57 protein-coding genes and 3 tRNA genes are annotated in these 56,832 nt (G+C 59.5%); 28 read left to right on the top strand and 32 right to left on the bottom strand.

The genetic code is table 11. The annotated features are described in order from the left end of the window. Positions 1-5: 5 nt before the first annotated feature. Positions 6-560, bottom strand: coding sequence for a DJ-1 family glyoxalase III (locus tag MLC59_RS11910; RefSeq protein WP_248234489.1), 555 nt, complete (start codon positions 558-560; stop codon positions 6-8). Positions 561-656: 96 nt separating this feature from the next. Here MLC59_RS11910 and MLC59_RS11905 point away from each other — a divergent pair, with 96 nt between their 5' ends. The 5 genes from MLC59_RS11905 (at position 657) to MLC59_RS11885 (ending at position 6,466) form a co-directional block, all read left to right on the top strand. After that, a complete protein-coding gene (locus MLC59_RS11905) occupies positions 657-1,478 on the top strand; it encodes a M90 family metallopeptidase (protein WP_248234515.1) in 822 nt (273 codons plus the stop codon). Between the two features lie 208 nt (positions 1,479-1,686). Then, the gene (locus MLC59_RS11900) at positions 1,687-2,976 is read left to right on the top strand and encodes a c-type cytochrome (RefSeq protein WP_248234488.1); all 1,290 of its coding nucleotides are present in this window, start codon (positions 1,687-1,689) and stop codon (positions 2,974-2,976) included. Between the two features lie 34 nt (positions 2,977-3,010). Then, a complete protein-coding gene (locus MLC59_RS11895; RefSeq protein WP_248234487.1) occupies positions 3,011-3,517 on the top strand; it encodes a (2Fe-2S)-binding protein in 507 nt (168 codons plus the stop codon). Then, on the top strand, positions 3,510-5,831 hold the full coding sequence (locus tag MLC59_RS11890; RefSeq protein WP_248234486.1) for a xanthine dehydrogenase family protein molybdopterin-binding subunit: 2,322 nt from the start codon (positions 3,510-3,512) through the stop codon (positions 5,829-5,831). Before MLC59_RS11895 ends, MLC59_RS11890 begins: the two co-directional genes overlap by 8 nt. A 71-nt stretch (positions 5,832-5,902) precedes the next feature. Continuing rightward, entirely contained in the window at positions 5,903-6,466 is a 564-nt protein-coding gene (locus MLC59_RS11885; protein WP_248234485.1) for a nucleotidyltransferase family protein, read from the top strand. On the opposite strand, the gene MLC59_RS11880 is transcribed toward MLC59_RS11885, so the two are convergent. Together MLC59_RS11880 and MLC59_RS11875 are read right to left on the bottom strand one after the other, a co-directional pair. Further along, entirely contained in the window at positions 6,453-7,448 is a 996-nt protein-coding gene (locus tag MLC59_RS11880) for an XdhC family protein (protein ID WP_248234483.1), read from the bottom strand. The two genes, MLC59_RS11885 and MLC59_RS11880, sit on opposite strands and share 14 nt — an antisense overlap. Positions 7,449-7,505: 57 nt before the next feature. Next, positions 7,506-8,273: an SDR family NAD(P)-dependent oxidoreductase gene (locus tag MLC59_RS11875; RefSeq protein ID WP_248234482.1), complete on the bottom strand. Its 768-nt coding sequence runs from the start codon at positions 8,271-8,273 to the stop codon at positions 7,506-7,508. A gap of 173 nt (positions 8,274-8,446) precedes the next feature. On the opposite strand from MLC59_RS11875, the gene MLC59_RS11870 reads away from it, so the two are divergent. Beyond that, positions 8,447-9,094 (top strand): hypothetical protein, encoded by a 648-nt coding sequence (locus MLC59_RS11870; RefSeq protein ID WP_248234481.1) that lies wholly within the window; start codon positions 8,447-8,449, stop codon positions 9,092-9,094. 12 nt (positions 9,095-9,106) lie between these two features. Here MLC59_RS11870 and MLC59_RS11865 read toward each other — a convergent pair whose 3' ends face one another. Both MLC59_RS11865 and MLC59_RS11860 read right to left on the bottom strand, forming a co-directional pair. After that, positions 9,107-9,733 carry an L-threonylcarbamoyladenylate synthase gene (locus MLC59_RS11865; RefSeq protein WP_248234480.1) on the bottom strand — a complete coding sequence of 209 codons (627 nt, stop codon included), beginning with the start codon at positions 9,731-9,733 and terminating at the stop codon, positions 9,107-9,109. Beyond that, a complete protein-coding gene (locus MLC59_RS11860; protein WP_248234479.1) occupies positions 9,730-10,056 on the bottom strand; it encodes a BolA family protein in 327 nt (108 codons plus the stop codon). The genes MLC59_RS11865 and MLC59_RS11860 overlap by 4 nt, the downstream gene beginning before the upstream one ends. A gap of 152 nt (positions 10,057-10,208) precedes the next feature. On the opposite strand from MLC59_RS11860, the gene MLC59_RS11855 reads away from it, so the two are divergent. The 4 genes from MLC59_RS11855 to MLC59_RS11840 all read left to right on the top strand — a co-directional run bounded on the left by MLC59_RS11855 (position 10,209) and on the right by MLC59_RS11840 (position 17,642). After that, a complete protein-coding gene (locus tag MLC59_RS11855; protein WP_248234478.1) occupies positions 10,209-12,413 on the top strand; it encodes a DNA topoisomerase III in 2,205 nt (734 codons plus the stop codon). A 187-nt stretch (positions 12,414-12,600) separates the two neighbouring features. Continuing rightward, on the top strand, positions 12,601-13,317 hold the full coding sequence (locus tag MLC59_RS11850) for a response regulator transcription factor (protein ID WP_248234477.1): 717 nt from the start codon (positions 12,601-12,603) through the stop codon (positions 13,315-13,317). 15 nt (positions 13,318-13,332) lie between these two features. Then, entirely contained in the window at positions 13,333-14,997 is a 1,665-nt protein-coding gene (locus tag MLC59_RS11845) for a FecR family protein (protein ID WP_248234476.1), read from the top strand. A gap of 68 nt (positions 14,998-15,065) precedes the next feature. Further along, positions 15,066-17,642 carry a CHASE2 domain-containing protein gene (locus tag MLC59_RS11840; RefSeq protein WP_248234475.1) on the top strand — a complete coding sequence of 859 codons (2,577 nt, stop codon included), beginning with the start codon at positions 15,066-15,068 and terminating at the stop codon, positions 17,640-17,642. A gap of 14 nt (positions 17,643-17,656) precedes the next feature. Here the strand turns inward: MLC59_RS11840 and MLC59_RS11835 are convergent, their stop codons facing one another. The 5 genes from MLC59_RS11835 to MLC59_RS11815 form a co-directional block, all read right to left on the bottom strand. Continuing rightward, positions 17,657-18,022: a fibronectin type III domain-containing protein gene (locus tag MLC59_RS11835; RefSeq protein WP_248234474.1), complete on the bottom strand. Its 366-nt coding sequence runs from the start codon at positions 18,020-18,022 to the stop codon at positions 17,657-17,659. Positions 18,023-18,192: 170 nt separating this feature from the next. Next, a tRNA-Val gene (locus MLC59_RS11830) sits at positions 18,193-18,268 on the bottom strand. A gap of 13 nt (positions 18,269-18,281) precedes the next feature. After that, positions 18,282-18,358, bottom strand: a tRNA-Asp gene (locus MLC59_RS11825). Positions 18,359-18,430: 72 nt separating this feature from the next. Continuing rightward, a tRNA-Val gene (locus tag MLC59_RS11820) sits at positions 18,431-18,506 on the bottom strand. A gap of 180 nt (positions 18,507-18,686) precedes the next feature. After that, on the bottom strand, positions 18,687-19,664 hold the full coding sequence (locus tag MLC59_RS11815; protein WP_248234472.1) for a hypothetical protein: 978 nt from the start codon (positions 19,662-19,664) through the stop codon (positions 18,687-18,689). 231 nt (positions 19,665-19,895) lie between these two features. On the opposite strand from MLC59_RS11815, the gene purE reads away from it, so the two are divergent. The 6 genes from purE to MLC59_RS11785 all read left to right on the top strand — a co-directional run bounded on the left by purE (position 19,896) and on the right by MLC59_RS11785 (position 27,390). Then, positions 19,896-20,384, top strand: coding sequence for a 5-(carboxyamino)imidazole ribonucleotide mutase (purE, locus tag MLC59_RS11810; RefSeq protein ID WP_248234470.1), 489 nt, complete (start codon positions 19,896-19,898; stop codon positions 20,382-20,384). Between the two features lie 183 nt (positions 20,385-20,567). Further along, positions 20,568-21,695, top strand: coding sequence for a 5-(carboxyamino)imidazole ribonucleotide synthase (locus MLC59_RS11805; protein WP_248234468.1), 1,128 nt, complete (start codon positions 20,568-20,570; stop codon positions 21,693-21,695). 211 nt (positions 21,696-21,906) lie between these two features. Next, a complete protein-coding gene (gene sodB, locus MLC59_RS11800; RefSeq protein WP_248234467.1) occupies positions 21,907-22,485 on the top strand; it encodes a superoxide dismutase [Fe] in 579 nt (192 codons plus the stop codon). A gap of 294 nt (positions 22,486-22,779) precedes the next feature. Continuing rightward, positions 22,780-24,828, top strand: coding sequence for a putative bifunctional diguanylate cyclase/phosphodiesterase (locus MLC59_RS11795; protein WP_248234466.1), 2,049 nt, complete (start codon positions 22,780-22,782; stop codon positions 24,826-24,828). 23 nt (positions 24,829-24,851) lie between these two features. Further along, positions 24,852-25,439 carry a LemA family protein gene (locus MLC59_RS11790; RefSeq protein WP_248234465.1) on the top strand — a complete coding sequence of 196 codons (588 nt, stop codon included), beginning with the start codon at positions 24,852-24,854 and terminating at the stop codon, positions 25,437-25,439. A gap of 10 nt (positions 25,440-25,449) precedes the next feature. Further along, a complete protein-coding gene (locus tag MLC59_RS11785) occupies positions 25,450-27,390 on the top strand; it encodes a M48 family metallopeptidase (RefSeq protein WP_248234464.1) in 1,941 nt (646 codons plus the stop codon). A 122-nt stretch (positions 27,391-27,512) separates the two neighbouring features. On the opposite strand, the gene gspD is transcribed toward MLC59_RS11785, so the two are convergent. The 6 genes from gspD to MLC59_RS11755 all read right to left on the bottom strand — a co-directional run bounded on the left by gspD (position 27,513) and on the right by MLC59_RS11755 (position 34,246). Then, positions 27,513-29,507, bottom strand: coding sequence for a type II secretion system secretin GspD (gene gspD / locus MLC59_RS11780; RefSeq protein WP_248234463.1), 1,995 nt, complete (start codon positions 29,505-29,507; stop codon positions 27,513-27,515). Positions 29,508-29,654: 147 nt separating this feature from the next. After that, the gene (locus MLC59_RS11775) at positions 29,655-30,512 is read right to left on the bottom strand and encodes a type II secretion system protein N (RefSeq protein WP_248234462.1); all 858 of its coding nucleotides are present in this window, start codon (positions 30,510-30,512) and stop codon (positions 29,655-29,657) included. Beyond that, positions 30,512-31,306 (bottom strand): type II secretion system protein N, encoded by a 795-nt coding sequence (gene gspN, locus MLC59_RS11770; protein WP_248234460.1) that lies wholly within the window; start codon positions 31,304-31,306, stop codon positions 30,512-30,514. The genes MLC59_RS11775 and gspN overlap by 1 nt, the downstream gene beginning before the upstream one ends. Before the next feature lie 231 nt (positions 31,307-31,537). Then, complete coding sequence (gene groL, locus MLC59_RS11765; protein WP_248234458.1) at positions 31,538-33,184, bottom strand: chaperonin GroEL; 1,647 nt, start codon at positions 33,182-33,184, stop codon at positions 31,538-31,540. An 88-nt stretch (positions 33,185-33,272) separates the two neighbouring features. Continuing rightward, complete coding sequence (gene groES, locus MLC59_RS11760) at positions 33,273-33,563, bottom strand: co-chaperone GroES (RefSeq protein ID WP_248234456.1); 291 nt, start codon at positions 33,561-33,563, stop codon at positions 33,273-33,275. A 161-nt stretch (positions 33,564-33,724) separates the two neighbouring features. Continuing rightward, positions 33,725-34,246: an FxsA family protein gene (locus MLC59_RS11755; protein ID WP_248234455.1), complete on the bottom strand. Its 522-nt coding sequence runs from the start codon at positions 34,244-34,246 to the stop codon at positions 33,725-33,727. A gap of 168 nt (positions 34,247-34,414) precedes the next feature. Here MLC59_RS11755 and MLC59_RS11750 point away from each other — a divergent pair, with 168 nt between their 5' ends. Further along, complete coding sequence (locus MLC59_RS11750) at positions 34,415-34,723, top strand: MGMT family protein (RefSeq protein WP_248234454.1); 309 nt, start codon at positions 34,415-34,417, stop codon at positions 34,721-34,723. A gap of 212 nt (positions 34,724-34,935) precedes the next feature. Here MLC59_RS11750 and MLC59_RS11745 read toward each other — a convergent pair whose 3' ends face one another. From MLC59_RS11745 to MLC59_RS11725, 5 genes are all read right to left on the bottom strand, one after another. After that, entirely contained in the window at positions 34,936-36,315 is a 1,380-nt protein-coding gene (locus MLC59_RS11745; RefSeq protein WP_427901722.1) for an AmpG family muropeptide MFS transporter, read from the bottom strand. A gap of 25 nt (positions 36,316-36,340) precedes the next feature. Then, entirely contained in the window at positions 36,341-36,823 is a 483-nt protein-coding gene (locus MLC59_RS11740; RefSeq protein WP_248234453.1) for a YajQ family cyclic di-GMP-binding protein, read from the bottom strand. A gap of 357 nt (positions 36,824-37,180) precedes the next feature. Then, a complete protein-coding gene (locus MLC59_RS11735; RefSeq protein ID WP_248234452.1) occupies positions 37,181-37,528 on the bottom strand; it encodes a type II toxin-antitoxin system PemK/MazF family toxin in 348 nt (115 codons plus the stop codon). Next, positions 37,506-37,706, bottom strand: a complete 201-nt coding sequence (locus MLC59_RS11730; RefSeq protein WP_248234451.1) for a DUF2281 domain-containing protein — start codon at positions 37,704-37,706, stop codon at positions 37,506-37,508. The genes MLC59_RS11735 and MLC59_RS11730 overlap by 23 nt, the downstream gene beginning before the upstream one ends. Positions 37,707-37,821: 115 nt before the next feature. Continuing rightward, on the bottom strand, positions 37,822-39,033 hold the full coding sequence (locus MLC59_RS11725) for an argininosuccinate synthase (protein ID WP_248234450.1): 1,212 nt from the start codon (positions 39,031-39,033) through the stop codon (positions 37,822-37,824). Positions 39,034-39,242: 209 nt separating this feature from the next. Here MLC59_RS11725 and MLC59_RS11720 point away from each other — a divergent pair, with 209 nt between their 5' ends. Together MLC59_RS11720 and MLC59_RS11715 are read left to right on the top strand one after the other, a co-directional pair. After that, positions 39,243-39,509 carry a DUF4160 domain-containing protein gene (locus MLC59_RS11720; RefSeq protein WP_248234449.1) on the top strand — a complete coding sequence of 89 codons (267 nt, stop codon included), beginning with the start codon at positions 39,243-39,245 and terminating at the stop codon, positions 39,507-39,509. Positions 39,510-39,524: 15 nt separating this feature from the next. Further along, positions 39,525-39,779: a DUF2442 domain-containing protein gene (locus tag MLC59_RS11715; protein WP_248234448.1), complete on the top strand. Its 255-nt coding sequence runs from the start codon at positions 39,525-39,527 to the stop codon at positions 39,777-39,779. A gap of 256 nt (positions 39,780-40,035) precedes the next feature. Here the strand turns inward: MLC59_RS11715 and fliS are convergent, their stop codons facing one another. From fliS to MLC59_RS11665, 9 genes are all read right to left on the bottom strand, one after another. Continuing rightward, positions 40,036-40,440, bottom strand: a complete 405-nt coding sequence (gene fliS, locus MLC59_RS11710) for a flagellar export chaperone FliS (protein WP_248234447.1) — start codon at positions 40,438-40,440, stop codon at positions 40,036-40,038. An 88-nt stretch (positions 40,441-40,528) separates the two neighbouring features. After that, a complete protein-coding gene (fliD, locus tag MLC59_RS11705; RefSeq protein WP_248234446.1) occupies positions 40,529-42,496 on the bottom strand; it encodes a flagellar filament capping protein FliD in 1,968 nt (655 codons plus the stop codon). Between the two features lie 438 nt (positions 42,497-42,934). Further along, entirely contained in the window at positions 42,935-43,372 is a 438-nt protein-coding gene (locus MLC59_RS11700) for a flagellar protein FlaG (RefSeq protein ID WP_248234445.1), read from the bottom strand. A 70-nt stretch (positions 43,373-43,442) separates the two neighbouring features. Then, the gene (locus MLC59_RS19945; RefSeq protein ID WP_282450968.1) at positions 43,443-45,350 is read right to left on the bottom strand and encodes a flagellin N-terminal helical domain-containing protein; all 1,908 of its coding nucleotides are present in this window, start codon (positions 45,348-45,350) and stop codon (positions 43,443-43,445) included. Next, on the bottom strand, positions 45,323-45,751 hold the full coding sequence (locus tag MLC59_RS11685) for a hypothetical protein (RefSeq protein ID WP_248234444.1): 429 nt from the start codon (positions 45,749-45,751) through the stop codon (positions 45,323-45,325). The genes MLC59_RS19945 and MLC59_RS11685 overlap by 28 nt, the downstream gene beginning before the upstream one ends. A gap of 596 nt (positions 45,752-46,347) precedes the next feature. After that, the gene (locus MLC59_RS11680; protein ID WP_248234442.1) at positions 46,348-46,554 is read right to left on the bottom strand and encodes a hypothetical protein; all 207 of its coding nucleotides are present in this window, start codon (positions 46,552-46,554) and stop codon (positions 46,348-46,350) included. Positions 46,555-46,672: 118 nt separating this feature from the next. Then, positions 46,673-47,197 carry a DUF5610 domain-containing protein gene (locus tag MLC59_RS11675; protein WP_248234441.1) on the bottom strand — a complete coding sequence of 175 codons (525 nt, stop codon included), beginning with the start codon at positions 47,195-47,197 and terminating at the stop codon, positions 46,673-46,675. A 590-nt stretch (positions 47,198-47,787) separates the two neighbouring features. Continuing rightward, complete coding sequence (locus MLC59_RS11670) at positions 47,788-48,759, bottom strand: transposase (protein WP_248234440.1); 972 nt, start codon at positions 48,757-48,759, stop codon at positions 47,788-47,790. A gap of 133 nt (positions 48,760-48,892) precedes the next feature. Further along, positions 48,893-49,147 carry a BrnA antitoxin family protein gene (locus MLC59_RS11665; protein WP_248234438.1) on the bottom strand — a complete coding sequence of 85 codons (255 nt, stop codon included), beginning with the start codon at positions 49,145-49,147 and terminating at the stop codon, positions 48,893-48,895. A 150-nt stretch (positions 49,148-49,297) separates the two neighbouring features. Here MLC59_RS11665 and MLC59_RS11660 point away from each other — a divergent pair, with 150 nt between their 5' ends. The 8 genes from MLC59_RS11660 to MLC59_RS19935 all read left to right on the top strand — a co-directional run bounded on the left by MLC59_RS11660 (position 49,298) and on the right by MLC59_RS19935 (position 55,579). Next, positions 49,298-49,522, top strand: a complete 225-nt coding sequence (locus MLC59_RS11660; protein WP_248234436.1) for a type II toxin-antitoxin system Phd/YefM family antitoxin — start codon at positions 49,298-49,300, stop codon at positions 49,520-49,522. Position 49,523: 1 nt separating this feature from the next. Then, on the top strand, positions 49,524-49,910 hold the full coding sequence (locus MLC59_RS11655) for a type II toxin-antitoxin system VapC family toxin (RefSeq protein WP_248234434.1): 387 nt from the start codon (positions 49,524-49,526) through the stop codon (positions 49,908-49,910). A 73-nt stretch (positions 49,911-49,983) separates the two neighbouring features. Beyond that, a complete protein-coding gene (locus tag MLC59_RS11650; RefSeq protein ID WP_248234433.1) occupies positions 49,984-50,304 on the top strand; it encodes a hypothetical protein in 321 nt (106 codons plus the stop codon). Positions 50,305-50,380: 76 nt separating this feature from the next. Beyond that, on the top strand, positions 50,381-50,824 hold the full coding sequence (locus MLC59_RS11645) for a hypothetical protein (protein WP_248234432.1): 444 nt from the start codon (positions 50,381-50,383) through the stop codon (positions 50,822-50,824). 192 nt (positions 50,825-51,016) lie between these two features. Continuing rightward, positions 51,017-52,483 carry an aldehyde dehydrogenase family protein gene (locus MLC59_RS11640; RefSeq protein ID WP_248234431.1) on the top strand — a complete coding sequence of 489 codons (1,467 nt, stop codon included), beginning with the start codon at positions 51,017-51,019 and terminating at the stop codon, positions 52,481-52,483. 354 nt (positions 52,484-52,837) lie between these two features. Beyond that, on the top strand, positions 52,838-55,033 hold the full coding sequence (locus MLC59_RS19940; protein ID WP_282450967.1) for a flagellin N-terminal helical domain-containing protein: 2,196 nt from the start codon (positions 52,838-52,840) through the stop codon (positions 55,031-55,033). Between the two features lie 134 nt (positions 55,034-55,167). Beyond that, the gene (locus MLC59_RS11625; RefSeq protein ID WP_248234430.1) at positions 55,168-55,449 is read left to right on the top strand and encodes a type II toxin-antitoxin system ParD family antitoxin; all 282 of its coding nucleotides are present in this window, start codon (positions 55,168-55,170) and stop codon (positions 55,447-55,449) included. A 4-nt stretch (positions 55,450-55,453) separates the two neighbouring features. Further along, positions 55,454-55,579 carry a hypothetical protein gene (locus tag MLC59_RS19935; RefSeq protein ID WP_282450973.1) on the top strand — a complete coding sequence of 42 codons (126 nt, stop codon included), beginning with the start codon at positions 55,454-55,456 and terminating at the stop codon, positions 55,577-55,579. On the opposite strand, the gene MLC59_RS20135 is transcribed toward MLC59_RS19935, so the two are convergent. Next, positions 55,561-55,704, bottom strand: a complete 144-nt coding sequence (locus MLC59_RS20135) for a BrnA antitoxin family protein (protein WP_427901721.1) — start codon at positions 55,702-55,704, stop codon at positions 55,561-55,563. The genes MLC59_RS19935 and MLC59_RS20135 overlap by 19 nt on opposite strands. Further along, a complete protein-coding gene (locus MLC59_RS20130; RefSeq protein ID WP_427901725.1) occupies positions 55,677-55,814 on the bottom strand; it encodes a hypothetical protein in 138 nt (45 codons plus the stop codon). The genes MLC59_RS20135 and MLC59_RS20130 overlap by 28 nt, the downstream gene beginning before the upstream one ends. 164 nt (positions 55,815-55,978) lie before the next feature. Between MLC59_RS20130 and MLC59_RS11615 the strand changes: the two genes are divergently transcribed. Further along, positions 55,979-56,761, top strand: a complete 783-nt coding sequence (locus tag MLC59_RS11615; protein ID WP_248234429.1) for an enoyl-CoA hydratase — start codon at positions 55,979-55,981, stop codon at positions 56,759-56,761. Positions 56,762-56,832: the final 71 nt, after the last annotated feature.

The following is a 56,832-nucleotide window of genomic DNA, read 5'->3' as shown; positions in this document are numbered from 1 at the left end:
GCCAGTCAAGGCAGCATCATCGGCGCTGCCACCTGGTCCCGCACCTCTTTGCCACACAGGTTAGCCACCAGTTCCAGGGCAAACTCCAGGGCTGAGCCGGGGCCCTGACTGGTGATGCAGTTGCGATCGACCACAACCCGTTCATTCACCCGCGACTGATCCGGCAGCGCTTCGCGGAATCCGGCATGGCCGGTCGCCGCGATTCCGTCCAGCAGGCCATGGGGTGCCAGCGCCACCGCCGGCGCGGCACAGATGGCTGCGTACCAGAAGCCGGCATCCCTCTGCTTGCGCAGGCGGTCGATCAGCAAGGGACAGTCGGACAGGTTCTGTGCGCCGGGCATGCCCCCGGGCAAGGCAATCAGGTCGTAATCGTGGTGGACGCAATCCTGCAGCAGGGCATCGGCGGTAATGCGGGTGCGACGTGAGGCCGTGATGGTCTTGTGCTCGTGCACGCTGGCCACGGTAACCTCCACATTGGCACGGCGGAGCACATCAATAATGGTGATGGATTCAATCTCTTCACTGCCGTCGGCAATGGGTACCAGTGCGGTCTTGTTCATGGAACCTCCGGTTAACACGTGTTGGACCTGTAGCGGTGACATTACTGTACTATAGCAACAGCATTACCAATGCCACGCAAGGATCTGCCCGAGCCTATGTCCCCCGCCCTCACCTTTGCTCTGTTTGCCATCGCGGCGATTGCGTTTGCGGTGTTCTATCTGTTTTTCTACCGGGGCTGGAAGCGGCAACGGGAGCTGCAACGGCCGTTTCCCCGTGCCTGGCGCAAACTGCTGAAGTCACAGGTGCCCCTGTACCGCCGCCTGCCCGGGCAGCTCAAACGTGAGCTGGAGCGAAGGGTGCAACTGTTTCTGTCAGAGAAAGACTTCTACGGCTGCGACGGATTCGAGGTGGACGACCGGGTGCGGCTGACCATTGCCGGCCACGCCTGCCTGCTGATCCTCGCCCGCTCCTACAGCGACTACGACGAGGTGCGCAGCATCCTGGTCTATCCCGGCGCCTACTATGTGAAGCAGCCCCGCCAGAATGGCATGGTGGTGGACATGGAGCACCAGGTGCGTGCCGGCGAGGCCTCTTCGTTCGGCCAGGTGGTTCTGTCCTGGGACGACTGTGAGCATGCGGTCCAGGCCCCCGGCAGTGACCATAACGTCATTCTGCACGAGTTTGCCCACCAGCTGGATTACCTGGATGGCAGTGCTGACGGTGCCCCGCCACTGTCCGGAGAGCAGGCCCGGAACTGGCAGGAAACCATGAGCGAGGCCTACGAGCAGCTGCAACAGTCCCTGCAACACCACCACAAAAGCTGGCTTGACCCTTACGGCGCAACCGAGCCTGCGGAATTCTTCGCCGTGCTGACGGAAGCCTTCTTCCAGCAACCCGACCACCTGCACCGGAAGCAACCCCGGGTGTATGAATCCCTTTGCGGTTTTTACCGGATCAACCCCATGGATTATCAATAAGTTCCGAAAAGCGCCCGGGGGGCAAAACCAGAAGACCGAAGCCACCGGAAAACTGGCTCACAGCCACCCCCATTGACTAGAATGCTCAATGATATAAATCAAATGGTCAGTCACTGATGCATATGTGCCAGCGATAGCTACACTATTAAACCCACAGCCACCCCCGGTCACACCCTGGCTTGAACCGGACCGATAAAGGAGAACAACGGTGATAAAAAAGATCCTGGTGGGCCTGATTGGCCTCGGCGTGATAGTACTCGCCGCCTTCCTGGTTATAGCCTGGAAGCCATCCATTGATTCCGTGGATCCTCCCTCGGAGGGCGAGTTCAGCCAGGAGCAGATAGACCGCGGTGAAATCATTGCCGGCCTGGGCAACTGCCAGACCTGTCACACCACCGACCAGGAGCAGCCCTACGCCGGCGGCCTGGCCATGCCCACACCTTTCGGTACCATTTATTCCACCAACATCACCCCGGACCCCGAAACCGGTATTGGCCAATGGTCAGAGGAGGCCTTTTCCCGCGCAATGCGTGAGGGGGTGTCCCGCTCTGGAGCCCACCTGTTCCCGGCATTTCCGTATACCCACTTTACGAAAATGACCGACGGAGATGTGGCCGACCTCTACGCCTACATGATGACCCGTGAGCCCATCCAGGCCGAGGCGCCGGAAAATACCCTGGAGTTCCCGTTCAATATTCGGCTGTTGCAGGCAGGCTGGAAAATCCTCTTCTTCGATGAGGGGCGGTACCAGGCAGACAGCAGCAAGTCCGACACCTGGAACCGTGGTGCCTACATCGCTGAGGGTCTCGGCCACTGCAGTGCCTGCCATACCCCCCGTAACCAGTTCGGCGCCGAAGACGAAAGCCAGGCCTGGGAGGGCACTGTCATCAATAACTGGTATGCGCCGGCCCTCAATGGCAGTAACCGGTCGCCGGTGGCCTGGAGCGAAGACGACGCCTATGCCTACCTGCGCAGCGGCGGGTCCCCTCACCACGGGGTCGCTGTAGGCTCCATGGCCGACGTGGTGCACGCGGGGCTTGGCCTGGCACCGGATGACGACATTCGCGGCCTGGCAACCTGGCTTGCCGGTCTTAACCCGTCTGACGGCGCGGACCTGGCCGCACAGCAGGCCGCGGAAGCCATCAATGCAGCCAGTAACAAACGCACCCCCTCCAGCCTTATGGGGGAAGGTGAGCGCATCTTTGCCTATGCCTGTGCCTCCTGCCATTACAACGACCCGGACAGCCCCAATGCACTGCGTCCGGACATGGCCCTGAACAGTGCCGTGTTTGCGCCGGATCCCGTCAACCTGATTCGTGTAACACTGGAGGGGGTTTCGCTGGAAGAAGGCATCCCGGGCGCAATGATGCCTGCCTTTGGCGAGGCCCTGACCGATCGTGAAGTTGCCAGCCTGCTGGCCTTCCTGCGCAGCAGCCAGACCGACCAGCCGGCCTGGAGTGACCTGGAAGAACAGGTCCGTAACCAACGTCAACAATAAGACTGGCCGAGAGAGATAAAACGGAGCGAACACCATGGCAACAGAATTCGAACTCAACGGTCAGGCCGTTACTGTAGACCTTGAAGGCGACACCCCATTGCTCTGGGCCCTGCGGGATGAGCTGGACCTCACTGGCACCAAGTACGGTTGTGGTATCGGTATGTGTGGCGCCTGCACCGTGCTGATCAACGGTCGGGCCACCCGGTCCTGTATTACTCCGGTGGAAGACATTGCCGGGGCCACCGTAACCACCATCGAAGGCCTGGACCCGAATGGTCAGCACCCGCTGCAGAAAGCCTGGGTAGAAACGCAGACCCCCCAGTGCGGCTACTGCCAGAGCGGGCAAATCATGCAGGCCGCCGCCATGCTGAAAGATTTCCCGGAACCCACCGACGAACAGATCAATCAGGCCATGGGCGGCAACCTCTGCCGCTGCATGGCGTATGTCCGCATCCGCAAGGCTATCAAGATGGCCGCAGCAGAAATGAACGGCGCCGGCGACAGCCAGGCCGAAACCACAGGAGCGGCAGCCAATGAGTAAGTTCTATCGTTACCTCAACCGCCCGGAAGGTTCGAGCCAGGACGTCAGCGAAGATACGGGTGGCCTTGCGGTCAGCCGCCGGGGCTTCCTGATCGGGGCGGCCGGTGCCGGCTTCACCCTGGCCTTCTTTCGGTCCGGCCTGAGTTTCGCCCAGCCGGAGGACGTGGTTCGCGAAGGCACCTTCGAGCCGACCATCTGGTACCACATCCACCCGGACGGACGCATTGTAGTGAATATTGCCGAGGCGGAGATGGGCCAACACGTCGGTACCGCCCTCGCGCGTATTGTGGCGGATGAGCTGGAAGCAAATTGGTCGAAGGTCGAACTCCACCACGTGGACAGTGATCCCAAATGGGGCCTGATGGTGACCGGCGGCAGCTGGTCTGTCTGGCAGAATTTTACTCCCCTGAGTCAGGCCGGTGCCGCGGGTCGGCAGGCCCTGATCGAGGAAGGCGCCCGCCTGCTGGGGGTCAGCCCGGACCAGTGCCAGGCCCGCAATAGCGAGGTCATTGCTGGTAACCAGTCCATCAGCTATGGCGAAATCGTCCAGCGGGGCGACCTGAGCCGTACCTACACGGAAGAAGAACTCAAGCAAATGCCGGTCAAACCCGCCACCCAACGCCGACTGATTGGACGGGAATCGAAGGCACTGGATATTCCGGGCAAGACCGACGGTGCCAGCCGTTACGGGCTGGACGCGAAGGTGGAAGGCATGGTGTACGGGCGCCCTTTGATACCGCCCACCCGCTACGGCGCGACCATCAACAGTATTGATGACAGTGACGCACAATCGGTCAAGGGCTACCAACAGACCATCACCCTGGATGACCCCACCGGCACCGTGCCCGGCTGGGCTGTCGTGATTGCCGACTCCTTCCATGCTGCCAGCCAGGCCGCTGCCCGGATCCGGGTCGACTGGTCCGCCGGTGACACAGCGGACGTCAGCGAACAGGACATCCTGGACCACGGGGTGGAGCTGATCGAAACACCTGACAAGGGCTCCATCATGTTCCCGGATGAAGGCGTGGATGATGCCTTTGATGGCGCCGGTGACGTTTTCCAGCAGGACTACATTACCCATACGGTGCTGCACTTCCAGATGGAACCAGTGAACGCCCTGGCCTACGAGAAAGACGGCACCTGGGAAATCCACACCGGTAACCAGTGGCAGTCACTCATCATCCCGGTATTGGCCAAGGCCCTGGGCGTAAAGGAAGACAAGGTGGTCATGCGCACCTATATGCTCGGTGGGGGGTTCGGCCGGCGACTCAATGGTGACTATGCCGTGCCTGCGGCGCTCGCCTCGAAGCAACTGGGAAAGCCGGTCAAACTGGTGTTCACGCGGGAGGACGACACCCGCTTCGACTCGCCCCGTTCCGCCTCCTACCAGCGTCTGCGCATGGCATTCGACGGAGAGGGCAACCCGGTGGGTATGGAGCACCACGCCACGGCAGGCTGGCCTACCGAAGTGATGGCTCCCTTTTTCATGCCCAAAGGCGCCAACGACCAACCATTTGATCCCTTCTCCATCCAGGGCGCAGCCCACTGGTACTCGGTGGGGCCGCACAGGGTTCGGGCCATTTCCAATGACCTGGCAAACGCGACCTTCCGGCCCGGCTGGCTGCGTTCAGTGGGTTCCGGCTGGGTAAACTTCGCCCTCGAATCTTTTATGGACGAAGCCGCCCACCACGCAGGAAAGGACCCGATCGATTTCCGTCTCGCACTGCTGAAAGCCGAAGGCAGAAACGCCGGGGAGGCACCCAATTCAGTCGGCGGCGCCTCGCGACAGGCGAATGTGCTGCGCAGGGTGCGGGAAATCTCCGGCTGGGGCGAGAACATGCCTGAGGGCACTGGCCTCGGGGTTGCCACCACCTACGGCCAGGAACGTAACATGCCCACCTGGACCGCCTGCGTCGCACGGGTGCATGTCGACAGAAACACCGGCCGGGTCAAACTGGAAAAGATGACACTGGTGACCGATGCCGGCACGGTGGTACATCCAGATGGCGCCCGGGCACAGGTAGAAGGGGCAGCACTGTGGGGCGCCTCCATGGCGCTGCACGAGGGTACCCGTTTCGAGAACGGTGAGCCCGTGGCCCGCAACCTGAACACCTACACCCCCATGCGTATTGGTGATGTACCGGAACTGGAAATCGAGTTCGTGGACAGCACCGAAACGGCGGTGGGACTGGGTGAGCCCGCCACTACGGTAACCGGTCCGGCTATTGCCAACGCGATCTTTGCCGCGGTGGGCGTGCGCCTGAGGGAGATTCCCATCACCCCGGAGGCCGTATTAAACGCGCTGAAGGCCTGAGCCCATTGATCGGCCTTCAAGACGGAAACACGCAGCGGCCTGGAGCCGCTGCGTTTCGTTCCGGGGATACCATGCCGGCACTGGTGCTCGCTGGCGGCGCCTCCCGACGCTTTGGCCGCAGCAAGGCCCTGGCTCGCTGGCGCGAGGGGACGCTGATTGAACGGGCTATCCACCAGGCCCGTCAGCTGAGCAGTGAAGTACGGGTCGTCACCGGCTGCGGGGGAAATATTATCCGCTACCGCAGCCGTGGTGTGCCAACCGTGTGGTTGCAGAATACGCATTGGCAGAAGGGAATGTCGACGTCGCTGAACTGCGGCCTGCAGTCCCTCCCGACCTTGTGCAAGGGAGTGTTCGTGGTGCTGGTGGACCAGCCCCTGGTGCCAGGCCGGGATCTCCGGAATTTCGCCAGCCTGGCCCGGGAGCAGCCGCTTCTGCCCCTGGCAGCCGACTATGGTAATCGTCCCGGGGTGCCCGCCTACCTGCCCCGCTGGCTGTGGCCGGCGATTGCGGAACTGGAAGGCGACCAGGGCGCGGGAGTGGTTCTCAGACAGATCAACGCCCGCCGCATTCCTATAGCGGGAGTTGAAGACGATATCGATACCCCTCAGGATCTCAGGTTCGTCAGCCTTCGATAAGCACGCTCTTTTCACCAGCCTGCAGTAAAGGTGCTGTCACCTGCAAACGGCGATAGTCCCGCGTCATTTCCGCAAGGATGGATATGGCGATCTCCGACGGGTTACTCGCGCCGATATCCAGCCCGACCGGCCCCCGAATCCGCTCCAGCCTGTCGGCGAACCCGTCGCTGGCAAGCTGGTCACAGCGCTGTTGATGGGTACGGCGGCTGCCCAGGGCGCCAAGGTAGAACACGTCGCTGGCCAGCAGCTGGCGCAGCAGGGGCGGCTCCCAGTCGTGTTCGTGGAACATCAGTACCACGGCGGTGTGCGCATCCAGCGGTGGCAGGGCCACGGAGGACGGCGATACCAGTGCCCGGGCGTCGACCCCGGCTTGCTCCCCGGCGACACGGGTAGCCCGATCCGGGGAGTAGAGCGTAACCTGGTAATCACTGGCCTGCCCGAGCCTTGCCAGGGTGTGGGCATTGGGACCTTTGCCATAGACCAGCAGCCGGCGCACCGGATGGTACCAGCGACGGAAATGGCCACCTTGCACTAGCTCGTCAACGGCATGCACCACCCTGTGACCACCGTGACCCCCTGCCCCGGCCGGCGTATCCAGCGCTACGCTGCGCCTGTCCTCCAGGGCGGCGAGCAAGGCTTCAACTGTGCCATCTGCCACCGTAACGTCAATGTAGAGGTCCACCGTCGCACCGCAGGGCAGGCGGATATCCAGGTAGGGCGACCCGGCACCAAGGCGCAGTTGTCGGTTGCGCCCCTCAGCCAGCGCCGCCACGGCCTCATCCGCGATCACCGTCTCTGCACAGCCGCCGGTAAGGTGCCCCACATACTCGCCGTTGCCAGCCACCACCATCTGGCTGCCCAGGGGACGGGGGGAGCCGCCCTCCGAGCGAACCAGGGTAATCAGGGCGACCGGGAGCCCCCGGGCCCTGAACTGCATAAAGTCCTGCAACAGGCAGTCGCGGGTGTTCATACGGTGAATCATCTCACTGTTCCTGACGTTGACCGTTGTTATGAAGAGGACGGCTGGTGGCTGATCCGCTCAGGCGCCGAAAGCCGTCCAGCCGCCATCCACCATAATGGTTTCACCGGTGATGTAGGACGATGCCTCTGCCGCCAGGAAAATGGCCGTACCCACCATTTCCTCGGGCCGGGCCATGCGCTTCATGGGGGTGCGGGCCGCCACGCGTTCGGCGAAGTCCGCCCGCGTATCGGTGATGGCCTTCACCAGGGGAGTTTCTGTATAGGCCGGTGCCAGGGCGTTTACCCGGACGCCCCGTTCTGCCCATTCTACAGCGAGGGTTTTGGTGAGCATGTCTACCCCGCCCTTGCTCGCGCAATAGGCGGAGGACCCGGTCAGACCGGTCTTGCCGGCAATGGAAGACATATTGACGATGCTCCCGCTGCGCTGGCTGAGCATGTGCCGACCCACCGCCTGGGCCATGAGGAAAACCCCGGTGAGGTTGATATTGATGATGGTCTGCCAGTCTTCCAGGGGGAGTTCTTCCGCGGGTTTCTTGATGGTCAGGCCGGCGTTGTTGATCAGTACGTCAATCTGACCGAACTCATCGATGGCGGCATCCACAGTGGCGGAGATCTGGCCGAGGTCGCTGACGTCACAGGGCGCGACCAGTGTGCGCACGCCAAACGTCTCGGCTTCCTTTGCGACGGCCTCCAGCTCGTCGCGGCTGCGACTGCATAGCACCAGGTGGCTGCCGGCTTCCGCCAGCCCGAGGGCGATGCTGCGCCCGATGCCGCGACCTGCGCCGGTCACCAGGCTGACTTTCCCACTCAAATCGAACAATGACATGGTCTTACTGCCTTTTATGGGGTTGTTTTTATTAGGGTCGTGTAAAGCAAAACACGGTAACCGCGAAAAAGCCAGCCTGAAAGCGGCCTGTTTGCCGGCGTGTTGGCGCGGTTCCTGCTTAACCCGGGGTAGCGTGTCATTTTCTAGCCGGTTCAGTCCGGAGGTAAGTTCCCATGTCTTTGCTGACATCACTGATCAATGCGGGCGCCCAGTTCCAGCAGGCGGCGACCCGTCGCCATGCGGATACCCAGCCTGCCAGCACGGGCAAGGCTGACAAGCCCCAGGGGGCCGATGCAGGCGGAAAGAATGATGACCGTTTCACCTTCACCGGGGGCCAGCCCAGGAGCAAGACGGGGCGGCTGTCCGTGGCGGAGTACCGGCAGCAGGTCGGGCAGGATATTGCCTACGTGCGGGAAACCCTGCGGCACAAGCTTGCCGAGTATGGCATGCAACCCAACACACAGATTGCCGCTGCCCGTACCGCTTCCGGCGAGGTGAGTGTACAGGGACGCATGCCCGAACAACCCCGCCAGCGTATTGAGCAAGACCTCAACAACAGCGCGGAATTCCGGGACGCCCTCAAGCGCCTCAGCGTCAACGAACCGACGCTGGCCTTTGTGGACACGGCCCTCAAGCTGAACCAGGCCTACGGCACCAGCAACACGGTGCTGGACACCCTGGTCAGTGATAACCAGCAGTTCAACGGCCTGCAGGACCTGGTGCACCGCTACGACAGTATTCGCAAGACCTTCGCCAGCAACGACGGCAGCGCGGCAGAGGCTGCCCGGGACTATGCCTTCCGGCTGAATGCCCGGGCCTGACCCCGGTCCCGGTCAATCGGCCTGGAACGGCTCCGGGTCACCCTTACCCACCCGGGTCACCTCGGGCACAGTGCCGGTCATATTGACCACGGTGGTGGGTTCCATGCCACAGAAGCCGCCGTCAATAATCAGGTCCAGCTCGTGTTCCAGCGCATCCCGGATTTCCTCCGGGTCGGTCATGGGGTTTTCCTCTCCGGGCAGGATCAGCGTACTGCTCATGATCGGCTCACCCAGCTCACCCAGCAGGGCCTGGACAATGGCATTATCCGGCACCCGCAGGCCAATGGTCCGCCGCTTGGGGTGAAGCAGCCGGCGCGGAACTTCGCTGGTGGCATCGAGGATGAACGTATAGGCACCCGGGGTGAATGTCTTCAGCAACCGGTACTGGGTGTTGTCCACCTTTGCGTAGACGCCCACATCGGAAAGGTCCCGGCACACCAGCGTGAAGTTGTGCTTGTCATCCAGCTTGCGGATGCGCTTGATGCGATCAGCCGCCTGCTTGTCGCCCAGGTGACAGCCGATGGCATAACCGGAGTCCGTGGGGTAGACGACCACACCGCCCTGGCGAAGAATCTCTACGGCCTGCTTGACCAACCGCTTTTGCGGGGTTTCCGGGTGAATCTGGAAAAACTGGCTCATGATGCCTGCTCCCTTTTCGAACCGCCCATACAATTGGGTGACGCGGGTACCTGGCCACCACTGGCCTGCCACTCCGCTGGCGTGTACAGGTGAAGCGCCAGCGCGTGGACGCCGCCCTGCATTTCCTCAGCCAGCACCTGGTAAATGGCCTGGTGCCGGCGCACCTTGGACTGGCCTTCAAACTGGCTAGAAATCAGTGTCACCTTGAAGTGGGTTTCTGAGTTCGGTGGCACGCTGTGCATATGGCTTTCGTTTTCGACGGTCAGGTGACCGCCTTCAAACCGTTCGCCCAGTTTCTGTTCAATCGACTGCTGTATCCGCATATCGGTGCCTTATCGGTTGGAATTGCCGGTTCCTGTTGATGAAATCAACATTCTGACTTACCAACAGTTTACACCCTGTATGCCGTCTTGACAGGGGCTGCGTCAGGCGCCATCTTGCGACTCCCTGAACAAGCCGGACAACCATAGCCTCCATGCGCCTCTATATCGCCGAAAAGCCCAGCCTGGGCCGTGCCATCGCCGACGCCCTGCCCGGCCCCGTACAGAAGGGCCCCGGCTGGCTGAAGTGTGGCCAGGGCGACCAGGCCGTAACCGTCAGCTGGTGTATCGGCCACCTGCTGGAGCCAGCAGAGCCGGCCAGCTATGACCCCCGCTGGAAATCCTGGCGCATGGCAGACTTGCCGGTGTTTCCGGACCAGTGGCAACTGGCACCCAGGGACAGCGTGGCAAAGCAGCTGGGCGTGCTGCAAAGCCTGGTGCGCAAGGCCGAATTGATCTACCACGCCGGCGACCCTGACCGTGAAGGCCAGTTGCTGGTGGATGAGGTGCTGCGGTATTTCGGTGTTCGCTGCCCGGTGCAGCGGGTACTGATCAACGACCTGAACCGCGACGCCGTGCGAAAAGCCCTGGCAGCCCCACGAGATAACCGGGACTTCCGGCACCTGTCCCATTCCGCCCTGGCCCGGCAACGGGCGGACTGGCTCTACGGTATCAACCTCACCCGTTTCTATACCCTGAGCTACCGCCAGCAAGGCGCCGACGGCGTCTATTCCGTGGGCCGGGTGCAGACCCCCGTGCTTGGGCTGGTGGTGCACCGGGACGACACCATTGCAGACTTCGAGCCCAGGCCCTGGTTCCGGCTGACCATCACCGCACGCCCCTCCGGCAATGAAACCCCGGACCAGGACTTCGAAGCCCGCTGGCTGCCGTCAGAGAACCAGCAACAATACCTGGACGACGAAGGCCGCCTGCTCAACCGGGAGGTAGCCGAGGATATTGCCAACGCCGTCCGCGGACGCCCGGGCCGGATCACTGAAGCCCGCTTCCGGGACCGGAAGGAAACCGCGCCCCTGCCGCTATCGCTGTCGGCGCTGCAAATCGAGGCAGGGAAGGTTTTTGGCATGGGCGCCAAGGCCGCACTGGATACCGCCCAGAGCCTGTACGAAAAACACCAGCTGATCACCTACCCGCGCTCTGACTCACGCTACCTGCCCGAAGGCCACCTGGAGCAGGCCGCCGGGGTCTGCCAGGCCATCGGCAAAGTGGATGACAGCCTGGCCGGCGCGGCTGGCGAAGCCGACCTGAATCGCCGCTCCGCCGCCTGGAACGACGGCAAGGTGGACGCCCACCATGCCATCATCCCGACCCTGAGGGCACGCCCGGCGGGACAGCTGAGCCAGCAGGAACGCAACATCTATAACCTGGTGGCCCGCTATTACCTGATGCAGTTCATGCCGGAGGCCGTTCACAGGGAAGGACGCCTTGACCTGGCGATCAGCGATCATCGTTTCCGGGCCACGGAAACCGCACTGCTGGAAGCCGGCTGGAAAATCCTGGAGCCACGGCAGCGGTCCGCCAAATCCGACGGCGAAGCGCCTAAAAAACCCCTGCCCCGGCTCGAACCCGGCGACGATGTCACCTGCCTCGACAGCGCCATCAAGGAGCGACTGACCCAGCCACCGCAGCACTTTACCGATGCCACCCTGCTGGCCGCGATGACCAACATCGCCCGCTTTGTCAGCGACCCGCAGTTGCGCAAAACCCTCCGTGAAACCGATGGGCTGGGTACCGAGGCCACCCGGGCGGCCATTATCGAGACCCTGTTCCGGCGGGATTACCTGTTCCGGGAAGGCCGCCACATCCGTGCCACCGAAAAAGGGCGCAGCCTGGTCCACGCCCTGCCGGAAGCCATCAGCCAGCCGGATATGACCGCCGTATGGGAGGCCACCCTGGAGCAGATCCGCTCGGGCAACGGCGACCCACGCCAGTTCCTGGACGAGCTGAAGGGGCAGATCAGCGGCTTTATCCGCCAGCCTGCCAGCAGCCCGGCAGACGCCCACCCGGATACAGGTGTCGCAACTGCCCCGCTGACAGACTCCGGCGCTATCCACTGCCCCAAGTGCCGTGCGCCGATGCGGGTTCGCGAAGGCAAGTTCGGTCGCTTCCACGCCTGCACCCGCTTCCCGGACTGCAATGGCACCCGCCCACTGGAAGACAGCGCCCCCGAAGACGGCACCAGTCAGCGCCCCTGGCCTTGCCCTGCTTGCTACGCGCCGCTGGTGCGAAGGAAAAGCCACCGTGGCTGGTTCTGGGGCTGCAGTAATTTTCCTTCCTGCCGACAAACAGTGAATGACGATAACGGCACGCCGGTTGCCGTTAAACGGCCTCCGGCCCGCTAATCCCTACAGCCACCTGTGGCTGCCGCCGGAGGTTACGTAAATCAAACACAATGACACTGACGAGTGCGCCAGGATTTGACACAATAGTGTGATATGAACGCCCGTTTAAGTGACTCTCGCAGAAGAGGCTGCAACAGACAGTGCAGTCTTTCCTGATGCGACTTGGTATCACTCCAGGAGACAGACCATGCGTATAGCCCTGCTTGAAGACGAGCATGAACAGGCTCAGCATGTACAACAGATTCTGGCCGACCAGGGGCACCCCTGTGACAGTTTTCCCACCGGTCAGTCTTTTGTCAGCGCGGCCCTGCACCGCAGCTATGACCTGATGATCCTGGACTGGCAGATTCCCGACATGACCGGGCTCGACGTGCTGCGTGACATCCGCGCCCAGCTTAACTGGCCGGTACCGGTAGTTTTCCTGACCCAGCGCGACAGCGAGCAGGATATTGTCCAGGCCCTGGATGCCGGCGCCGATGACTACCTGGCCAAGCCGGCCCGCCCGGCGGAACTGATCGCCCGGATCAATGCCCTGGCTCGTCGCTCGAACCCCGACTCGGACAAGGAAGAGCTGCGTTATGGCCCGTTCGTGATCAACACCAGCCGCCGGACCATTACCCTGCATGGTGAGCAACTGACCCTCACCGACAAGGATTTTGACCTGACGCTGTTCCTGCTGCAGAACCAGGGCCGGCTACTGACCCGGGAGATGCTCCTGGAGCGTGTCTGGGGCCTGACACGGGATATCAACACCCGGACCGTGGACACCCACATGAGTCGCCTGCGCCGCAGGCTGGGCCTGAACCCGGACAACGGTTTCCGGATCAAGACCATCTACCAGCGGGGCTACCGGCTTGAAGCCATGGCCGATGCCTCCGCTACGGAAGAATCCACCACCGCCTGACACGGGATGCCGCAGTTGCAGCTTGTAGCCAAAACCATTCGTCGAGTCCGCCCGGCCCTGGGCTTGCTTTGTGCCACGTCATTACTGGCATTCCTAACAGCCGTTCCTGCCCAGGCGGAGCTGGCCGTGGCCAGTGGCTCGTCAGTCAACGGCCCATCGACCGCGAGCACCACTTACAGTGACTGGAACTACACCCTAAAAGCCGGCGAAACCTTCGACCAGGCCGCGCGGGAACTGCTCCGGGCGGACATTTCCAGCTATCGACTGGCAAGCTATAACGGGGTTTCTTCATCCGCCACCCTGACCAGCGGTGACCGTATCCGCATTCCCGTGGCATGGCTGCGACAGCAACCGGAACCGGCACGGGTTACCGGTGTCAGCGGCCACGCCCAGCGCAGACCTTCCGGCGGCGCCCCACTACAACCGCTCTCCGACGGCGACCGGATTCGGGTCGGCGATACCGTCATCACACGGGACGGCACGGTGACGGTTGAACTGGCGGACGGCTCCATTGTTCGTATCAACCCCTCCAGCTCCGTGGTATTCAACCGGCTGACCCGTTACGGCCGCACCGGTATGACCGATACCCGCATGCGCCTGGAGCGAGGCGGTCTCAGCAATCGCGTGCACCCCATGATCGAGGAAGGGGCGCGGTTCGAGATCGAAACCCCGTCCGCCATTGCCGCCGTGCGGGGAACCGCTTTTGCCTTGCAGGCAGATAACAACGGCAGCCACCTGCAGGTGACCGAAGGCCGTGTCAATTTTGGCCAGCCGGGGGCAACCCGGGACATTCCGGCGGGCTACGCCGCCTCGCTGGGCAGAACCGGTACCGGGGAGCTGCGGATTCGCCAGCTGCCGCCGGCACCGGACCTTGCCGCAACACCGGGAACCTTTAACAGCCTGCCGGGCAACGTCCAGTGGCAAGCGAACGGCAGCGATTCTCCCCGGTACCAGGTGGATATCATCGAGGCCGACTCAGGTCGCTGGGTACGCCGTGAGCAGACCAGTAACAACGAAGTGTCGTTGCAGGGCCTTGCCAATGGCGACTACCGCCTGGAAATTGCCTCCCTTGCCGCCGATGGCACCCAGGGCATGCCCGCCAGCGTTCCTTTCCAGGTTGATCTCTCAGCCCGCGCCGCTGAACTGGTCGAACCTGGCAAAGGGGCCGCGCTGGATACCGACCGGCCCCGTTTCAGCTGGCGCTACCAGGGTGAAAACGAGCTTGCCCGCGTGGAAATTGCAGAGAACCCGGAATTCACCAACCTGGTGGCCAGCAGCGACTGGAGCAGCCAGGATAGCGCCACCCCCAGCCGCTCCCTGGGCGCCGGCAGTTACTACTGGAGGGTTGTCACCGAAGCCGGCGGCAATTCCGTGGCCACCAGCGAAACCAGGACACTGACCATCAATGGCACGCTGGAGCCGGTGCGCGTGCTCAGCGCCAACTACGTGGACCGCCAGGTACGAATCTTCTGGGAGACCATTGACCAGGCCTCCAGCTACCTGCTGCAGTTGTCAGAAGACCCGTCGTTTGAGCAGGTTATAAAGGAGGCCACCGTGAATGACACCACCGCCGCCTTGCGCCTGATTCCCGGAAGAAGGTATTTTGTGCGGTTGCGGGCAGTGTCCGATGGTCCCATGGCGGGACGCTGGGGCCCTGGCCGGGAATTATATGTAGAATAGCCGTACTGTCGGACGGGTAGCCCCGGTTCTGGCAGTGCCAGAATCCACCACGCACCACAGCAGGGCCCATGACGAGGGATTGGTTTTCCACCAGACATTCAGCCTGGACGCTGGCCCTGCCCCTCATCGGCCTCCTGCTACTGCTCCAGTTGAGCACGCTGCCGCAGCGGCTGGATAACTGGTTGTATGACACGCTGGTGACGACCTTTCCACCGGCTCCCTCCGAAGACGTGGTCATTGTCGCCATCGACGAGGACAGCCTGGCGGCAATCGGCCCCTGGCCCTGGCCACGGGACGTCCATGCCAGGCTGATACGCAACCTGACCGCCGCCGGTGTTGACCGCATTGTCATGGATATCCTGTTTACCGAGCCAGGCCCTGACGACGCCGTACTGGCCGATGCCATGAAGTCGCACGGGAAGGTCACCCTGCCCCTTTACCTGGCCCCCGGCAGGCAGTCTGACCTGTTCAGGGAGCAACTACCCACACCGCTGCTGACCGCTGCTGCCTTTGCCCTGGGCCATGCCCACGTGGAACTGGATTCAGACGGCATCGCCCGCGGGCTCTACCTCTACAACGGGCTTGGTAACCAGCTATGGCCGGCCATGGCCCTGGCCGCTGGCGCCGACCAGCGAGTCGGTCAGGCGCAGGCTTTTGAGCAGTTACAGGCCCCACCCTTCGTCAACGTACGCCAGGACTTCCGCCGCGTGCCCCTGGCGGGCCGAAGCGGTGCCTACACCACACTGTCCTACGCTGACCTGCTGGAGCCCTCGCCTGCAACCAGATGGCTGGAAGGCAAGACGGTCCTGGTCGGGGCGACCGCTGCCGGCTTTGGCGACGTACTGCCAACGCCCTTCTCCGGACTGGCGCAGCCCATGTCCGGCGTAGAGTTCCATGCCAACGCACTGGCGGCAGCCCGGCGGGACCAGCTTATTGCCGTGGCACCCGGACCCTGGACCTTCGGCCTGACGTCGCTCTGTGCCCTGCTGGTGATCCTGGTTCTGCCCCGGTTGCGTCCGAGTCGGACTTTCTCCTTCTCAGCCCTGGTCTTCACCGGCATCCTGGCTGCCACGGTGACCGCCCTGATGACACTGCACCTGTGGATACCCGCCGCCTCTGCAATGCTGGTGCCGGTGATTGCCTTTCCGCTCTGGAGCGCCCGGCGCCTGTCATTCGCCAACCGCTTCCTGAACCAGCAGATCGACCAGCTGGAACGAGGCAACCTGTTACACCTGCCCGCCACCTGGAGCCGCAGCCCCCGGCAGATCCTGGCTAACCTGAAAGCGCTACTGTCCCCGGAGGGCTGGTTGCTGATCGAAGACAACGCCATTGTCGAGCAACACAACCTGGCAGCCGACGACCGGCACCCGGGCTGGCAGAACCCACCGGGTACCTGGCACCACGACCAGGGCATAAGCCGGGTTTCCCTGGTCCGGGGCGAAAACCGGTACCGCCTTGCCCTGCGCCTGCCCCATGGCCTGGCGGGTGCGGCTGCCGAGCGCTACCTGGGCCGCCTGTCATTGCAGGCACCCAGTCAGGCGCCGATCGCGGTTACCCGGGAAAACCTGTCAACCCGGATCAACCGGGCCCGGGAGGCGACCCAGAAGCTCAATCACATCCAGCAGTTCATCTGGCGCAGCTTTGAGCATATGCCGGACGGCATCATTGTGACCGATCCGCTGGGCCTGATCCTGTTCGCGAATGGCCATGTGCCGCGCTGGTTCAACGAGCCCAAACCCAGCCTGCAGGGCATGCCGCTGGCCGGACTGCTGCAGGGCCACGACCCCCGCAGCCCTGGCTGGGAGGAAACCCTGGCCGACACCCTGACCCAGCAGCAAAGTCGCACCGTCGACCTGCACCTGCATGGCCGCGACTTCCTGATTCACTTTGCCCCCTTCCTGCTGCCGGACAGCCAGCAGAACGGCATCATTGCCAATATTTCGGACATTTCGGAGCTGAGGGAGCAGCAGCGCCAGCACCGGGAGGCTATCGACTTCATCTCCCACGACGTGCGGTCTCCGCTGGTATCCCAGCTGGCGCTGATCGAGCAGCTCAAGCGCCGCCCGGGCGAGGTACAGGTCGAGCAGCTCGACCAGCTGCGCAAGCTGGCCCGGCGCAGTTACCACCTGGCCGAGGAGTTCGTGCAACTGGCCCGGGCGGAACAGCTGACGGAAACACGCTTCTATGACTGCGAGTTCCTCGCCATCGTGGAAAACGCCCGCGACAGCGTCAGCGAGCAGGCCCTGGAGAAGAACATCAAACTGGTGCTGCTGGGGAATGACGACCTGTGGTTACGGGGCAATGCAGAGCTGCTGGAACGGGCGGTGATCAACCTGCTGACCAATGCCGTTCAGTATTCGGAGCCCGGCACCTCGGTGACCATGCAGGTCTTCCGCGCCGGCCACCAGGCCTGCCTCACCGTGACGGATGAAGGTCCCGGCATTGCATCCTCGGAACTGGCCACGCTCTTTGACCGCTTTCAGCGCCAGAAAAGCAGCGAACTGGCAGGCAAGCATGGCGTCGGTCTCGGCCTGTCGTTTGTGAACGTGGTCGTGGAGAAGCACAAGGGTGAGATTACCGTAGAATCCAGGGAGGGCGAGGGATCGGCCTTTACCCTGAAACTGCCGGTGACCAACGACGAATAGCCAGTGACAGCCGCTCAGAGAGAGGCGCTCACCACCTGTGATGGCACGCTGAGAAGCCCGTTACTGTCTACGGTCTGTACGTAGAAGTACCAGGTTCCCTGATCAAGGCCTGACACAGTCACCTCACAACTGATGCACGCCCCCACATTCAGCCGGCGGCTCATTGCCTGCCGGCTCGCGCCATAACGCACCACGAACCCACCCAACTCATGGTTGGCCAGTTGCTCACCATTTTCCCGGGACCCGGGGGCGTCCCAACTGAGCGTTACCGACTTATCGCCACCGGACGAACCCGAACCCCCGCCACCACAGCCTGACAGCATGGCAGCCGCGAGCAGCAGGCCGGTGAGGACAGAACATTGACCAGAAGAGAGGAGCATTGGTTTTACGTTACACAGGCAGCGTTGGTCTTTTCGCAAAGACAAGGTAACAGACAAGGGGAGACCCCGACTTTGGAACCGGGCGAAATTGCAGCACAGGCATAAAGTTCGAAGCAAGGACGCAGCCTTGGAATTATAGACGGAATCTGAATGCAGGAGTAAGGAAAAAATGGTGGGTGGTGCAGGGATCGAACCTGCGACCCTCGCCTTGTAAGGGCGATGCTCTCCCAGCTGAGCTAACCACCCGGGAAGGAAAAAATGGCGGAGCGGACGGGACTCGAACCCGCGACCCCCGGCGTGACAGGCCGGTATTCTAACCAGCTGAACTACCGCTCCGCATTGTCAACAAAAAGACCGATGCCTTCCTGCCAACCGCTGTTGACTGGGGTAAGTCAACAGTCCGGAAAGTGGTGGGTGGTGCAGGGATCGAACCTGCGACCCTCGCCTTGTAAGGGCGATGCTCTCCCAGCTGAGCTAACCACCCACTTCCGGGTCACCTGATTGACGTTGCCGGCGTGATGCGGTGTTCATCAATCAAGTGAGACGCGCATTTTAAGTATTTCTGAGGCGGTGTCAAATGTTTCAGGGAAATTTTCCTGAAATTTTTCTGTAACCGCCAGAATCGCCTAATTTCCAACCAATTCCGTTATTTACAGGGCCGTTGTTATTGCGCTCTTAGCTGGTCCACCTGCTGCTGCAGCCGGATCAGGCGGGACGTCAGCTGGGCCCGGGAGGCATCAACGGATTGCAGCGTCTGCTCTGCCTCATTCAGCCGGCTGCGAGTCGCCGACAGCTGCCGGCTGAGCTCAGCCACCCGGCCGTCACCGGACTCCAGCGACTGAATCCGGCTTTCCAGCCCCTCAAGGGTCAGTGACTGCTCCTGGCGGAACCGGGTCAATTGCCGGCTCACCACGTCATCAACATCTTCCATGCCGTTTGCGAGGGATGTCAGCCGCTCATCCACGTCACCAAGGCGAGACTCCATCGACTGTACTGCCGAAGCCAGGTCTTGCTGCCGCTGCCCGGCCTGCTCGACCGAACCGGTAAGCGTTTCCAGCTCGCCACGGACTGCGGTAACCGATTCCCCGGTTGCCGACAGACTTTCAGCCACCTGGTCGAGCCGATCTTTCAGGGCTTCCTGCTGTTCTACCAGGGATTCTATCTGTGGCCGGTTGGTCCCATCAGCCAGCTCCCAGAGCTTGCCGATTTCGCTGTTGGCTTCCTCCAGCGATGAAACAACACCCTCCAGGCGTTCCTCCATGGACGAACCGGTTTCTTCAAGGTTCTCGCCAGTCTCGGACAGCTCTCCCTCAAACCGTGCCAGCGCCAGCTTGCTTTGCCGGCTCCAGTAATCCGCCTCCTCAAGCTGATCTTCCATCGCCACCAGCCTTTGCTGCATCTGCCAGCCAAACCAGCTACCGCCAGCGACGGCGATCACCAGCAGCACCACTAACAGCCAGACCATTCCCCGACCAGGACCCGACGGCGCCTTCCCCCGGCCAGTCCCGCCGGGCGCACCACCCCTGCCGCCGGCGGACCGCTTGCTATCATCCGCTGGCCTTGTCGGCTTCGGCTTTCCTCCCTTGCCGGCAATGGGCTCACGGGCGCGAAGCTCGTCTTCATCGGGGCGAATCGAATCCATAGTTACTCCTGAACCCGTCACTGCACGAGTACTGAAAAGAATAGTAAGACAATGGCGTGTGATCATATCCGCTACCGCCCGGCATGACCAACAGCCCCCAACCCCGAAACCCGGCGGATTCGTTTGCATGGCGAACGACCAGATCCTAAAATGGCGGGCTTTCCCGACCTTGGGCCAGGCTCAATCCGGTTATGGCCTTGTCGACACCTTATTATTGCCGGGGACACCGCTATGCAACCGCTGGTAGGCATTATTATGGGCTCCAAATCGGACTGGCCCACCATGGAACATGCCGCCCAAATGCTCGACAAACTGGGCGTAAGCTACGAAACCCGGGTGGTTTCCGCCCACCGTACGCCGGACCTGCTGTTCGACTACGCCAAGGGCGCAGCCGACCGGGGCCTGAAAGTCATTATCGCCGGTGCCGGCGGCGCCGCCCACCTGCCCGGCATGGTTGCCTCCCAGACGTCATTGCCGGTGCTGGGCGTACCGGTGCAGTCAAAGGCCCTGAACGGCCTCGACTCCCTGCTCTCCATCGTCCAGATGCCGGGCGGTGTCGCCGTGGGCACCCTGGCCATCGGTAACGCCGGTGCCACCAACGCCGGCCTGCTGGCAGCCCAGATCATCGGCAGCTTTGACGAGAATGTGCGCAAAGCGGTGGATGAGTTCCGGGCGAATCAGACTGAAACGGTGTTAGGCAATCCAGACCCCAGTGCCTGAAAAGCGCCAGGAGCAGGCAACTCCCGGGATGAAGGAGCTGGTGGGGCAGGGGTTGCCAGGACTGTGCGGAGCCAGGGATGGCGGAGCCCAAGCGACACAGGGAAGTGCCGAAAGGAGCGTGTCCTGGCAACCCCTGCCCCGCCGGCTCATACTCCACACGGATCAGACGGCAGGAGAGAGTACATGAGAATCGGCGTACTAGGCGCAGGCCAACTGGGAAGAATGCTCGCATTGGCCGGCTACCCACTGGCCAAGACATTTGTCTTCTACGACATGTCCGGCAACCCGAGTGCCGGCGTGGGCGTCACCGTCATCGACGAAGAGGGCAAAGACCTGGAGGAATTCCTCTCCCGGGTCGACGTGGTCACCTACGAATTCGAACACCTGCCGGTAGCGATCGCAGAGAAAATCGCCGAAAGCAAGCCGGTCCGGCCCTTGCCCAGGGCCCTGCAGGTCTGCCAGAACCGCGAGGCTGAGAAGACTCTGTTTGGCAGCCTCGGCATACCCACACCGCAATGGCGCATGGCCGACAGCGCCGAATCCCTGCGCCAGGCCGCAGCAGACCTGGGCTGCCCGATCGTCGCCAAGTCGAATACTGAGGGCTACGACGGCAAGGGCCAGGCCGTCCTCCGTAGCCCGGACGATGCGGAGCAAGCCTGGAACAGCATCGGCCACGACCGCCTGATGGTAGAAAAGTTTGTCGAGTTTACCCGCGAAGTATCCATTATCGCCGTACGCGGCAGCGATGGTGATGTCGCCTTCTACCCCATCGCAGAGAACGTTCACCACGGAGGCATCCTGCGCTACTCCATTGCGCCGGCGCCCCGGCTCAGCGCTGAACTGGAAAAGAAAGCCGACGGCTACATCCGTGCCCTGCTCAACGAACTCGACTACGTGGGCGTACTGGCACTGGAGCTGTTCGAAACCGCCGACGGCCTGGTCGCCAACGAAATGGCCCCCCGTGTCCACAACTCGGGCCACTGGACCATGGAAGGCGCCATGACCAGCCAGTTCGAGAACCACATCCGCGCGGTCGCCGGTCACCCGCTTGGCAACACAGCCGCCCGGGGCCTGAGCTGCATGGTGAACATCATTGGCGAACACGGCGATATCGACCGCATACTGGAACTGCCCTACACCCACGTACACCTGTACGCCAAGGAAGAGCGTCCCGGGCGCAAGCTTGGCCACGTTAACGTGCTGGCCGACAGCTACGAAGAGCTCAAATGGCGGGTACGCAACGTTGCCCAGTTCCTGCCTGGCAGCCCGGAACTGGACTGCTCACTGACCCGCCACGCCGGTCGAAGCTGAACAATCGTTAATCCGGCAAAGTCACCCGGACACAAAGATTTAGCCCGGGCACCCTTGAAAAAAATCAAGCAGGCCCGATACTTGATGGTTGCAGAGTTACAAACGAGTGCCGTTGTAACGCAGTATTACTGCAACACCAACGCGCTATAAACACTCATCGGGGGCATCAAAGACCCCTGAAATACTGAGAGAAACCAGGGAGAACGACCTCATGGCTTTTGAACTTCCCGCACTTCCGTACGCCAAGAACGCACTGGAACCGCACATCTCCGAAGAGACTCTGGAATACCATTACGGCAAGCACCATAACACCTACGTCACCAAGCTGAACGGCCTGGTAGAAGGCACCGATGATGCCAACAAGTCCCTGGAAGACATCATCAAGAGCGCCAGCGGCCCGCTGTTCAACAACGCCGCGCAGGTCTGGAACCACACTTTCTACTGGCACTGCCTGAGCCCCAACGGTGGCGGTGAGCCCACTGGTGCGGCCAAGGACGCAATCGAAAAGGCCTTCGGTTCTTTCGAAGAGTTCAAGAAAGAGTTCAACGACAAGGCCGCCAACAACTTCGGCTCCGGCTGGACCTGGCTGGTCAAGAAGGCCGACGGCTCTGTGGCCATCGCCAACACCAGCAACGCGGAAACCCCGCTGACCGGTGCCGACAAGCCGGTGCTGACCGTTGATGTTTGGGAGCACGCCTACTACATCGACTACCGCAACAGCCGTCCCAACTACCTGGAAGCCTTCTGGAACCTGGTTAACTGGGACTTTGTGAACGAAAACCTGGCCTGATCACGGCCCGTTTTCGCTCACTGGCGCCCTGACATCCGGCGCCCGGAAAGCCCGCCACCGCGCGGGCTTTTTCTATGCGCGGACGTTTTTTGCGCCTACCCCGCAAGTGGTATTACAAATTGAAACACCACCTGCCACATTATTCTGAAAAAATGCTCATCCGGTGGCTGCAAACAACAAGATCTGGTCCATACTGAATCATTAGTGTGCTGCCCTTAATCAACGGAACCAGGCCTATTTAGTGCGACGACGATGACGGAAGATTTCAGACTGGAAAGCAGACTCGGTACCCGCATGCTCCGCTGGGTATTGTCCGCCGCGGTTGTTGCCGGCGTGCTGCTGAGTATTATCCAGATTATCGTCGATGCCCGCCGGGTATCTGCCGAGGTCGACCGTGACGCACGGGAAACCATCGAACTGGTTCGTGATGCCTCCACCCAGGCCATCTTCAGCCTGGACGAAGCGCTGGGTGACCAGGTTGTCTCCGGCCTGTTTGGCCAGGACGAATTGCAAAGCGTCACCATACGGCACCCGGACGGCGACCTGTTGGCCGGCCACCAGCGCACGTTGAGCGAGTCGCCCTGGCGCACGCTGACTGACTGGATCTTCGAACCCACCCGCACCTATACCACCGATCTCCAGCGCGGCGACCTGACAACTGGTGGCAAACCCGTCGTCTACGGTGATCTGGAATTGATCTATGACACCGCCCCGGCTGCCAGTGCCTGGGTAGAGCGCTCTGCCCTGACCTTCGTGGTTGGCATCGCCCGGGCCACCATCGTCGGGCTTATTCTGTTCCTCGTCATGTACTGGCTGATGACCAGGCCCCTACAAAACCTGGCCAGGTCGCTGTTGCATGTCGACCCTGACAATCCGGACCGGAACCTGCTGGCCTCACCGCCCGGCCATCACCGGGACGAGCTGGACATCCTGGTACGGGTCATCAACAACCTGCTGGTTTCCATCGCCGAAAGCCGCCGCAAGCACCGGGACGCAGAAAACCGGGCCAACCGGCTGACCCACTATGACCAGCTCACCGGCCTGCCCAGCCGCGAAACCATCCTTTCCTCGCTGGGCTCTGCCATCGATGACTGTCACAGAAACCGCGACAACCTGGCGGTTTATTGCTGTGGCGTCGATGACTTCAAGTCCATCAACGAACAGCTCGGCTACGAAACCGGCGACCGCATCCTGCAAGTGCTGGCCGAACGCCTGAACCAGCAGTCTACCCAGCAACGCGCACTGGCCGGGCGGCTCAGTGGTGACCAGTTCGTGGTAATCGCCAACCCGGTAGACGATCAGTACGAGGCTGCAGAACTGGCCGAATGCCTGTTACAGCTTTTCCGCGAGCCCATCAAACTCAATGGCAGCACGCTGGCCATCACCGCGACCATCGGCGTCGCCCTCTACCCGGCTGACGCCGACGAAGCGGGACACCTGCTGCAACATGCCGAACACACCATGACGCTGGCCAAGAGGGAAGCCAGCAACCACAGCCGCTTCTACATCGCCAGCGTCGACCAGGAAATCCGGGCCCGCAAGCAGCTGGAAAAAGACCTGTCCCAGGCCCTTCACAAGGGCGAGTTCCACCTGGTCTACCAGCCGCAGATCAGCCTGCAGAGTAACCGCATCGTTGCCGCCGAGGCGCTGCTGCGCTGGAACCACCCGGAACGGGGAATGGTACCCCCTGACCACTTCATTCCCATCGCAGAACTTAACGGCACCATCGTCGACATTGGCCAGTGGGTACTCGACGAGGCCTGCCGCCAGGCCGCTGCGTGGGCCGCAGCCGGCATGCCTCTGCGCATCGCCGTCAACCTGTCGGCCGTGCAACTCCGGCAGCCTGATATCGTCGGCACCGTGCTGGCCACCCTGGGTCGCCACGAAATCCCGCCGGGACGGCTGGAGCTGGAGATTACAGAGACCGGCTTTATGGAAAACCTCGAGGACGCCGTCGAAAAACTCCGACAGCTCAACAGTGCCGGTATCAGCATCGCCGTTGACGACTTCGGCACCGGTTACTCATCGCTCACCTACCTCAAGCGCATGCCGATCCAGCACATCAAGATCGACAAACAGTTCGTCCAGGACCTGCTCACCAACGACGATGACACGCGGATCGCCAACACCATTATCGACCTGGGTCGCAGCCTCAACCTGTCGGTTATCGCCGAAGGCGTGGAAACCCCGGAACAGGAATTCTACCTGCGCCAGCGTGGCTGCCAGATCGCCCAGGGCTACCACTTCAGCCGCCCCCTGACAGCGGAAGCATTTGAGGAATTTGTGGCGCAATTCCATGGCAAGCTTGAGGAAAATGTGGACAATCCACACTACAACCGATAAATCCAACCAGGAACGGACCCACCATGCTATCCACACTCATCGGCCTGGCCGTCATTGCCGTTGTTGTTATCTACATCATCGCGATCTACAACCAACTGGTCTCCTACCGTAACCAGTTCAAGAATGGCTTCGCCCAGATCGACGTTCAGCTGCAACGCCGCCACGACCTCATCCCCAACCTGGTGGAATCCGCCAAGGCCTACATGAGCCACGAGCGCGGTACCCTGACCGAGGTGATGGAAGCCCGTAACGGAGCGGTCAACGCGCAGAAAGACGCCGCGACAGACCCAGGCGAGGCGGGCAAGATGAAAAAGCTGGGCATGGCCGAAGGCATGCTCGACAACGCCCTGGCCAAGTTCTACGCGGTGGCGGAAAACTACCCCGACCTGAAAGCCAACGAAACCGTACAGCAACTGATGGAAGAACTTTCCAGCACCGAGAACCGCGTCGCCTTCGCCCGCCAGGCCTACAACGACAGCGTGATGAGCTACAACATCCACCGCGAGAAGTTCCCCAACAACATCGTGGCCGGGTTATTCTCGTTCAAGCCTACGGCGCAATTGGAGCTGGAGTCCCCCGAGGCGCGCACTGCCCCGAAAGTCAGTTTCTAAGAGCTGATATATGGCCACAAAAGGATTCTTCGAACGCCAGGCCAGCGCCAAGCGCAATACCGCATTGCTGGTCTTTCTGTTCGCCATAGCCGTCACCCTCATTGCCCTGGCCGTCTGCGTGGTAGGCTACTTTGTGACCCGCAGCGACACCACCAGCCTGCCCTTCCAGCAATGGCTGATGAGCTACCACGGCCTGATGACCGCCGCCGTCGTCGTGCTGCTGATCACCGGCGCGTCCGCCCTCCGCTGGATTGACCTGGCGGGCGGCGGAGACCGCGTCGCCAGGATGGTTGGCGCCCGGCTACTCGACCCCTCCAGCCAGGACCCCGACGAACGCCGCTACCGCAATGTGGTCGAAGAAATGGCCATCGCCAGTGGCGTACCCGTGCCCGAACTCTATGTGATGGACCACGAAACCGGCATCAACGCCTTCGTCGCCGGCTACAGCCCCAACGAAGCCGTCATGGTGGTGACCCACGGTACCCTCACCCAACTGACCCGCGACGAACTCCAGGGCGTTATCGCCCACGAATTCAGCCATATCCTGAACGGCGACATGCGCATCAACGTCCGGCTGATTGCCCTGCTCGCAGGCATACTCGCCATTGGCCAGATTGGTACCTTCCTACTTTACAGTGCCGGGCGGCGCACCTACGTCAGCAGCTCCCGGGGCCGCAACAACAGCCAGGGTGTCATCCTCATCATTGCCCTGGCGCTGACCGTTATTGGCTATGTGGGTGTCTTCTTTGGACGCCTGATCCAGGCGGCGGTCTCCAGGGAACGGGAGCGACTGGCGGACGCCTCCTCGGTTCAGTTCACCCGTAATCCGGAAGGCATCGGCGGAGCCCTCTACAAGATCGGCCTCTCCAGCGGGTACTTCCAGAGCACCAGCCACGCCAGCGACATGAACCATATGTGCTTCGGCGAAACCACCAAAATGGCCTTCAGCCGCCTGCTGGGCTCACACCCGCCGATTGAGGAACGTATTGAAGCCATCCAGCCGGGGCTGATCACCCGTCTGCGCAGCCGACTCCGGGATATGCCGTCTGACACCCGAACCACCGGCGAGGCAACACCTTCGCCGGCGGGAGCCAGCGGATTCAGCAGCGGCGTCGCCACCGGTGGCCACAGTCAGATAACCGACAGCGCCGGAACCGTCACAGCGGCCATTGAACAGTATGCAAGCCAGCTACTGGCCCGCCTGCCTGCCAATGTGCGAGAGTTGCTCTACACCAGGGCGGGGGCCGTACAGCTGGTCTATGCGCTGCTTACCCGCGACCTGCCGCAAGAAACCGCCGACGGGCTGCTGGGCTTTGCCGAAGACAACGTTGTGCTTCGCCCACGGGCCGACCTGATTGGCAAAATGATGCCGACCCTGCTCCGGGAAGGCGACTCCGTGCGCCTGCCAGCCCTGGAACTGGCGATGCCTGCGCTTCGCAAACTGGATCCCGACGAACGCCAGGCCCTGGTGAAACGTGTCGCGGAACTCGCCCAGGCCGACAACCGGGTTACCCTGTTCGAGCTGGCCCTGCACAGCTTCCTGAAACGCCACCTGGCCTCCGATGCCGGCCGGCCAGTGCCCGTGCGTTACCGCAGCTACAAGGCTGTAGAGACAGACCTGAACCTGCTGCTCAGCCTGATGGCCCGGGCTGGCACCTCCAGTGACGATGAGGCCACCAGCCTGCACCAGCAGGTCGTCGCCAGCTTCATGGACAGGCCGGGAAGAGCAGCACCTGCCTTTATCCCGCGAGCCACCGTGGCATCACTGAGCAACAGCCTAAAACGGCTGAACCAGCTATCCCCGGTGCTCAAGCCCGCCATCCTCGATGCCTGCGTCCAGTGCGTGCAGCATGACGGTCAGGTAGAGGCCCGGGAATATGAACTGCTCAGGATCGTAGCGGACCAGATGGATGCGCCACTGCCCCTGCTGCAGGGCACACCAGCCGCCTGAACCCCATCCCCCGGTGCCCCTGCCGGGGGAACGCTCCTGAAACCAAAAACGCCATCAGTGTAAGCTGATGGCGTTTTTGTCTATGCCGGGATCCGGTGTACAGGCCGGCTCAAGCAGAGAGCTCAGGAAGCCTCGTCAAGCGGCTCCACCTCTTCGTCGACCATTCCCTGCTTGCCCTTGAACACGCTCTCAATGGGCGGCGGGTCTTTCTCATCCGGCAGGCCCAGCTTTTCCCGAACCCCGAGATTGATGTCCCACAACCCCTGGTATTTCTCGTCGGTAACCTCGGCCGACTTGGCCTTGTCCAGCATGATGGTGGGCCTCAGGAACACCAGCAGGTTCCGCTTCTCTCGGGTTTCTGACTCGGAAGAGAACAGCTTGCCAAGGATCGGGATATCCCCCAGCAGCGGCACCTTGCTCTTGTTGATGCGCAGGTTGTCGTTAATCAGACCACCCAGCACGATGGTCTCCCCATCATCCGCCAGCACGGTAGTCTTGATCTCCCGCTTGTTGGTGACAATGTCGGCGGCATTGTCAACGCTTTCGGCAACATCCTCGGTGGTCTGCTCTACCACCAGGCGCACCAGGCCATCGTCACTGATGCTCGGGGTTACCTTGAGGGTCAGGCCGATGTCCCGGCGTTCAATGGTGGTGAACGGGTTGCTCAGGCCATCCCCGGCGGTGGCCTGCTGGCCAGTGCGGAAGGGAACGTTCTGACCGACGATGATCTCCGATTCCTGGTTGTCGAGGGTAATGATGCTCGGTGTCGACAACAGGTTGGCGGCTGCGGAGGTGGACAGGGCCTGCAGCAATACGCCCCAGGTGATACCGTCACGGTCACGCTGGCCGGCCCCGATCGTGATCCCGCCCACAGCCGGGGTAATCACACTGTCCGACAGGATCGCCGTGAGCACGTCGCCAATACTGCGCCCGACGTTATTGAAGTTACTGCCGATAACCGGCGTCGACGAACCACCTTCATCGCCTACCGCAAACTGCACACCGAGGTCGCTGCCGAGCTGATCGCTGATCTCAACAATGGCAGCTTCGATCATCACCTGCGCACGGCGTACATCCAGCTGGGAGATAATCATCTCCGCTTCCTGCATCATGGACGGTTCACCGCGCAGCACCAGGGCGTTCAGGCCCTCGTCAGCAAACACCGAGAACCCGGTGCTGTTGCGCCGGGATGTGCCACCGCTGCCACTGCCCTCGCCTTCGGCCTCGCGAACCACTTCGCCCATGACGCCCTCGAGGATCTCGGTCAGGTTCTTTGCGTCACCGTGGTTGAGGCGAACCACCTTGGTAGTGCCCCCGGACGCTGATGGCTGGTCCAGTTGGTGAATCAGGTTGCGCATCTTGTCCCGGAAATTCTTGTCGCCACGGAGGATCAGGCGATTACTGCGCTCATCGGCAGTGACACTGAACTTGCGGGAGGGGGATTCACCGCCACCACCAGCCCGGCCGAGTTCATCCGGCGCCAGTTCCTGCAGCAGGGTTACCATGTCGCCTACCCAGGCTTCTTCCAGCTGGATAACTTCGACTTCGTATTCGGCGGGGCTGTCGAGGTCACGGACGATGTTTTCGATCCGGCGAATGTTGTTTTCATGGTCGCTGACGATCAGGGCATTGGCCGCAGCAACGCCCGCCAGGTGCCCGTACTTCGCCACCAGCGGCCGCAGGATGGGGACCAGCTCAAGGGCGTTGGCGTTGTTGACGGCGATAACCCGGGTAACCAGTTGTTCGCTGGGGGTCTGTTCGAACCGGGTAAGATCCTCGGCGTTCTGCTTGGCATCCACCTGCTGGATAACCTTGATGACTTCTTCACCGGGGATGGCGGTAAAACCGTGCACCTGGAGGACGGCCAGGAACAGGTCGTAGATCTCGTCCTTGTTCATGGGGGCGCTGGAGAGCACGGTCACCTTGCCCTTAACCCGCGGGTCCACCACAAAGCTATAGCCTGTTATATCGGCTACCTGGGTGACAAAGGCGCGGATATCCGCATCCTTCAGGTTAAGCCGCCAGGTGCCCTCGCCGGACTCCTGGGCCATGGCCGTCAATGGCAATAACAGGGCCAGAATCAGGGCCCGCATGAGTGGTTTGGTGAGCTTAATCATGCAACGATCGCGTCCTGTATCGATGAAGCCTGGCAGGGCCTCTGAACCATCCTTTGCGCCATCCGGCAGTCAGGGAGGCCAGCCAGTTATCTGATTGTATTCCGGGAGTACGGTGCCCCGAACCTTCTGTTGAAACCCGGGCCGGCGTCATGAGCCCGGCAACGCCCAGGTTACCGTGAAGCGGGCACCATCCCGTTCGACTTCCACCTGCACCTGGCTCTGCGAACGAAGTGTCGAGAGAAGTTCGCGATCCTGCTCCAGATCGCCAAGTGGGTAGCCGTTAACGGCGGTTATCACGTCACCTTGCTGAAGGCGGGCCGCCCTCAGCATGGCGTTGGAACCGTCAAACACATAGCCCTGCGCGCCGCCATCGTCCACCGGGCGAAGGCCAAATGCAAGTAACGCGTTCGCACCTTCGCTCTGCAGCCTAGCCTCGGCCTGGTCAAGCAAGTCGCCGGTGCTTTCACCAGCACTATCACCGGTACTGGCCGGTTCTTCTGCGACCAGTGCAGGTCCGCTGTAGTCGTCGTCGAAGGTCAGTGACTCATAAGCCCCCTGGCGCCGGATCAGTATACGCCCGGGCTCCACCTCCACAAGTTCGGCATTACCCGGCAAGACTTCACCCACCCGATAATGGGCAGTGACGTTACCCCCACTTGAGACTATAGCACCCGAGTTCCCAGGCTGCTCCGCTACCAGCACACCTTCAAGGGTCAGTCGCAGGCTGGTTTTGGGGGCACTGTTGCGCACCGCATCCGCTACCGGCTGGTCGCCCGCCGGCCGGCCAAACAACTCGAAGCTGGCCAGGGGGGAATTGACCACTGTCCCGCCACTGGCCCCCGTGCCCGACTGGTAAAGAGGAGGCACCGGCTGTTCCTGCCACAGTGCCTGCCAGGTCAGCCAGGCCAACAGGGCAGCCAGGTAGGCCACGAGCCCCACCAGTAACAGGTTGGCCAGCCACTTCGGCACCCAGGCTGGCACCATCGCACGCCTTGACCGGGCCATCAGGGCCGCCCTCCCGGCAGTAACGGTTGCTGCACCTGAAAAATCACATCACCGGGCTGCGCGCTGGAAGACCAACTCTGCCCGGCCAGGTCGACCATGCGCTTGTAGACCCGGATATTCATCATACCGTCGAGTGCCAGGCCGGCCTCGGCAGCGGGCTCAGCCTTGCCCTGCTCGCTGATGCGAAGCAGAAACCCATCGACCGACTCGGTGAGTGTGGCCTGCATGGGCGGAAACACGGCGGTTTCGCGACGATTCCCCATGGGCCAGCTGACGTTACCACCCGGCCATCTCGCCAGGCCAGTTGCACTTTCGAGCTGCTGGTCAGTAACGGCAACCCGCAGCCGGTCCAGGATAACGTCGCCCTCAAGCAAGGCTCCGCCACTCTGGCGGATCAGGTCCGCAAACTCCGGGATATGCAGGCGCCCGGTCAGGTTCGCTGTGACCGACCCGGGCCAGTCGAATGCCAGGTCTCCGTCCACTCGGGATGACACCGTCTCAAGCTTTACCGCAACAGGCTGGCGCATTGTCATCACATCAGGCCAGGTCAACTGCCACTCCACCCGAACCGGCTTGCGCTGCACCTCGATACGGGCCGCCCCGTTCCAGAGCGGGCCGGATACCTGCTGTACGGACACACCCGGTGGCAAAGATACATGCTCCGACGCCTGTGCCCACACCCAGCCAGCGGGTAACCAGGCGACCAACGCCACGGCGTAGACAAGCAACATCAGTAATACCAGGAGGATCACCTTGGCGGGTCTGATAAAGGGTCGGCTTGAAGAGTCTGTCATTGTTGTCCGGGCGCCACGGCGAATCCCTGTTTCCTGAATTATGGCAGCAACCTGCATCAACTTTATGACACTGTTTCACAGGTTGATAGCCATCTGACGCATTCTACGTGACCTGCCACGGGAAGATAAAACCTGAAACACAAAAAAACCCCGCCGGGAGGATCCCATGCGGGGTTTCGGGGCAGGCATCGCCTTGTCACAAAGCGATGCCTGGGGTGCCGGGCAGGCTGATCACATCATGCCGCCCATGCCACCCATGCCGCCCATGTCCGGCATACCTCCGCCACCGGCGCCTTCTTCCTGCGGCTCATCAGCAACCATCGCTTCGGTGGTGATGATGAGGGACGCTACGGAAGCAGCCGCCTGCAGCGCAGAGCGGGTCACCTTGGCCGGGTCCAGGATACCCATCTCCAGCATATCGCCGTATTCTTCAGTGGCAGCGTTGTAACCGAAGGAACCTTCGCCTTCGCGTACCTTGGCCACGACTACGGAGGACTCACCGCCGGCGTTGAATACGATCTGGCGCAGCGGAGCTTCCATGGCACGGCGCAGGATGTTAACGCCAGCCTTCTGCTCTTCGTTGATGGCATCAACCTTGTCCAGCGCAGCGATAGCGCGGATCAGGGTAACGCCACCCCCCGGTACGATGCCTTCTTCGACGGCAGCGCGGGTGGAGTGCAGAGCGTCTTCCACACGGGCTTTCTTCTCTTTCATTTCCACTTCAGAGCCAGCGCCTACCTTGATGACGGCAACACCGCCAGCCAGCTTGGCAACACGCTCCTGCAGCTTTTCCTTGTCGTAGTCGGAAGAGCTGTCTTCGATCTGCTTGCGGATCTGCTCAACGCGAGCGTTGATGTCAGCCTCTGCACCGGCACCGCCGATGATGGTGGTGTTTTCCTTGGTGACGTTGACACGCTTGGCGGTGCCCAGGTCATCCAGGGTGGTGTTCTCCAGGGTCAGGCCCACTTCTTCGGAGATCACAGTACCACCGGTCAGGATGGCGATATCCTGCAGCATTTCCTTGCGACGGTCACCGAAGCCAGGCGCCTTCACAGCGTTGACCTTCACGATGCCACGCATGTTGTTGACAACCAGGGTAGCCAGCGCTTCGCCTTCGATGTCCTCGGCGATGATCTGCAGCGGCTTGCCCGCCTTGGCGACGGCTTCCAGCACCGGCAGCAGTTCGCGGATGTTGGAGATCTTCTTGTCGACCAGCAGGATGTACGGGTCTTCCAGCTCGGCGGACATGTTGTCCTGGTTGTTGATGAAGTACGGGCTCAGGAAGCCGCGGTCGAACTGCATACCTTCAACCACGTCCAGCTCGTCTTCCAGGCCACGGCCTTCCTCGACGGTAATAACACCTTCCTGACCCACTTTTTCCATGGCGTCAGCGATGATCTTGCCGATGGTCTCGTCACCGTTGGCGGAGATGGTACCAACCTGGGAGATGTTGTTGCTGGTATCGCAAGGCTTGGCCATTTCACGGATGGCATTGACAGCCTCGGTGGTGGCCTTGTCGATGCCACGCTTGAGGTCCATCGGGTTCATGCCGGCGGTAACGGCCTTGATGCCTTCGCTGACGATGGCCTGGGCCAGTACGGTAGCGGTAGTGGTACCGTCACCGGCGGTGTCGTTGGCCTGGGAAGCAACTTCCTTGACCATCTGGGCGCCCATATTCTCGAACTTGTCTTTCAGTTCGATTTCCTTGGCCACGGACACACCGTCTTTGGTCACGGTGGGAGCACCGAAGGACTTGTCCAGAACCACGTTACGGCCTTTCGGGCCGAGGGTTACCTTGACGGCGTCTGCGAGTACGTTGACGCCTGCAACCATGCGCTTGCGTGCGCTGTCACCGAATTTGACTTCTTTAGCTGCCATAGTTCTCTATTCCTGTTCGATTAAGCCAATCGTCTGAAGTGTTCAGCAAACAATCGGATTGAATGCGTTATCCCGGTTGCGGCAGGCCTCAGCCCTCGAGCACACCGTAAATTTCGTTCTCGCTCATGATCAGCAGTTCTTCACCGTCGATCTTGACGGTGTTACCGGCGTACTGGCCGAAAACTACTGTGTCACCTGCCTTGACCGCCAATGCGCGGGTTTCGCCGTTGTCGAGAATCCGGCCGTTACCAACAGCCACTACCTCGCCCTGAGACGGCTTTTCCTTGGCATTACCGGGCAGCACGATACCACCGGCAGTTTTCTCTTCTTCTTCCTTACGGCGTACGACAACACGGTCGTGAAGCGGACGAATTTTCATTCTCGATTTCTCCAGTGTCAGACTGTCTGTGACAATGACGTTGCGTTAAATGCCGGGGCAGTTAACCCTCTGTTTTGCAGATGATTATCTGCCCGCAGCGAACTTGTGAGACCTTAATGGGGGTAGCCGTTTGGTTTTCAACACCCCGGAGCAAAAAATTTTCACTTTTTTTCGATGCGATCGTGGTCCCGCTCGGTTTCATCACGATACTCACCCTCAATGGGATCTTCTCCGTCCGGGCGGCGACCAAAGGGCCCCTGCCCGCCAAACGGATCACCACCGCCGGAGGTAAAACCGCCGGAGCTAAAGAAAAAGCTGCTGCCCTGCCCCCGGACCACCATGCGCTTCATGGCCTGGTGAACAAACCAGTGGCGTGTTCCGGGAATCAGGCACAGGAACCCGAAGGTGTCGGTAATAAAGCCAGGCGTCAGCAGCAAGGCCCCTCCAACGGCGAGGACCAGGCCCTCAGCCACCTCCTGTGCCGGCAGCTCACCACTGTTGAGACGCTGGTTCGCCCGCGTCAGTGTGGCCAGCCCCTGCTGCTTGAGCAGCGCTGCGCCAATAACGGCGGTCAACAGCACCAGGCCAATGGTCGGCAACACACCAATCATCGTGCCCACCTGGATCAACACCGCCATTTCCGCAATGGGCATGACAATGAAAAGAAAGACAAATACCGGCAATCGATGCCTCCCGGGGCCTCCCCCACTGTGACTTGTTGGCCAGGGAAAACCGGGTTCGGATTTCCAGTGCCAGGCTGAACTCCGGGCTTTTACCATGGCCCGGATAACAGGCTTCCATTACCATCAGGGCAAAAGTGCAAACTTCAAGATCAAACGGGCCGTTAACTGATGGAACCGACACGGGAACAGAGAATCTGGCAGGTCGTCCTGGCCATCCCGCCGGGCCATGTCGCCAGCTACGGACAAGTAGCCGACATGGCCGGCCTGGGGCGACAGGCCCGGTTCGTCGGAAAAGCACTGGGCAAACTCCCGGCCGGGCATTCCGTGCCCTGGTTCCGGGTAATCCGCAACACCGGCCAGATCGCCTTTCCGGAAGGTTCTGAAACCTTTGAACGGCAAAGATCGCTACTGGAAGGGGAAGGCGTGGAAGTGGTTAACGGGCGGGTGTCCATGAGCCGGTATCGCTGGCGGCCATGAGGTGGACGGACCTTTTTTTGCCACGGAAGGACACGGAAAAGAAAAACATATCTTTAGCCACGGACACTCACGGAATTACACGGACGAAAAGACTTCGGCCACGAAAGAACACGAAATTAAAAACTTTTTTGTTTTTTCGTGAGATTTCGTGGTGTTCGTGGCCAAAAAGTCTTTGCTTTTTCCGTGTCCTTCCGTGGTTTCCGTGGCAAAAATCACTCCCCCCCGGAAACAGAAGACGCCTTCACCGGCGCCCGCTCGTCCAGTCGCTGGCCGTTTTTGAGCATGTACATGGACAGCAAGATAGCCGGCACACCCATACCTCCGGCCACCAGGAAGAACTCCGCATAGCCGAAGTCCGCTACCACAATACCCGAGAACCCCCCCAGGAACTTGCCAGGCAGCGTCATCAGGGAGCTGAACAGCGCATACTGGGTGGCGGTGAAGGACGCGCTGGTCATGCTGGACAGCCAAGCAATCAGCGCCACATTGGCGATGCCGCCACTGAGATTGTCGGCACTGACCACCACCGCCAGGGTCACAATATCCGGCGGCATCTGGGCGAGCCAGACAAACAGCAGGTTAGTCGCTGCCGTCATTACCGCGCCCAGTACAAGGATTTTGCGCACGCCGTAACGCACCACCATCACGCCTCCTACCATGGAGCCGGCGATGGTCATAAAGAAGCCAAACACCTTGGTGACGTCCGCCACCTGTGTTTTCGAGAAGCCCATGAAATTCAGGTAGAACGGATTAGCCATCACGCCCATGGCGATATCGGAGATCCGGTAGACCGCGACCGTCAGCAGGATCAGCAGCGCCAGCTCCCGGTAGCGCCGGAAGAAATCGAGGAAGGGCCCCGCCACCGCCGCGGAGAACCAGCCCACCAGCTTTGCCAGTCCCATCGGCAGGTGAGCCCGCTGCTCAGCCTCCGCCCGTACCCGCTGGGCAATATCCGCCGCTGCCTCGAAGTGATTGACCACCGGCTCCCGGACCACAAGCACGGTCAGCATGCCCACACCCACCAGCAACGCCATCACCTGGTAGGAGACGGTCCAGGACCAGAACTCCGCCAGGTATAACGCGCCGGCGCCGGCCACCAGCAAGGCCAGCCGGTAACCGAAGATATAGGTGGATGCCAGCGCGGCCTGCAGGCGTTCCGGGGCAATCTCAATACGGTAGGCGTCGATAGCGACATCCTGGGTGGCGGAGGAGAAAGCCACCAGCAACCCGAACAGGGCCATCATTTCCGGCGCGACCACCGGGTCCACCGTCGCCATGAGGAACAGCCCGGTGGCAATGCCGGCCTGGGCGAGGAAGATCCAGCTACGGCGCTTGCCCAGCAACCGGTCCAGTATTGGCAACCGCAGGCGGTCCACTACCGGCGCCCAGAAGACCTTTATGGAATAGGTAATCCCCAGCCAGCTGAAAAAGCCGATGGTGGCCGTCTCCACCCCCACATCGGCGAGCCTGGCATTCAGGGTGGAGAACACCAGCAAGAATGGCAGGCCCGCCGAGAAGCCAAGGAACAGCATGGCAATAACCTGCCAGCGGGTGAAGGTATAGACGGTTTCCCTCAGCCAGGCGGAATCCACACGGGGAAAGATGGCGCAGCTCCGTTCAGTCGCGGAAGTTGTTGAACTGCAGGGGCAATTCCAGGTCCGAGTCTTTCAGCATGGCAATGACTTCCTGAAGGTCATCCCGCTTCTTGCCGTTTACCCGCACCTTGTCCCCCTGGATGCTGGCCTGGACCTTCATCTTGGCGTCCTTGATCATCTTGACGATCTTCTTGCCCTGATCGGTCTCGATACCCTGGCGCAGCTTCAGGTGCTTCTTCACCAGCTTGCCGGCCTTGCTCTCGCCGTCGTCATCGATGGCCCGGGCATCGATGTTCCGCTTGGCAAAGGCCATGCGCAACATGTCCATCAGCTGCTCCAGCTGGAACTCCTGCTCGGCGCTGACGGTAATGGTCTGGTCGTCCAGCTCGATATCCGCCTCCACATTCTTGAAATCCCAACGGTTACCCAGCTCCCGCTTGGCCTGGTCCACAGCGTTGCTGACTTCGTGCATATCAATCTCGGAAACGATATCAAAGGAAGGCATGGTCATTTCTCCTGCAAAGAATCGCCCCCTGGTCGGGGCTGACGAATGGCCGATAGCATAGCGACAAACGCCCGCCACATCGACCCCGCCGGTCGTGTTTACAGAAGGACAGGATACGGACAACACGCGGTAACACACGAAAACACAAGCTCAACAGACTTCAGGCCGGCATGGGCCTATTCTGGACACGTGGATCAGGGGAATCGGGCAGTATCTCCTGGCAGTATCCACCCCCAACGGCGGGGGATCGTGCAGTACTCCCGCTGGTATTTTGGGACACCGTTGTGTTGTTTCAGGCAGTTTCGAACTTTCCTTGTTTGTTGTTCTCAGGCCGGCTCCGAATGGGGTTGGCCTTTTTTATGTCAGAATCTCCTTGAGCAGACGCTCTAGCGCCACCTTGTCCTCCGCTTCCAAATGCCCAAGGTGCCTGAGCACTATGCCTTGCTCCACTGTAGCAATCAGAGGCTTCATTACGGAGGGTTTCAGCAAACCAGCTTCCTTCCAGCTTTTAACAAAGGTTTCTCCAAAACTGAGCGGCTCCCGAACCTGACTGGTAATCGCCATCAAAATTACGTCGGGACGATATCGTTGGTACCGCTCATGACTTACTACGACAGCTGGTCGCTTTTTGCTGGCTTTCAGGTTCGTGAAGGGAAACCCGACAAGAACAACATCGCCAAACTCATAACTTGTCGTATTCTGCATCTTCGTCGTTATCCCAAATCCTTTGGAAAGACGCCTCAGTCCCGCGCGCAAAATCCTGGCGCGCATGACGCTCCCGATCTTTCTGGCTCAGAAAGTCAATAAAATCCTCAACTTCTGCCAGCCGATCTGGCGGTAAATGTTCGAGTTTCCGGACAACCACTTCCACACGATCATCCATCTTTGACTCCTGCAACATCGGCTAAACCCTCGCCAAGTATCGCATGATAGTAACAGAAATGCCCGGCAGTGCCGGGCATTCCAGAAACGGGAATTTACTCAATCCAGGAACCGGATCAGAGCTTCCGACCCTTACCCGCAGCAATCCGCAACCGCAGGGCGTTCAGCTTGATAAAGCCTTCCGCATCCTTCTGGTCGTAGGCGCCCTCGTCTTCCTCGAAGGTGGCAATCTTCTCGTCAAACAGGGAGTCCTCGGATTTGCGGCCGACCACGTCCACGTTGCCCTTGTAGAGCTTCAGGCGAACGGTACCGTTGACGTACTCCTGGGTCTTGTCGATCAGTGCCTGCAGGGCTTCACGCTCCGGTGACCACCAGTAGCCGTTGTAGATCACCTCGGCGTAGCGCGGCATGATGTTGTCCTTCAGGTGGGCAACCTCACGGTCCAGTGTGATGGACTCGATGGCACGGTGCGCCCGCAGCATGATGGTGCCGCCAGGGGTTTCGTAGCAGCCGCGGGACTTCATGCCCACGTAGCGGTTCTCGACGATATCGATACGGCCAATGCCGTTGTCACCGCCCACCTTGTTCAGGTGTTCCAGCACCTCGTGGGGCTTCATGGCCTGGCCGTCGATGGCGACGATATCGCCCTTCTCGTAGGTGACTTCAATGTAGGTCGGCTGGTCCGGCGCGGCTTCCGGGGACACGCTCCAGCGCCACATATCGTCCTCGGCTTCCGCCCAAGGATCTTCCAGGTTGATGCCTTCGTAGGAGATGTGCAGCAGGTTGGCATCCATGGAGTACGGGCTCTTGCCCTTCTTCTTCTCCACCGGAATATTGCGCTCATCGCAGTAGGCCATCAGCTTCTCGCGGGAGTTCAGGTCCCACTCACGCCAGGGCGCAATCACCTTCACACCCGGCTTCAGTGCGTAGGCGCCGAGTTCGAAACGCACCTGGTCGTTACCCTTACCAGTGGCGCCGTGGGAGATGGCGTCAGCGCCGGTCTCGTTGGCAATCTCGATCAGTCGGCGGGCGATCAGCGGGCGGGCAATGGAAGTACCCAGCAGGTACTCGCCCTCATAGATGGTATTGGCGCGGAACATGGGGAACACGTAGTCCCGCACGTACTCCTCGCGCAGGTCCTCGATGTAGATTTCCTTAACACCCAGGGCCTTGGCCTTCTCACGGGCCGGCTCGACTTCCTCACCCTGGCCGATGTCGGCGGTAAAGGTCACCACCTCACAGTTATAGGTGTCCTGCAGCCAGCGAACGATCACGGATGTATCCAGACCACCGGAATAGGCCAGCACCACCTTTTTGATATCAGACATGCCCTTGCTCCTGCGAATCACGAAAACGAAAAAACGAGGCCCGGCCCCGTCTTCTGACTCTGAAAATAAGGCGCATATTGTACGGGAGTGCGGGGGGAATGGCTATTGGGCCCGTGGTGAACCGTATTGCACGAAGACAGTTACGTATTGCTTACGACCGAGGTAGCATCAGCGCGACAAGGAGAACCAGATTGCAAACGGAGTGCGCCATGCCGGTTATTTCAATGTTCTACGGAATCCTCATCAGAATGTATCTGCTGGACAACCAGCATCACAACCTGCCTCACATTCATGCAAGATACGCTGAGCATGAAGCCTCGATTAGCCTGGTCGATGGCGAAGTTCTCGCCGGCACATTACCTCGAAAACAGCTCCGGCTGGTGCAGGCATGGATTGAACTACACCAAGAAGAATTACTGGTAGACTGGAATCTCGCGGCTGAAGGCGAGCTACCCTTCAGAATACCGCCTTTATAGAAAGGAGCTGGCCCTATGCACTGGGATGTACAAACGGTGACACCATTGAGCGACTTTGTCCTCCGCATCGTACGCGTGGACGGCCTGGAAGGCATGTTTGATATGAAGCCCTACCTGGATCGGGGCTCATTCCGGGAGCTGAAAGACCCGGCTTACTTCAAGCAGGTTCATGTACTGTACGGCGCAATAACGTGGCCGAACGGGCAGGATATTGCGCCAGAGACACTTGAGGCCGGCCTGCAACTGCAGAGTGCCCGAAACCAGGCATAGCCAAAAGATAGACTGCCCGAGTATTCTGGCGGGGCGGGTTTGCCAAACAAATATAATTCTGGCCACTAAATCCACCAAACCCACGAAAGTTAAAAAATAGGTTCCCGTGGATTCAGTGGCCCGTAACTTATTGTCTCTTCACCCTTTCTTTCCGTTCGCCCTGAGCCTGTCGAAGGGCGCCTGTCCTTCTCCCCGTTCGCCCTGAGCTTGTCGAAGGGCGCTTATCAAAGGGCCGCCGATTCCGTGGCTATAACTATCAACCTACAGCCTGCGCCTGCTGGCTCTCCACTTCCCCGCGGATACCATCCCAGCCTTCCTTCACGGAACGCAGCAGGTTAGCCACTTCGTCCAGCTTGTCCAGGTCGTTCTTCGCGCTGGCTTCCAGCAGCATGCGCTCCATGTAGTCATAGAGGGCTTCCAGCCGCAGGGCCAGTTCCCCGCCTTTCTCAAAGTCCAGGAAGCTGCGCAGGCCGCCGACAATCTCGATGGCTTTGCTGATTAGCTGCCCCTTGGCGCTGTAATCCTTCTGCTGGATCTTCGCCTTGGCCATGTTGATGCGCTCCAACGCCCCGTTATACAGCAGCTGGATCAGCTTGTGGGGATCCGCATCGGTGATGCTGGTCTGGGTGTTTACGCGCTGATAGGCCTGCAAACCGTTCATAATCTACCTCTTTGTTACCGGCTTTCCGGTTGTGCCGTATTGGCCGCCATACCCTTGGTATAGCTGAGTCTGAATCTGTCTGGCAAGGTTAACCGTTGCCGCTGTTCTGGTTCGGTGCCAGTGCCGCCAGCTGCTGGCTGACATAGTCCCGGGTGCTGTTGAGCTGGGCGATCAACGAGTCCGCGGCGCTGAACTGGCTGATCAGGCGTTCCTGGTAGGACTGTATCCGTGTCTCCAGCTTGGCACGCTGCTCATCAATGCGCTCCAGTTCCCGGTTCAGCCCCGCTGTACGGGAGTCCAGCGCGCCATTGGCACCGAGAATATCGGTAATGGTATTTACCGCTCGCTCACTGACACCTTCAATAAACTTTACCGAACCCCGGGGGCCGGTCTCATCACCGGTGACTCGCACCTGCAGCCCGGCGGCACCGCCAGCGGCATCGCTGCCCAGGTAGAGCACCTGGCCATCACCCTGTGCGGTCTGTCCGTCGATAGTGCCGGCAACGTCTGCGCCGGCAACGCCATCGGCGGAATTGATATCCGCATTCAGCGTGCTCGTCAGGCGCACATTCGAGTCACTGCCATACTTGCCCGAGGTAAACGTGAGACCCTCAGTGGCATCCCAGGCTACGTTTACTGAACGCCCGGCCGCCTTGAGCTCATTGCTGCTGTTGAGGGCCTGCTGCATCGCAGCGGCAAATTCTTCACCGGTAAAATCATCGCCGGTGGCCGACAGGGGATCACCTGCAGGGTTGTTCTCCAGAAAAACACTGACCTGGGTCTCGCCGTCCACCTCAAAGGTAAACATATTACCGGCCATGACATTGACAGTACCCGCCTCAGCGGCCGAGTAATTCAGGCTACCCCGGGTCGCGGCCTGGGTAATATTGATGTCGTAATCGCCAGGCTGGGTAGCGGTACCACTGCGCACAAACTCCACCTGGGAATCCGTAGCCCGGCCCTGTTCCGCAAACAGCGCCGTCACGTCATCCGGGTTTTCCTGAAGCTGCTGCTGAAATTTCTGGCTGTCGAACTGCAGGTTACCCGTCTGCCAGTCCGTGGTAATACCCACATCCGCAAGGCTGCGCACACTGGCGTTTTCCAGCCCCGGAATCACATCCATCAGCACAGACTTCAACTGGCCCTGAATGTTTCGCACGGTGGAATCACCCGTCAGAATGCTGCCCTGACCACTGTCAGAGTTAAAGGAAGACAGCTCACTGATGGTGTCCTGCAGGGCGTTGAACTTGTCTACGAACCCCTGAACCCGCTCAGCCACGGCGCCGGTGTCCTGCTCCACCTTGACGGTTGAAGTGCCTGTATCGGTGATATCAAAGGTCACCCCATCCACCACGTCATCCACGGTGTTGGCGCTTTTGGTCACCTCAATGCCGTTAATGGTGAACTTGGCATCCGCGGCTTCGGTGGTCGTTTCCGCACCGGCAATAAAGTTTGTAAAATCAGCGCCATCGGTGGCGTTGTTACTGATATTAATCTGGTTGGCGGTGCCGGTCTCATCGGAGTTGAGCACCAGGCGATAACCGTTACCGGTGTTCAGAATGCTGGCAGACACCCCGGCATCGGAGTCGTTGATGGCATTGGCCACCCCCTGCAGGGTGTCATTGCTCTCGTCGATGGAGATGTTGGTAGTCTTGTCCCCCACCTGCAGGGTCATGGTGCCCTGCCCCACGCTGGTGGCGTCACGGTCTGCCACGGCGGCAAACGCCATGGCGTGGGATTCCGCGATGGTTTCCACATTAAGGTTATAGGTGCCTCGGCTGGCCTGGCTGGCATCCACACTGGCGGACACGTTGCTGCCGGAGGACGTGGCAGAGAACGACTTCATCGCATCGGCTGATCCAAGCTGACGCATGGGCAGGCGCAATTCAGTCACCGCACTGCGCAACTTGCCATAGGCAGAGATCAGCGCCTCGGTACGCTGGGTTTTCTGATCCAGCCGGGTTTCCGTAGGCTTACGCTCCGCGGCAACCAGCTGATCCACCAGGTCGGAGTTAAGAACCCCGGACCCGACACCTAATGATGAAATACCTGCCATAACCATGCCTCCTCAAGGGGGCTCAATTCGCCACTGTTCAGTTTATCGGCAGCGAGCGGCAAAACTTTGCCTCTTTTCGCTAAATCCCTATGCCGATTTGTAACAACGTGTAACAAGAGCTTTTTAGCCACGGAATTCACGGCCCTTCGACAAGCTCCCTTCGACAGGCTCAGGGCGAACGGAAAGTACAAAGACTTTTGCCACTAAAACCACGAAATCCACAAAACCTATTCTTTAATTTTCGTGGGTTTCGTGGATTTAGTGGCCAATACATCCTTGTTTCTTAGCCTTTTTTCCGTGTTCTTCCGTGGATTCCGTGGCCGATCAGTCTGTTCGAGCCCTTCCACCACCACCCGAAACGCAGAACACCGCCGGACCCTCTCAGGTGCGGCGGTGCTGAAATACCGTTGTCTTGATCAGGCCAAAAGCGGCAAGCCCTTACACCTTGATATTCAACAACGTCAGCGGTTCGTCCTGCTGCAAGTTTTCTGCCAACCTCATGGCAACCTCATCCGGAATCTGGCGGATAACCTCCTTGGTCTCCTGGTCCACCACCTTTACGATAGTCTGACCAGCGTCATTATCCACCTCGAATTGCAGGTCACGCTGAACGTTCTGTACGAAGTCGTTCAGCTGGGTAACAGCCTCACCCAGTTGCTCTCGCTGATTCTCACTGCGCGCCTGAAGCCTTTCGGCTTTGGAAGGCTCGCTGGACTGCTCGGCGGAGCGGGTTTGCGCCGTACGGCCTGCGGATGACGATGCCAGGTCGGAGGCATTCCTGCCTTCGGCCTGAGATGACGACAGTGCCTTCACCGGCGCCTGGTCGCCGGCGCGCACCAGCTTCAGGCTCGGGTTGTTCAGGTTAACGTCATTCATAGCTTTACCTCGCTATCCTCAAACGGCGGAAAGCCGGAACCCGAAGGTTCCGGCTGTTACCGTCAGTCCCTTACTGCAGGAGGGACAGAACCTGCTGCGGCCGGGCGTTGGCCTGGGCCAGGACGGAGATACCGGCCTGTTGCAGTACCTGGGATTTGGCCAGGTTGGCGGTTTCTGAAGCGAAGTCAGCGTCCAGGATACGGCTGTTGGAGGCGCTGATGTTCTCGACAGAAGTCGCGAGGTTGGCAATGGTGGATTCAAACCGGTTCTGGATCGCACCAAAGCTGCTGCGCAGATCACTGACCGTAGTCAAAGCAGCGTCTACGCGCTGAATGGTTGCATTCGCCCCGGCAATGGAAGAGACGTTTGCGTCATTCAGGCTGCCTGACGCGGTAATGTCTCCGACATTGGCACCAGTGAAGACTGTCGCAGCATCCCCAGCTGCCTCAACCGTGAAGTCCTCGCCTGAGGTGATGGTCAATACATTGTCCTCACCCAGGACCGCACTTGCGCTGCCACCCAGAGCCTTGTTGACCGCATCAACAAAGTTTTCGGCGGAAGTATAAGTGCCGGCTGCAACTGCAGACGCCTCACTGTCACCAAACTGGAAGGTGAGGTCAGTGGCGCCCAGGGTAACAGTGCTTGCTGGCACTTCTACCACCTCAGTCGCACCAGCCGATGTGCTTTCCGCCACGTTTGCAGCGGTAATAGTTGCAGCATCGGTGCCGCTGATGCTGAAGCTGCCATCTATTTCAGATCCATCGGTGAATACAACATTATCACCGTCAGCAGCAACCGTGAAGGTGGCCGCGCCATAGCCAGTTTGCCCCTGAATCGCTGTTACGAGGTCAGCCGTCGACGTGATGTTACTGTCAAGAGTGACTGCGAGCGCATTTCCTTCAGGATCGGTAACGGTGAAACTGATGTTGGCGCTTGTGTCGCCATCGTCACCCGACGCATCCAGAGTATTGGTTGTAGCGAGGGTTCCACTGGCGGCACCAATCGTGTAGCCGTTGGTGCTTGGCAGGCCGTTCTCACTGTAGGTGAGCGTTACGGTGTCCGTCGATGCTGACGCTGTAACAGTGTCGAATCGATCATCCGCGAAAGCACCATCTGCTTTGTAGGCATCAATGGCTGCCTCTAGTGCTGCTGCTGTAGTACCTGCCGTTAATGGGGTCCCGGAAATGTCCCTGGTGATAGTAACGTTGTTCGCGTCAACAACACTTTCGCCAGAGGCGCCACCTTGAGCAAAGGTGAAGGTAACTCCGTTTATTTCAATACTATCCCCATCCGCAGCAGGAGTGGTGACCTGAATCGTCGATGTTCCGGAAGAGGCTCCCGTGGTGCTGTAGTCACCAATCAAACTGGTCGCGTCGATAGCGTAGGTAGCCGCAGCTCCGGTCACACCCTCAACTCCTTCGGAGATCACCGAGCTCAAATCCACAGAGGTAGCCTGGGCGACACCGCCGATCGCACTGCTGCGCACACTCTTGGTCAGGTCCAGACCAATCGTTTCACCAACATTGGCACCCACCTGGAAGTTTGCAGCACCAAAGGTGCCGTCCAGAACCTTCAGGCCGTTGAAGGAAGTCTGACCCGCAATCCGGTTCACTTCCTGAATGCGCTGCTGCACTTCCTGGTTCAGTGCGTCCCGGTCGGATGAGCTGTTGGTGGAGTTGGCAGACTGAACCGCCAGTTCACGGATCCGCTGCAGGTTATTGGTGATTTCGTTCAACGCACCTTCAGCTGTCTGGGACAGTGAGATGGCATCGTTGGCGTTACGAGTCGCCACGTTCAGACCAGAAATCTGGGAGCTGAAGCGAGTGGAGATGGCGAGACCAGCTGCATCGTCTTTCGCAGAGTTGATGCGCAGACCGGAGGACAGGCGCTGCAAGGCCTGGTCGTTCATGCCCTGGGACTTGCTCAGCTGGTTCTGAGCGTTCAGTGAGGCTACGTTAGTGTTGATACCGAGAGCCATGGTGCTTCTCCTTCGACAGGTTGTGTCGTTTCATCGTGGAAAAGGTCTGGCGCCCATTCGTCGGTTTGGTAGCGCCGCCCTGTTGATCCACTTAACGGCGCCGGCGTGGGTTCCTTTAGAAAAAAAACGGGGCTTTTTGTAAAGGAATGTAAAAGAGCTTTGTCGGCCGCTGAATCCGCTGAAGGACGCGGAAAAATGATGGAAAGAAAAAAGGACTGTTTGCCACGGAAACCACGGAAGGACACGGAAAAAAGAAAAGACAAAGATTTTTTGGCCACGGACGGCGCGCGCCCCCCGGGGTCTGACCCATTTTTCCCGCAGGGAAAATAGGGTCTGACCCCATATTCACAACGCCCAAACCAACCCGAAAGCCAGGCCCACGCCACCAACAGCCAGATCATGGGGTCAGAGCCGATATTTTCCTGCAGAAAAATCGGATCCGACCCCGGACGACAGGCCTCCCCCCGGGGTCTGACCAAGCCCTGAACAGGGACAGACAGGAAAGAAATCGGGACAGACACCCTCCAAAGAAATCCAAACAACCAACAGGGACAGACACCCTCCAAAGAAATCCAGACCCAGCCGCACCAGCACTGCCTTCTAAACACCCCAAACCCAGTAACTCGCCCCCCAGACTTAAGCATTTGGAATATCAGGCAAAACCCGGCGCTTTCACCGAATGGCAGACGAAGCAGTGCCCGGGCCAGGCGCCAGTTGGTGAGTGTGAGATGACAAAGGGGGGGAATCAGGACACTGGACAGGGACAGACACCCTCCAAGCCCAACAGCAACACACAGACAGACACTGAACAGGGACAAAGAAATCCAGACCCAGCCACACCAGCACTGCCTTCTATACACCCTAAACCCGGTAACTCGCTCCCCCGGCCTTGAGAATCTGGAATATCAGGCAAAACCCGGCGCTTTCACCGAATGGCAGACGAAGCAGCGCCCGGGCCAGGCGCCAGTTGGTGAGTGTGAGATGACAAAGGGGGGAATCAGGCCGCCGTTCGTCGTCGGCGATGATGGGCTCGCTGGTTGGCCTGGTAGCCGCAGCAGGCGCCCTCGCCGTGTCCGTGCCCGCCTTTCTGGACTTCCTGCTGTTGCACCTCGCCGCCCTTACTCACCTGCACTTCTTCCGTGCTGGCGGTTTTGGTTTCTGAGTCTTCTTTTGTGAACATCTTCTTTACGAATGACAGCGCCATTTGAGCTCCCCGGTCTCCCTCGGCCATTAACATCTATTTCATATGAATGTTATAGATGGACACCAGTCCGGTCAAGGGCTTTTCCGGGGTACCTCCCTTGACCTATACCGGCAGCTATTTATTCAGTCTCTTTCTCTAAAAAGAGCTTCTCAAGGTTCAGAAGGCCGTCCTGGATGAGGTCAAAGCCTTTATCGATTTCGACGGCAAGGGTTTCAGTCATCAGGCCTAGAGCCTGGATCTGTTCCCTTGCTTCCCCGTAGCCTTTCTCGATGCCTGCACGGGCCTGGGCGAAGAGTTCGGTCAACCGTTCCGTGTCAGCACCAGCCTCTGCTTCGGCCTGCAGGCGGTTCTGTACGAATCCGAGTATCCTGTTCGCAACGTCAGTGGGCGTCGGGGGCTGGGCCTGGGCACTGTATTTGTGGGAGGCAACCGAAGGTTTATTAGCCAGGGCGCCCATAGCCTGCTCCAGCCGCTGCTCCATCCGGGCACGAAGCACGTTGATGGCGTCAGCCGGCGTGCGGATAACCGCCTGCGCCTCAGTCCGGGTTTCAGTGCTGGCGCGGGTCGCGGTCGCAGGTCCCGATGCCTTTCCAACAGCCCGACTGGTGGCGTCAGAGCCGTGTCCGATAATGGGGGCTACCATGGCTTTTCCTCCTGAAGGAATGGTATGTAGCAACTATCGGCAGGCAGGCCAAAACCTTTAGGAAAGCCCGACGGGCCGGGATCGCGCTACACTGACTCATTCCGATTAACAGAAGTGGAGGGATATCGGAGCCGACAGGGACAGACACCCTCCAAAGAAATCCAGACCCAGCCACACCAGCACTGCCTTCTATACACCCTAAACCCGGTAACTCGCTCCCCCGGCCTTGAGAATCTGGAATATCAGGCAAAACCCGGCGGTTTCATCGAATAGCAGACGAGGCAGTGCCCGGGCCAGGCGCCAGTTGGTGAGTGTGAGATGACAAAGGGGGGAATCAGGCCGCCGTTCGTCGTCGGCGATGATGGGCTCGCTGGTTGGCCTGGTAAACCAACAGGGACAGACACCCTCCAAAGAAATCCAGACCCAGCCTCTCCAGCACTGCCTTCTAAACACCCCAAACCCAGTAACTCGCCCCCCAGACTTAAGCATTTGGAATATCAGGCAAAACCCGGCGCTTTCACCGAATGGCAGACGAAGCAGCGCCCGGGCCAGGCGCCAGTTGGTGAGTGTGAGATGACAAAGGGGGGGAATCAGGCCGCCGTTCGTCGTCGGCGATGATGGGCTCGCTGGTTGGCCTGGTAGCGGGCTTCGAACTCCGTGGCTTCACTGAGCCATTCGTCGAAGTCGAGCCCCAGGCGCTCAAGGATGGGCAGTTCTGTTTCAGCGATGGCGCCCCGCTTGCCCGGGCGCAGGACCCGACCGGTCTGATCGACCAGTTGCAGGTAGTCCTGCAGACTGAACAAGATCCCTCGCCCGTTACTCTCTCGCTCCCCACCTTCAAACCGGGCCAGCGGCTTCAGCGTTACCGGAAACTGATAAAGAAACTGCTGCTCCGTTTGGGACTGGATTGCCGTCGCCAGGTCGAACGTTGGGGCGACTCTCTCCTTGATACTGGTGTGGTCCGATGTTTCCGGTGTATCGGCTATGGCAGCCCTTACCGGGTTCAGGTCTACATAGGCCATGCAGCTGAGCAGCGCCTCTTCGGTCAGTAACGCCTGCGATTTGAAACGTGACTCCCAGAAATGTCCAGTGCAGTCATCTTCCCGGTTGGCCTCTTTTGCAATTGATTCATTCAGGCATTTCATGAACCAGCTCAGGCTGGTCAGGCGCTCACGGTATGCGTCGGCAGCCTGCCCTACTGCACGAAGCTCGGCTCCATGCAATTCGTTACCCGCCAGATAACGCTGAACCAGCGACGGCCCCTTGAATACGCTGGTCCAGCGCTGCAGAACCTCGTCGTTGCTCCAGCTGTTCGACTCGTCCGGGCTGATCCTAACCACCAGGTGATAGTGGTTGGACATAACCGCGTAGGCGCAGAGGTCGATGGCAAAGATTGAGGCCAGTATTCGGATACGCTCTTCGATCCATTGTCGGCGGTGCTCGTAGCTTTTGCCGGAATGGCGATCAAAACCGCACAGAAACGTCCGCCGCACGCAGCGGGACACCACGTGGTAGTAAGGCGTGTCAGCTAAGGAAACGAGTTGTTCGCGGGGTCGTGTCATGCTGGTCCTTCAGCGCAGTTCAGACCAAATACCACCATGATTGCGATTTACACGCAAGAGTCGCCAATGCCGGCAGATTGAACAGCAATGCGGAGAGCGCCCCAGCGACAACCCACCAGAATCAAGCCGACCATCACCGTTGTGACTGCTGACTTTCCATGTAAAGCCTGGGCAACTTGTTGATGCGGGTCTGATACCCTTTCCCCTGAGACCTGAACCACTGCAGAACGTCCTCATCAATTCGCAGGGTTACTGGTTGCTTGGCCGGAACACGCGCCCTCGCCCGCTCAAAAAAAGCACTATCCAGTTCCGGGATGTCATCAGTGGCGATGGCCTCATCATCCATCTCAGCCAGGTGCTTCCAGTCAGTGTCCGATTTTCTGCTCATAGCCCCGAACCTCAACTTTGGCGGCTTTACGAATAGACCCAGCCAGAAATCTGAGGTGTAACTACTCTTCAGTTCTGGATCCGCCCCCTCTGTTTTGTTAAACTAAGTCAAATAGACTAAGCTAGGAGGTCAAATGTGGAATCTGTGAACATGCATGAAGCCAAGACACGTTTATCACAGCTAGTCGCGCAGGCTGCCAGAGGCGAAGGGTTCATTATCGCCAAGGCGGGAAAACCGGTTGTCCGCGTCACTGCCATTGATAGCCCCGAGCAAAGCCAACAGAAGCGAATTGGCTTCCTGGCCGGTGAGTTTACTGTCCCGGACGATTTCGACCGGATGGGCCAGGAAGAGATCGCTGAGATCTTTGGAGGTTGATGTGAACCTGCTTCTTGATACCCACATCCTCCTATGGGCTGCAGCAGAGCCCCACAAGCTATCATCCCAGGCAGTAACTCTGGTCAACAACGATGACAACAGATTGTATTTCAGCGCCGCCAGTATCTGGGAGGTGGTCATCAAGAGTGGACTCGGCCGACCGGATTTCCAGGTTGATCCGCACCTGTTAAGGCGCGGACTTGTCGACAATGGGTATCAGGAGCTGTCAATCTCATCCCGGCACACCCTTGCTGTGAGTCACCTGCCTGATATTCACAAAGACCCGTTCGATCGGATTTTGATTGCCCAGGCCGAGACGGAAGGTTTTTTGCTACTCACAGCGGATGAACTGGTGGCTCGCTATCCGGGACCTGTCCGCCGAATTTAGGCCTTTTGTCGTACCCAGCTGGCTGAAAAAGCGGCAATCCGTTTCCCTTAACAGGAAGGCAGGGAGGAGCAACATGACTCAGGAAGAGCAAAAATATGTTTCGGATATCATTAATTATTTCTGGGGAGAAGGCACAGCCAAGCCGTCCCAGATAAATCAACGAGTAGCACGGCTCGCCCACGAGGCTTTATCTGAGGCAGGCAAATGCACAGGAAACATGGACCTGGTTCCCCGCCCACCTCAAGCCCGCCCCAGCCTCAAGTACCTCATCACGCAATTCCGAAAGATCCTGACGCGCATCGCAGAAGAAGAACGTGAGATCTACCAGGTGTGTCGCCAACGGGTGCAGATAAACAGCAAGTCGGCTCTGCGACTTGCCCTGATGGGGCTGTAATATGTTCAGAATAAGCCCAGTCGCGCCCCTCATCTCGTGCATTCTGTTTAGCCTGCATACATCGGCAGACACACAGGTGGACCTCGTTTTTGCCGACTTTCGTTTTCAGGTGCCAAGCCAGCTAGCCGCCATTGGTGTCCAGGATAATGAAACGTTCCTGGCAATTCGTTACGGCAACGAGCCAGGTCGAAATTATCTCACATTCACCAATCAACCTACTGTTCCCACCAACGGATGTCCGCCAGAGGAATTCTTCTCCAAAGCAATGGAACTTGAGCGGAGCGCTGCGACAAGTGACTCGTGTGATGCCAGCGACATTCAGGACTTCCGGACGTTTTTTTTAGAACAATCAGAGAGTGGGGTATGGAAAGGTCAGGATTTCCGAGCGTATTACCTGCTCAAGGATGAGAAAAGCATGGTTTATTTGAACGGACCAGATAGGAGCTACATTAAAGTTGATACCGACTTTTTAAACACGGATGAACTGAAGTCCCTGATAGAAAACGCCGAGCTGTTGTAGGGGCTGATCCTCTTGTAGACAACCACTCAGTACACCATAACCTCGATCCTTTTCAGCACCGGCTCATACCACTGTGTGGTATCGCTCGCTATGCCTTGCTCATCGCGCAGTAGTTTCCCCTATTCCACCCGAAACCACGGTCGCCACCGGCTACACTGACAGGCTCACATTCAGTGCGAAGGGAGATGTGCAATGGCTGACCTGTACCAGGATTTTCATTTGCAACCGCTGGCCGGTGAATGGCGTGAAGGCAGTAGTGAAACCACGCGCCCGGTGATGAACCCATACTCCGGAGAGGAGCTGGTGAGCATTCGGCTCGCCAACTCAGACGATCTGGACAAGGCCTACCGTAAGGCCGAAGCCGCCCAGCAAGCCTGGGCCAACCGGGCACCTTCAGAGCGAGCCGCCGTGCTGCTTCGGGCCGTGTCGATTTTCGATGAGCGTAAAGAGGAAATCATCGACTGGCTGATTCGCGAATCCGGCAGCACCCGCCTGAAGGCGATGGTGGAGTGGGAAAGCGCTCGCGGCATTACCCTGGAATCGGCGAGTATGCCGGCAAGGGCGCATGGCTACACCATGGCCAGCGACATCCCGGGCAAGGAGAACCTGGTCTACCGGCGCCCATTGGGCGTGGTCGGGGTGATCAGTCCCTGGAACTTCCCCCTGCACCTGTCCCAGCGGTCGGTCGCTCCGGCGCTGGCCCTTGGTAACGCAGTGGTGATCAAACCTGCCAGCGATACCCCGGTAACCGGTGGGCTTTTGCTGGCTCGCATCTTCGAAGAGGCCGGTCTGCCCGCCGGCGTGCTGAGTGTCGTGGTGGGTGCCGGCTCCGAGATCGGTGACGACTTCGTCGCCCACCCGGTGCCTGCGCTGATTTCGTTCACCGGCTCTACCCCTGTCGGCAAGAATATCGGTCGCATTGCAAACGGCGGTGACCATATAAAGAAGGTAGCGCTGGAGCTGGGCGGCAACAGTCCCTTTGTGGTCCTGGATGACGCGGATGTAGAGCAGGCCGCGAAAGCCGCTGTGTTCGGCAAGTTCCTGCATCAGGGTCAGATCTGCATGGCCATCAACCGGATCATTGTCGATCAAAGTCGCTACGACGAATTCGTGGCCGCCTTTGTCGCCCACGTCAAAACCCTCAAGGTGGGTGATCCTTCGGATATCGAAACCGCCATTGGCCCGATTATCAATCAGTCCCAGCTTGAGGGCCTGCAGCACAAGATCGCAGGCGCGAAAAAAGAAGGGGCGACGGTGTTGCTGGAGGGCGAAGTCAGCGGGCAGATGCTTCCACCCCACGTATTCGGTGATGTAACGCCCGATATGGAACTGAGCGCCGAGGAGATCTTCGGACCCATTGCCGGCATCCAGAAGGCGAGGGATGAACAGCATGCCCTGGAACTGGCCAATGGCACGGAGTTCGGCCTTTCCAGTGCGGTGTTCAGCGGCAACACGGAACGGGGCCTGAACTTCGCCCGCCAGGTGCGGGCCGGGATGACCCATGTGAACGACATGCCGGTGAACGATGAAGCCGCCCTGCCCTTCGGTGGCGAGAAAAACTCCGGCCTGGGCCGCTTTAACGGCGACTGGGCCATCGAGGAGTTCTCAACGGTGCAGTGGGTCAGCGTTCAGCGAACACCCAGGCAGTATCCGTTCTGAGTGAATGCTTCAATTTCAGGCCCATCCTTAAAACCGGTTGATTCCACACCGCCAGGGGCCACCAGCCTCTGGCGACTCTATTTTTCCCGAAACCAACAAAGACATTACCCGGGATTGGCTGAAAAAGCGGCAATTCGTTTCCCTTGCCGGCGCCAGTATTCTGGCAACCCTTCCTGCCCCACTCCTGTCGCGATTATCTAAATAACTTCAAAAACAGCCCCTTAAACGGCCTTTCGCAAAACTGGCACACCCTTCGCTAGATATCCGGCAAAACGGCAATTCAACGAATTTGCGCCGGCAGAAGTTTCCGCCTTCGGGAGCACCGTCCGGCATCTCTTAGCAGGGAGAAGGGTTATGCCTCAGATCATCAACACCAACATTGCGTCGCTGAATGCACAGCGCAATCTGAACGCATCACAGGGCGATGCCAACGTCGCGCTTGAGCGACTGTCATCCGGTCTGCGGATCAACTCTGCGAAAGACGATGCCGCGGGCCTGGCAATATCCGAACGCTTCCAATCACAGATCTCCGGCCTGAACCAGGCACAACGTAATGCCAATGACGGCATTTCCCTGGCACAAACCGCAGAAGGTGCCATGGATGAGATCACCAACAACCTGCAGCGCATCCGGGAGCTGGCCGTTCAGTCCGCCAACGCGACCAACAGCATCTCTGACCGTCAGGCACTGAATCAAGAGGTCCAGCAACGGATTGAAGAGATCAACAGGATTGCAAGCCAGACTTCGTTTAACGGGCTTAAGGTCTTGGATGGAACGTTTTCGACTCAGACTTTCCAAGTTGGCGCAAATACTGGTGAAACAATTGCAATCAGCGGCTTGGATTCTCGGGGGAGCCAGATTGGCTCGGTCATGAAAGAGACCAGTGGTTTAGCAAGCTTCGCGGTGGAACAGGGTGCTACTGGAGAAACTCCCATCAATGTCTCATCATTGGATCTGGGTACGACCGTAACCGCCGACATAACGCTGGGCGGTGAGCTTCTGAATGTTGATACGTCCTCAGTATCGGATGTAAATACCCTCGCAACCGCTATCAACAATGCCATTACCACTAACGGTAACCTGACCGGCATTTCGGCAGCCGTTTCTGGCGATGGTAGCTCTATCGTTTTCTCGAACACTGAGTCCACGAACCTCAGTGCTGACATTTCTATCAGTGACAGTACCGGTAGCCAAGTATCCGTAACAGGCACCGACTTCAGCCTCGCACCCACCCCCGTTACAAACTCTTCAACCCAGCTCGTATCGGGTGCTGATGGCTTAGACCTGACTGCGGACATTATTGTTTCGTTTAACATTGACAACGGCTCCGGCTCTTCACCGGTTTCATTCACAGTTACCGGTAACACAGCCACCAATCTGGGTGAATTGGCGACGGCTATTAGCGACGAGCTATCCGATGCAGGATATGGAGACTTGTCGGTTGTTGCGAACGGCACCGCGCTAGATCTTGAGAACGCGTCGACTGATACGTCCTATGCACTTGACACCGTTTCGCTCAGTGACTCTACGACTACTGTGACTGCACCCTCAGTTAATGGTGCAGTCGCCACTACTGGCACGTCACCTAGTGATGCCCTAGCTGACTTCGGTAGCGCTATTGACCTGGACTCCGGTGTCACTGGCTCCTTTGTCGTAAACGATGGCGCTGCTGATACCACAGTTAACTTCACCTTGGCCGCCGGCACCGGCAATACCATGACGGACCTCAACGATGCCATTAATACTGCTCTGGCCGATGCGGGCCTCGATGGCGACCTGAGTGCAGCGATCAATGGCGGTACTGCTACTCAGATTGATCTGAGTAACAGCTCTACCTCCGCCAACTACTCTATCTCAGGCTTCAACGCCGCCGATGGTGGTACCGTAAATAGCGTCACTTCCACGGCCCCTCTTACCGCTGCAAAATCCATAACACTAGCCGACAAGTTTGCAGACGGTGAGTCCTACAACTTCAACATCGACATCAACGGTACCGCATACGAATTCGAGGGCATCACGTCGCTGAATGATATCGTCAGCCAGGTAAACGCCCAGTCCAACGACACACACATCGAAGCTCACCTGAATGCTGACAATGACGAGATCTTCTTCTCCTCCCAGTTTGGCGAGCCATTCACCGTCGACATCCAAGCAGACCTCAATGGCGATGGCACGTTCGACGCTGCCACAGAAACCATAGAGCCCCTGGTAGCAACCGTCGAAGATGACACTCAGACCGTTAACGATATCGACATCTCCACCCGCGAAGGCGCAGATATTGCGATGATCTCCGTAGACTACGCAATAGACACGATCAACGGCTTCAGGGCACAGCTGGGTGCGGTCCAAAACCGTTTCGAATCCACGATTCAAAACCTGAGCACCACCTCCGAGAACCTTTCGGCCTCTAACAGCCGGATCCGCGATGCCGACTTCGCCGCGGAGACAGCGGAACTGGCCCGGACCCAGGTACTGCAGTCCGCCGGCCTGTCGGTACTGGCCCAGGCCAACGCCCGGCCGCAGCAGGTGTTGCAGTTGCTACAGGGCTAACACCTAAAATATGGTAAGGAAACGGTCGGCCTATGCCGGCCGTTTTTGTTTACGATCTGTCGCAGATTGATCCGGTTCCTTACTGTCGCAGATCGATGGCATAATATGCCAACAGTTACAGCAGGGAACTTGAGATGGCTACCCGAAATATCGTACTGACGGACCACCAGAACACTCTGGTAGACATGCTGGTCAAGGCTGGTCGCTATCAGAATGCCAGCGAGGTTTTGCGAGAAGGCCTGAGGTTGGTTGAACAACAGGAACTTCGTCACCAAAGGAAACTGCACGAACTGCGCGAGGCTTTGGACGAGGGGCTCTCAGACGCCGACTCAGGACGCACGGTTTCTCTCGGCGTGGGAGAAGAAATCGCAGACTACCTGACCAGCCGAGCATCCAGAATCACCAGGGAGAGCTGAAAACGTGCAGACGCCACTATGGACGGTGGAATTCTCGGAAACGGCCCTCACTGACTTTGATGAAATCATTTACAACACGCTGATTGAGTTTGGCCAAATGCAGGCCGACCATCACCTCCGTGACTGCTGACTTTCCATGTAAAGCCTGAGCAACTTGTTGATGCGGGTCTGATACCCCTTCCCCTGAGACCTGAACCACTCCAGAACGTCCTCATCAATTCGCAGGGTTACTGGTTGCTTGGCCGGAACACGCACCCTCGCCCGCTCAAAAAAAACCTATCCAGTTCCGGGATGTCATCAGTGGCGATGGCCTCATCATCCATCTCAGCCAGGTGCTTCCAGTCAGTGTCCGATTTTCTGCTCATAGCCCCGAACCTCAACTTTGGTGGCTGTACGGGCTGATATGATCCGAACGATATCACGAACCGGGGGACAGGTGCCTTCCGAAGTGCTTCGACAGCAGGGCTGCCATAGCCGATACTGATTACCTGAAAACAACCCCGACTTAACAAAAATGAGGCAATTAACAATGACCAACCTGTTGACGCGAGATACCGACGATAACGGCATTACCACGCTCACACTGAACGAGCCCGACCAGCGCAACAGCCTTTCCATGGCCATGCTTGATGCCCTGTCGGAGGCCCTCACGGATATCGCAGCAGACGACAATACACGGGTGGTGGTGCTGGGAGCTGCGGGCAGTGTGTTTTGCGCAGGCCACAACCTTAAAGAAATCCGCGACCAGCTTGGCAGCCATGAATTCCAGTTAGCGCTGTTTGATAAGTGCAGCAAAGTGATGCAACAGGTGGTGACTCTTCCAAAGCCAGTGATTGCCCGGGTGGCTGGCGTGGCAACTGCCGCCGGATGTCAGCTGGTGGCCAGTTGTGACCTGGCGGTTGCGGCGGATTCGGCCCGTTTTGCCACGCCGGGGGTGAACATTGGCCTGTTCTGCTCAACGCCCATGGTGGCATTGTCACGCAACGTATCCCGCAAGCACGCCATGGAGATGCTGCTGACCGGTGAAATGATCAGTGCCACCCGCGCTGAGCAGATCGGGCTGGTCAACCGGGTGGTTGATGAGTCACTACTGGATGAAACGGTATACGCCATGGCACGCACAATTGCCGGAAAATCCGGGCACACACTGAAGATTGGAAAGGGCGCGTTTTATCAGCAACTGGAAATGCCACTGACTGAGGCCTACGACTATACGGCCAAAATCATGGCGGATAACCTGCAGGCCGACGATGCTAGGGAAGGGATCTGTGCGTTTCTGGATAAGCGCAAGCCGGAATGGAAAGATTGCTAGTGTCCCGTTTGGTTAATTCGCTGACCTACTGCGTGACGCTGGGGCCTCTGGCCAAGGCGCCAGTCCGAAGG

The organism is Marinobacter bryozoorum (assembly GCF_023156245.1).
GTDB lineage: Bacteria > Pseudomonadota > Gammaproteobacteria > Pseudomonadales > Oleiphilaceae > Marinobacter > Marinobacter bryozoorum.
The sequence above is the reverse complement of the archived record's forward strand: the minus strand, read 5'-3'. Positions and strand labels throughout refer to the sequence as shown.

Coding starts and splice junctions, on each gene's coding strand:
- MLC59_RS11910 (WP_248234489.1), bottom strand. CDS start 560: ATGAACAAGACCGCACTGGTACCCATTGCCGACGGCAGTGAAGAGATT.
- MLC59_RS11905 (WP_248234515.1), top strand. CDS start 657: ATGTCCCCCGCCCTCACCTTTGCTCTGTTTGCCATCGCGGCGATTGCG.
- MLC59_RS11895 (WP_248234487.1), top strand. CDS start 3,011: ATGGCAACAGAATTCGAACTCAACGGTCAGGCCGTTACTGTAGACCTT.
- MLC59_RS11890 (WP_248234486.1), top strand. CDS start 3,510: ATGAGTAAGTTCTATCGTTACCTCAACCGCCCGGAAGGTTCGAGCCAG.
- MLC59_RS11885 (WP_248234485.1), top strand. CDS start 5,903: ATGCCGGCACTGGTGCTCGCTGGCGGCGCCTCCCGACGCTTTGGCCGC.
- MLC59_RS11880 (WP_248234483.1), bottom strand. CDS start 7,448: ATGATTCACCGTATGAACACCCGCGACTGCCTGTTGCAGGACTTTATG.
- MLC59_RS11875 (WP_248234482.1), bottom strand. CDS start 8,273: ATGTCATTGTTCGATTTGAGTGGGAAAGTCAGCCTGGTGACCGGCGCA.
- MLC59_RS11870 (WP_248234481.1), top strand. CDS start 8,447: ATGTCTTTGCTGACATCACTGATCAATGCGGGCGCCCAGTTCCAGCAG.
- MLC59_RS11865 (WP_248234480.1), bottom strand. CDS start 9,733: ATGAGCCAGTTTTTCCAGATTCACCCGGAAACCCCGCAAAAGCGGTTG.
- MLC59_RS11860 (WP_248234479.1), bottom strand. CDS start 10,056: ATGCGGATACAGCAGTCGATTGAACAGAAACTGGGCGAACGGTTTGAA.
- MLC59_RS11855 (WP_248234478.1), top strand. CDS start 10,209: ATGCGCCTCTATATCGCCGAAAAGCCCAGCCTGGGCCGTGCCATCGCC.
- MLC59_RS11850 (WP_248234477.1), top strand. CDS start 12,601: ATGCGTATAGCCCTGCTTGAAGACGAGCATGAACAGGCTCAGCATGTA.
- MLC59_RS11840 (WP_248234475.1), top strand. CDS start 15,066: ATGACGAGGGATTGGTTTTCCACCAGACATTCAGCCTGGACGCTGGCC.
- MLC59_RS11835 (WP_248234474.1), bottom strand. CDS start 18,022: ATGCTCCTCTCTTCTGGTCAATGTTCTGTCCTCACCGGCCTGCTGCTC.
- MLC59_RS11815 (WP_248234472.1), bottom strand. CDS start 19,664: ATGGATTCGATTCGCCCCGATGAAGACGAGCTTCGCGCCCGTGAGCCC.
- purE (WP_248234470.1), top strand. CDS start 19,896: ATGCAACCGCTGGTAGGCATTATTATGGGCTCCAAATCGGACTGGCCC.
- MLC59_RS11805 (WP_248234468.1), top strand. CDS start 20,568: ATGAGAATCGGCGTACTAGGCGCAGGCCAACTGGGAAGAATGCTCGCA.
- sodB (WP_248234467.1), top strand. CDS start 21,907: ATGGCTTTTGAACTTCCCGCACTTCCGTACGCCAAGAACGCACTGGAA.
- MLC59_RS11795 (WP_248234466.1), top strand. CDS start 22,780: ATGCTCCGCTGGGTATTGTCCGCCGCGGTTGTTGCCGGCGTGCTGCTG.
- MLC59_RS11790 (WP_248234465.1), top strand. CDS start 24,852: ATGCTATCCACACTCATCGGCCTGGCCGTCATTGCCGTTGTTGTTATC.
- MLC59_RS11785 (WP_248234464.1), top strand. CDS start 25,450: ATGGCCACAAAAGGATTCTTCGAACGCCAGGCCAGCGCCAAGCGCAAT.
- gspD (WP_248234463.1), bottom strand. CDS start 29,507: ATGATTAAGCTCACCAAACCACTCATGCGGGCCCTGATTCTGGCCCTG.
- MLC59_RS11775 (WP_248234462.1), bottom strand. CDS start 30,512: ATGGCCCGGTCAAGGCGTGCGATGGTGCCAGCCTGGGTGCCGAAGTGG.
- gspN (WP_248234460.1), bottom strand. CDS start 31,306: ATGACAGACTCTTCAAGCCGACCCTTTATCAGACCCGCCAAGGTGATC.
- groL (WP_248234458.1), bottom strand. CDS start 33,184: ATGGCAGCTAAAGAAGTCAAATTCGGTGACAGCGCACGCAAGCGCATG.
- groES (WP_248234456.1), bottom strand. CDS start 33,563: ATGAAAATTCGTCCGCTTCACGACCGTGTTGTCGTACGCCGTAAGGAA.
- MLC59_RS11750 (WP_248234454.1), top strand. CDS start 34,415: ATGGAACCGACACGGGAACAGAGAATCTGGCAGGTCGTCCTGGCCATC.
- MLC59_RS11740 (WP_248234453.1), bottom strand. CDS start 36,823: ATGCCTTCCTTTGATATCGTTTCCGAGATTGATATGCACGAAGTCAGC.
- MLC59_RS11735 (WP_248234452.1), bottom strand. CDS start 37,528: ATGCAGAATACGACAAGTTATGAGTTTGGCGATGTTGTTCTTGTCGGG.
- MLC59_RS11730 (WP_248234451.1), bottom strand. CDS start 37,706: ATGGATGATCGTGTGGAAGTGGTTGTCCGGAAACTCGAACATTTACCG.
- MLC59_RS11725 (WP_248234450.1), bottom strand. CDS start 39,033: ATGTCTGATATCAAAAAGGTGGTGCTGGCCTATTCCGGTGGTCTGGAT.
- MLC59_RS11720 (WP_248234449.1), top strand. CDS start 39,243: ATGCCGGTTATTTCAATGTTCTACGGAATCCTCATCAGAATGTATCTG.
- MLC59_RS11715 (WP_248234448.1), top strand. CDS start 39,525: ATGCACTGGGATGTACAAACGGTGACACCATTGAGCGACTTTGTCCTC.
- fliS (WP_248234447.1), bottom strand. CDS start 40,440: ATGAACGGTTTGCAGGCCTATCAGCGCGTAAACACCCAGACCAGCATC.
- fliD (WP_248234446.1), bottom strand. CDS start 42,496: ATGGCAGGTATTTCATCATTAGGTGTCGGGTCCGGGGTTCTTAACTCC.
- MLC59_RS11700 (WP_248234445.1), bottom strand. CDS start 43,372: ATGAATGACGTTAACCTGAACAACCCGAGCCTGAAGCTGGTGCGCGCC.
- MLC59_RS19945 (WP_282450968.1), bottom strand. CDS start 45,350: ATGGCTCTCGGTATCAACACTAACGTAGCCTCACTGAACGCTCAGAAC.
- MLC59_RS11685 (WP_248234444.1), bottom strand. CDS start 45,751: ATGATCTGGCTGTTGGTGGCGTGGGCCTGGCTTTCGGGTTGGTTTGGG.
- MLC59_RS11680 (WP_248234442.1), bottom strand. CDS start 46,554: ATGGCGCTGTCATTCGTAAAGAAGATGTTCACAAAAGAAGACTCAGAA.
- MLC59_RS11675 (WP_248234441.1), bottom strand. CDS start 47,197: ATGGTAGCCCCCATTATCGGACACGGCTCTGACGCCACCAGTCGGGCT.
- MLC59_RS11670 (WP_248234440.1), bottom strand. CDS start 48,759: ATGACACGACCCCGCGAACAACTCGTTTCCTTAGCTGACACGCCTTAC.
- MLC59_RS11665 (WP_248234438.1), bottom strand. CDS start 49,147: ATGAGCAGAAAATCGGACACTGACTGGAAGCACCTGGCTGAGATGGAT.
- MLC59_RS11660 (WP_248234436.1), top strand. CDS start 49,298: ATGCATGAAGCCAAGACACGTTTATCACAGCTAGTCGCGCAGGCTGCC.
- MLC59_RS11650 (WP_248234433.1), top strand. CDS start 49,984: ATGACTCAGGAAGAGCAAAAATATGTTTCGGATATCATTAATTATTTC.
- MLC59_RS11640 (WP_248234431.1), top strand. CDS start 51,017: ATGGCTGACCTGTACCAGGATTTTCATTTGCAACCGCTGGCCGGTGAA.
- MLC59_RS19940 (WP_282450967.1), top strand. CDS start 52,838: ATGCCTCAGATCATCAACACCAACATTGCGTCGCTGAATGCACAGCGC.
- MLC59_RS11625 (WP_248234430.1), top strand. CDS start 55,168: ATGGCTACCCGAAATATCGTACTGACGGACCACCAGAACACTCTGGTA.
- MLC59_RS20130 (WP_427901725.1), bottom strand. CDS start 55,814: ATGAGCAGAAAATCGGACACTGACTGGAAGCACCTGGCTGAGATGGAT.
- MLC59_RS11615 (WP_248234429.1), top strand. CDS start 55,979: ATGACCAACCTGTTGACGCGAGATACCGACGATAACGGCATTACCACG.